General features: G+C 40.9%; 49 protein-coding genes, 1 tRNA gene and 1 pseudogene (2 of these 51 cut by a window edge). 24 read left to right on the top strand and 27 right to left on the bottom strand.

Annotation, left to right across the window (positions count from 1 at the left end; translation table 11 throughout):
- Positions 1–475: the 3' portion of a hypothetical protein gene (locus H6G79_RS14460; protein WP_190589622.1), read on the top strand. It extends 407 nt beyond the left edge of the window; only the last 475 of its 882 coding nucleotides appear in the window; the start codon falls outside the window, past its left edge; it ends in the stop codon at positions 473–475.
- 123 nt (positions 476–598) lie between these two features.
- On the opposite strand, the pseudogene H6G79_RS14455 reads toward H6G79_RS14460, so the two are convergent.
- Positions 599–772, bottom strand: a pseudogene (locus tag H6G79_RS14455) (Uma2 family endonuclease); the annotation flags it as partial.
- 166 nt (positions 773–938) lie between these two features.
- Here H6G79_RS14455 and rpsB point away from each other — a divergent pair.
- From rpsB to H6G79_RS14425, 6 genes are all read left to right on the top strand, one after another.
- A complete protein-coding gene (rpsB, locus tag H6G79_RS14450; protein WP_190589623.1) occupies positions 939–1,736 on the top strand; it encodes a 30S ribosomal protein S2 in 798 nt (265 codons plus the stop codon).
- A gap of 156 nt (positions 1,737–1,892) precedes the next feature.
- Complete coding sequence (gene tsf / locus H6G79_RS14445) at positions 1,893–2,837, top strand: translation elongation factor Ts (RefSeq protein ID WP_190589624.1); 945 nt, start codon at positions 1,893–1,895, stop codon at positions 2,835–2,837.
- Between the two features lie 438 nt (positions 2,838–3,275).
- Positions 3,276–4,091, top strand: coding sequence for a hypothetical protein (locus H6G79_RS14440; RefSeq protein ID WP_190589625.1), 816 nt, complete (start codon positions 3,276–3,278; stop codon positions 4,089–4,091).
- A 247-nt stretch (positions 4,092–4,338) separates the two neighbouring features.
- Positions 4,339–6,813 carry an ATP-dependent DNA helicase RecG gene (recG, locus tag H6G79_RS14435; RefSeq protein WP_190589626.1) on the top strand — a complete coding sequence of 825 codons (2,475 nt, stop codon included), beginning with the start codon at positions 4,339–4,341 and terminating at the stop codon, positions 6,811–6,813.
- 240 nt (positions 6,814–7,053) lie between these two features.
- Complete coding sequence (locus H6G79_RS14430) at positions 7,054–7,554, top strand: DUF192 domain-containing protein (RefSeq protein WP_190589710.1); 501 nt, start codon at positions 7,054–7,056, stop codon at positions 7,552–7,554.
- A gap of 488 nt (positions 7,555–8,042) precedes the next feature.
- Positions 8,043–8,270, top strand: coding sequence for a DUF2949 domain-containing protein (locus tag H6G79_RS14425; protein ID WP_190589627.1), 228 nt, complete (start codon positions 8,043–8,045; stop codon positions 8,268–8,270).
- 220 nt (positions 8,271–8,490) lie between these two features.
- On the opposite strand, the gene H6G79_RS14420 is transcribed toward H6G79_RS14425, so the two are convergent.
- The 3 genes from H6G79_RS14420 to H6G79_RS14410 all read right to left on the bottom strand — a co-directional run bounded on the left by H6G79_RS14420 (position 8,491) and on the right by H6G79_RS14410 (position 12,513).
- Positions 8,491–9,642 carry an alanine--glyoxylate aminotransferase family protein gene (locus H6G79_RS14420; protein ID WP_190589628.1) on the bottom strand — a complete coding sequence of 384 codons (1,152 nt, stop codon included), beginning with the start codon at positions 9,640–9,642 and terminating at the stop codon, positions 8,491–8,493.
- Positions 9,643–10,095: 453 nt separating this feature from the next.
- Entirely contained in the window at positions 10,096–10,770 is a 675-nt protein-coding gene (locus tag H6G79_RS14415) for a PEP-CTERM sorting domain-containing protein (protein WP_190589629.1), read from the bottom strand.
- Positions 10,771–11,190: 420 nt separating this feature from the next.
- Positions 11,191–12,513: an ABC transporter substrate-binding protein gene (locus tag H6G79_RS14410; protein WP_190589630.1), complete on the bottom strand. Its 1,323-nt coding sequence runs from the start codon at positions 12,511–12,513 to the stop codon at positions 11,191–11,193.
- A gap of 115 nt (positions 12,514–12,628) precedes the next feature.
- Between H6G79_RS14410 and H6G79_RS14405 the strand changes: the two genes are divergently transcribed.
- Positions 12,629–13,426 carry an FkbM family methyltransferase gene (locus H6G79_RS14405; RefSeq protein ID WP_190589631.1) on the top strand — a complete coding sequence of 266 codons (798 nt, stop codon included), beginning with the start codon at positions 12,629–12,631 and terminating at the stop codon, positions 13,424–13,426.
- 7 nt (positions 13,427–13,433) lie between these two features.
- Here the strand turns inward: H6G79_RS14405 and H6G79_RS14400 are convergent, their stop codons facing one another.
- Positions 13,434–14,102: a glycosyltransferase family A protein gene (locus H6G79_RS14400; protein WP_190589632.1), complete on the bottom strand. Its 669-nt coding sequence runs from the start codon at positions 14,100–14,102 to the stop codon at positions 13,434–13,436.
- Positions 14,103–14,314: 212 nt separating this feature from the next.
- On the opposite strand from H6G79_RS14400, the gene H6G79_RS14395 reads away from it, so the two are divergent.
- Positions 14,315–15,610 (top strand): chloride channel protein, encoded by a 1,296-nt coding sequence (locus H6G79_RS14395; protein ID WP_313933914.1) that lies wholly within the window; start codon positions 14,315–14,317, stop codon positions 15,608–15,610.
- Between the two features lie 324 nt (positions 15,611–15,934).
- On the opposite strand, the gene H6G79_RS14390 is transcribed toward H6G79_RS14395, so the two are convergent.
- The gene (locus tag H6G79_RS14390) at positions 15,935–16,147 is read right to left on the bottom strand and encodes a hypothetical protein (protein ID WP_190589633.1); all 213 of its coding nucleotides are present in this window, start codon (positions 16,145–16,147) and stop codon (positions 15,935–15,937) included.
- A gap of 528 nt (positions 16,148–16,675) precedes the next feature.
- Here H6G79_RS14390 and gyrA point away from each other — a divergent pair.
- The 4 genes from gyrA to H6G79_RS14370 are packed head-to-tail and all read left to right on the top strand — an operon-like array spanning position 16,676 to position 21,262.
- The gene (gene gyrA / locus H6G79_RS14385; protein ID WP_190589634.1) at positions 16,676–19,264 is read left to right on the top strand and encodes a DNA gyrase subunit A; all 2,589 of its coding nucleotides are present in this window, start codon (positions 16,676–16,678) and stop codon (positions 19,262–19,264) included.
- Positions 19,261–20,883, top strand: coding sequence for an apolipoprotein N-acyltransferase (gene lnt, locus H6G79_RS14380; protein WP_190589635.1), 1,623 nt, complete (start codon positions 19,261–19,263; stop codon positions 20,881–20,883). Before gyrA ends, lnt begins: the two co-directional genes overlap by 4 nt.
- A 17-nt stretch (positions 20,884–20,900) precedes the next feature.
- Positions 20,901–21,077, top strand: coding sequence for a DUF6888 family protein (locus H6G79_RS14375; protein WP_190589636.1), 177 nt, complete (start codon positions 20,901–20,903; stop codon positions 21,075–21,077).
- Positions 21,074–21,262 (top strand): DUF6887 family protein, encoded by a 189-nt coding sequence (locus H6G79_RS14370; RefSeq protein WP_190589637.1) that lies wholly within the window; start codon positions 21,074–21,076, stop codon positions 21,260–21,262. Before H6G79_RS14375 ends, H6G79_RS14370 begins: the two co-directional genes overlap by 4 nt.
- A 246-nt stretch (positions 21,263–21,508) precedes the next feature.
- Here H6G79_RS14370 and H6G79_RS14365 read toward each other — a convergent pair whose 3' ends face one another.
- On the bottom strand, positions 21,509–22,699 hold the full coding sequence (locus H6G79_RS14365) for an MFS transporter (RefSeq protein ID WP_190589638.1): 1,191 nt from the start codon (positions 22,697–22,699) through the stop codon (positions 21,509–21,511).
- Between the two features lie 401 nt (positions 22,700–23,100).
- Between H6G79_RS14365 and psb32 the strand changes: the two genes are divergently transcribed.
- Positions 23,101–23,841, top strand: a complete 741-nt coding sequence (gene psb32 / locus H6G79_RS14360) for a photosystem II repair protein Psb32 (protein WP_190589639.1) — start codon at positions 23,101–23,103, stop codon at positions 23,839–23,841.
- Between the two features lie 70 nt (positions 23,842–23,911).
- Here psb32 and H6G79_RS14355 read toward each other — a convergent pair whose 3' ends face one another.
- From H6G79_RS14355 to H6G79_RS14345, 3 genes are all read right to left on the bottom strand, one after another.
- Complete coding sequence (locus tag H6G79_RS14355) at positions 23,912–24,295, bottom strand: DUF4346 domain-containing protein (protein ID WP_190589640.1); 384 nt, start codon at positions 24,293–24,295, stop codon at positions 23,912–23,914.
- Between the two features lie 84 nt (positions 24,296–24,379).
- Positions 24,380–25,075, bottom strand: coding sequence for an NAD-binding protein (locus H6G79_RS14350; protein WP_190589641.1), 696 nt, complete (start codon positions 25,073–25,075; stop codon positions 24,380–24,382).
- Positions 25,076–25,499: 424 nt separating this feature from the next.
- Positions 25,500–26,834 (bottom strand): TrkH family potassium uptake protein, encoded by a 1,335-nt coding sequence (locus H6G79_RS14345; RefSeq protein ID WP_190589642.1) that lies wholly within the window; start codon positions 26,832–26,834, stop codon positions 25,500–25,502.
- Positions 26,835–26,984: 150 nt separating this feature from the next.
- On the opposite strand from H6G79_RS14345, the gene H6G79_RS14340 reads away from it, so the two are divergent.
- On the top strand, positions 26,985–27,827 hold the full coding sequence (locus H6G79_RS14340; protein ID WP_190589643.1) for a methyltransferase domain-containing protein: 843 nt from the start codon (positions 26,985–26,987) through the stop codon (positions 27,825–27,827).
- 191 nt (positions 27,828–28,018) lie between these two features.
- Positions 28,019–29,377: a hypothetical protein gene (locus tag H6G79_RS14335; protein ID WP_190589644.1), complete on the top strand. Its 1,359-nt coding sequence runs from the start codon at positions 28,019–28,021 to the stop codon at positions 29,375–29,377.
- 262 nt (positions 29,378–29,639) lie between these two features.
- Here the strand turns inward: H6G79_RS14335 and H6G79_RS14330 are convergent, their stop codons facing one another.
- Positions 29,640–30,209, bottom strand: a complete 570-nt coding sequence (locus H6G79_RS14330) for a Uma2 family endonuclease (RefSeq protein WP_190589645.1) — start codon at positions 30,207–30,209, stop codon at positions 29,640–29,642.
- Positions 30,210–30,527: 318 nt separating this feature from the next.
- Between H6G79_RS14330 and H6G79_RS14325 the strand changes: the two genes are divergently transcribed.
- On the top strand, positions 30,528–31,142 hold the full coding sequence (locus tag H6G79_RS14325; protein WP_190589646.1) for a hypothetical protein: 615 nt from the start codon (positions 30,528–30,530) through the stop codon (positions 31,140–31,142).
- A gap of 127 nt (positions 31,143–31,269) precedes the next feature.
- On the opposite strand, the gene H6G79_RS14320 is transcribed toward H6G79_RS14325, so the two are convergent.
- From H6G79_RS14320 to H6G79_RS14305, 4 genes are all read right to left on the bottom strand, one after another.
- Positions 31,270–32,694 (bottom strand): WGR domain-containing protein, encoded by a 1,425-nt coding sequence (locus H6G79_RS14320; protein WP_190589647.1) that lies wholly within the window; start codon positions 32,692–32,694, stop codon positions 31,270–31,272.
- 222 nt (positions 32,695–32,916) lie between these two features.
- A complete protein-coding gene (locus H6G79_RS14315) occupies positions 32,917–33,468 on the bottom strand; it encodes an alpha/beta hydrolase (RefSeq protein WP_190589648.1) in 552 nt (183 codons plus the stop codon).
- 184 nt (positions 33,469–33,652) lie between these two features.
- Entirely contained in the window at positions 33,653–35,731 is a 2,079-nt protein-coding gene (locus H6G79_RS14310) for a cation:proton antiporter (RefSeq protein WP_190589649.1), read from the bottom strand.
- Between the two features lie 538 nt (positions 35,732–36,269).
- Positions 36,270–36,881 carry a heme-copper oxidase subunit III gene (locus H6G79_RS14305; RefSeq protein WP_190589650.1) on the bottom strand — a complete coding sequence of 204 codons (612 nt, stop codon included), beginning with the start codon at positions 36,879–36,881 and terminating at the stop codon, positions 36,270–36,272.
- A 107-nt stretch (positions 36,882–36,988) separates the two neighbouring features.
- Here H6G79_RS14305 and H6G79_RS14300 point away from each other — a divergent pair, with 107 nt between their 5' ends.
- A complete protein-coding gene (locus H6G79_RS14300; RefSeq protein ID WP_190589651.1) occupies positions 36,989–37,342 on the top strand; it encodes a four helix bundle protein in 354 nt (117 codons plus the stop codon).
- A 70-nt stretch (positions 37,343–37,412) separates the two neighbouring features.
- On the opposite strand, the gene ctaD is transcribed toward H6G79_RS14300, so the two are convergent.
- The 4 genes from ctaD to H6G79_RS14280 all read right to left on the bottom strand — a co-directional run bounded on the left by ctaD (position 37,413) and on the right by H6G79_RS14280 (position 41,279).
- Positions 37,413–39,083 (bottom strand): cytochrome c oxidase subunit I, encoded by a 1,671-nt coding sequence (ctaD, locus tag H6G79_RS14295; RefSeq protein WP_190589652.1) that lies wholly within the window; start codon positions 39,081–39,083, stop codon positions 37,413–37,415.
- 59 nt (positions 39,084–39,142) lie between these two features.
- Positions 39,143–40,060, bottom strand: coding sequence for a cytochrome c oxidase subunit II (locus H6G79_RS14290; RefSeq protein WP_190589653.1), 918 nt, complete (start codon positions 40,058–40,060; stop codon positions 39,143–39,145).
- Between the two features lie 116 nt (positions 40,061–40,176).
- Complete coding sequence (locus H6G79_RS14285) at positions 40,177–40,782, bottom strand: DUF2231 domain-containing protein (RefSeq protein ID WP_190589654.1); 606 nt, start codon at positions 40,780–40,782, stop codon at positions 40,177–40,179.
- Positions 40,779–41,279, bottom strand: a complete 501-nt coding sequence (locus H6G79_RS14280) for a DUF2231 domain-containing protein (RefSeq protein ID WP_190589655.1) — start codon at positions 41,277–41,279, stop codon at positions 40,779–40,781. Before H6G79_RS14280 ends, H6G79_RS14285 begins: the two co-directional genes overlap by 4 nt.
- Before the next feature lie 1,410 nt (positions 41,280–42,689).
- Between H6G79_RS14280 and gshA the strand changes: the two genes are divergently transcribed.
- From gshA to H6G79_RS14255, 5 genes are all read left to right on the top strand, one after another.
- Positions 42,690–43,829, top strand: a complete 1,140-nt coding sequence (gene gshA, locus H6G79_RS14275; RefSeq protein ID WP_190589656.1) for a glutamate--cysteine ligase — start codon at positions 42,690–42,692, stop codon at positions 43,827–43,829.
- A gap of 385 nt (positions 43,830–44,214) precedes the next feature.
- Positions 44,215–44,676: a tRNA (cytidine(34)-2'-O)-methyltransferase gene (locus tag H6G79_RS14270; protein ID WP_190589657.1), complete on the top strand. Its 462-nt coding sequence runs from the start codon at positions 44,215–44,217 to the stop codon at positions 44,674–44,676.
- A gap of 768 nt (positions 44,677–45,444) precedes the next feature.
- A complete protein-coding gene (locus H6G79_RS14265; protein ID WP_190589658.1) occupies positions 45,445–47,628 on the top strand; it encodes a peptidoglycan DD-metalloendopeptidase family protein in 2,184 nt (727 codons plus the stop codon).
- A 171-nt stretch (positions 47,629–47,799) separates the two neighbouring features.
- Positions 47,800–47,873, top strand: a tRNA-Met gene (locus H6G79_RS14260).
- Between the two features lie 131 nt (positions 47,874–48,004).
- Positions 48,005–48,439, top strand: coding sequence for a SufE family protein (locus H6G79_RS14255; protein WP_190589659.1), 435 nt, complete (start codon positions 48,005–48,007; stop codon positions 48,437–48,439).
- Between the two features lie 292 nt (positions 48,440–48,731).
- Here H6G79_RS14255 and H6G79_RS14250 read toward each other — a convergent pair whose 3' ends face one another.
- On the bottom strand, positions 48,732–49,505 hold the full coding sequence (locus tag H6G79_RS14250) for a hypothetical protein (RefSeq protein ID WP_190589660.1): 774 nt from the start codon (positions 49,503–49,505) through the stop codon (positions 48,732–48,734).
- Positions 49,506–50,056: 551 nt separating this feature from the next.
- Positions 50,057–52,003, bottom strand: coding sequence for an APC family permease (locus H6G79_RS14245; protein ID WP_190589661.1), 1,947 nt, complete (start codon positions 52,001–52,003; stop codon positions 50,057–50,059).
- 429 nt (positions 52,004–52,432) lie between these two features.
- On the opposite strand from H6G79_RS14245, the gene H6G79_RS14240 reads away from it, so the two are divergent.
- Positions 52,433–53,440 (top strand): ribonuclease T2 family protein, encoded by a 1,008-nt coding sequence (locus tag H6G79_RS14240; RefSeq protein ID WP_190589662.1) that lies wholly within the window; start codon positions 52,433–52,435, stop codon positions 53,438–53,440.
- Between the two features lie 75 nt (positions 53,441–53,515).
- On the opposite strand, the gene H6G79_RS14235 is transcribed toward H6G79_RS14240, so the two are convergent.
- The 6 genes from H6G79_RS14235 to kdpC all read right to left on the bottom strand — a co-directional run.
- A complete protein-coding gene (locus H6G79_RS14235; RefSeq protein ID WP_190589663.1) occupies positions 53,516–54,031 on the bottom strand; it encodes a pentapeptide repeat-containing protein in 516 nt (171 codons plus the stop codon).
- Between the two features lie 366 nt (positions 54,032–54,397).
- The gene (locus tag H6G79_RS14230; RefSeq protein ID WP_190589664.1) at positions 54,398–54,730 is read right to left on the bottom strand and encodes a TrkA C-terminal domain-containing protein; all 333 of its coding nucleotides are present in this window, start codon (positions 54,728–54,730) and stop codon (positions 54,398–54,400) included.
- 349 nt (positions 54,731–55,079) lie between these two features.
- A complete protein-coding gene (locus H6G79_RS14225) occupies positions 55,080–55,331 on the bottom strand; it encodes a hypothetical protein (protein WP_190589665.1) in 252 nt (83 codons plus the stop codon).
- 4 nt (positions 55,332–55,335) lie between these two features.
- Positions 55,336–56,796: a hypothetical protein gene (locus H6G79_RS14220; RefSeq protein WP_190589666.1), complete on the bottom strand. Its 1,461-nt coding sequence runs from the start codon at positions 56,794–56,796 to the stop codon at positions 55,336–55,338.
- A 63-nt stretch (positions 56,797–56,859) separates the two neighbouring features.
- Complete coding sequence (locus tag H6G79_RS14215; protein ID WP_190589667.1) at positions 56,860–57,090, bottom strand: hypothetical protein; 231 nt, start codon at positions 57,088–57,090, stop codon at positions 56,860–56,862.
- A gap of 44 nt (positions 57,091–57,134) precedes the next feature.
- A protein-coding gene (gene kdpC, locus H6G79_RS14210; RefSeq protein ID WP_190589668.1) for a K(+)-transporting ATPase subunit C crosses the window boundary here: on the bottom strand, positions 57,135–57,671 show its 3' portion. The gene runs 108 nt beyond the window's last position; 537 of the gene's 645 nt are visible here — the last part of the coding sequence; its start codon lies off the right edge, out of view; it ends in the stop codon at positions 57,135–57,137.

Below are 57,671 nucleotides of genomic sequence, written 5' to 3'. Positions count from 1 at the left end.
AGAAACGGTTGTCGTTCGACAAGAAAACAGTTTTTGGTCGCCCTTTGCTGGTTCTCTGGCTGGGAGTATAGCAGGTCAAGCAATTGGTAGTCTGTTATTTAGACCCCAATATTATGTACCCCCTGTTTATCAACCAGGCGGATTAAATGGTTTTGGTGGTTATGGTTCTAGCTACGACCAAGCAGTTAGCAGTTACCGCAGCCGCTATAATGCACCACCCGCAGCAGTAAGAAATCGTACAGCTTTCCGTACTACAGGCAATATTAGAAACACCTATCCCAGTGGTTCTAACGTCCGCAGCACAACCCCAACAAGAACTACAAATCGTCCTAGTGGTTCTGGTTATGGCGCTAGTGAACTGCAACCATCAGGCAAATCGAGTACTACTAGACGTAATTCCGGTAGTAGTTTTGGTAGTGGTGGCCGGAGTCGGACTCCCAGCCGTAGCGGTGGTTTTGGTAGTAGACGACGTTAATTAATTGAATTAATTTTAAATTTGTGTAGGTTGGATTTTTGCTGGCTTTTTGTAGGGTACTGAGTAAAATCCAATCTACGCATTTTTTAGCTGATTTTTTCAGTTGAATTACAAATTCAAAATTTATACCAACCCAGATTGAAAAATTTGATTTGGAGTCAGATGTAATTCAGGAAAAGTTTGGGAGATAATGGCATCGCTATCTCTAAACTTACTAATCTGATATTCTCCATCAACTAAATTACAAACAGAGATTGTCGGTTGTTTGGGATTACCAATAAAATTACGTCCACCCAACGGCTGGTGTTGCTGTGGAACATTGGGAAGGAGAGGTTAACCGACATGAATGATTTGTGTTACCCTAGTAGAGTTGTCTAAATTCCGCACATCCAGGAGTTCGGGTGTTTTCTTTTGGGAAAATACACCTGGGTGGAGGTTTAACCCGAATAGGAGTTAAGAATATATGCCAGTCGTTTCATTGGCTCAAATGATGGAGTCAGGGGTTCACTTTGGGCATCAAACCCGTCGCTGGAACCCAAAAATGTCCCCGTACATTTACACTGCCCGCAATGGTGTACATATCATCGACTTGGTGCAAACAGCCCAGTTGATGGATAACGCGTACAACTATATGAGAACCCAAGCGGAGCAAGGTAAGAAATTCTTGTTTGTTGGTACGAAGCGTCAAGCAGCAGGAATTATTGCTCAAGAAGCATCTCGTTGTGGCGCTCACTATATTAACCAGCGTTGGTTGGGTGGAATGCTCACCAACTGGTCAACTATTAAAACACGGGTAGAAAGGCTGAAAGATTTAGAACGCCGGGAAGAAAACGGTGCTTTAGATTTGTTGCCGAAAAAAGAAGCTTCGATGCTGCGTCGGGAAATGGCGAAGCTACAAAAATACCTGGGTGGGATTAAAACCATGCGGAAAGTCCCTGATGTGGTGATCATTGTAGACCAACGCCGGGAATATAACGCAGTTCAAGAATGTCAAAAACTGTCAATTCCCATTGTGTCTATGTTGGATACCAACTGCGACCCAGATGTAGTTGATATTCCTATCCCAGCAAATGATGATGCTATTAGATCCATTAAGCTGATAGTTGGCAAGTTGGCAGATGCAATTTATGAAGGTCGTCATGGCCAACTGGATGTAGAAGAAGAATACGACGATTACGAAGGCGCTGAGGAAGATTACGATTACGACGAAAGTGATTACTCAGACTCGTTAATTCCTGACGACGAAGACGAAGAAGAATAAAGTATGAAGGATAAAGTATGAAGTATGAAATTTTATTTTTCATACTTCATACTTCTCACTTCAGACTTCAGAGTGTCTTCACTTTCTGAGTAAGATAGAAATACTCAACGCCCGTAAGCGATAAAAACTCTAGGTCAAGTTAGGAATTGAGGCAACATGGCGGACATATCTGCAAAACTCGTCCAAGAGCTACGCCAAAAAACTGGTGCCGGCATGATGGACTGCAAGAAGGCGCTAAAAGAAAATGACGGCGACATCGAACAAGCGATAGATTGGCTACGTAAAAAAGGTATCACTTCTGCGGGCACAAAAAGCGATCGCATTGCAGCTGAAGGTCTAGTAGACACCTACATTCAAGCTGATGGCAAAGTAGGTGTACTAATAGAAGTTAACTGCCAAACAGATTTCGTGGCTCGCAATGAAGCTTTTAAATCTTTGGTTAAGAGCCTAGCACAGCAAGCAGCCACTGCTGAAAGTGTTGAGTCTTTACTGGCTCAACCTTACATTGGAGATAAGAGCGTAACTGTAGATGAATTCATCAAGCAAACCATTGCTACACTCGGTGAAAATATCCAAGTACGTCGTTTTGTCAACTTTACAGTAGCAGGCGGTAAAACCGGAGTAGTAGATAGCTATATTCACACTGGCGGTCGTGTTGGTGTATTAGTTGAGCTAGAATCTGCCTCTGAGTCGGCTGCGGGTAACGAAGAATTCAAAGGGTTGGCACGGAACGTTGCTATGCAAGTTGCAGCTTGTCCCAACGTTGAGTATGTCAGCGTAGACCAAATCCCAGCCGAAGTTGTCCAAAAAGAAAAGGACATCGAAATGGGCAAGGATGATTTGGCAAACAAACCAGAGAGCATCCGAGAAAAGATTGTTCAAGGACGAATTGAAAAACGTCTTAAAGAAATAGCTTTGCTCGATCAGCCTTATATCCGCGACCAAAGTATTTCTGTTGAAGAATTGGTCAAGCAAGTCAAGGCTAAAGTCGGTGCAGAAGTAACAGTTAGCCGCTTTGTGCGCTACATCCTCGGCGAAGGTATTGAAAAACAAGAAACTAACTTTGCTGATGAAGTTGCAGCTCAAATCGGGGCGAAGTAATTTGGTTTTTAGTCATTAGTTATTGGTCATTGGTCATTAGTTATGAACAAATGACCAATAACTTTTTTAAGACAGGTCAGTTTTACACTAAGCTGACCTGTATTTTATTATTAGAAGATAATTGCGTACATTTGTACCATAATAATCGTAATACCAATTTAGAAAATGATTGATAGAAGCTAGATAAGTAAGTCGGTGGAAATAAACCAAACTATATTACGAAGCGTAAATAGCCTGGAAACACTTACAAATGACCAACGACAAATCACAAATGACAGCCCTCACTAGTTATCTTTAATTCCACCGACCTGCTTACATACAGCAATTCTCAATCCGTCTTGAAAAGTGTGCTTCGAGTCGGGGAACCCGCCCACGCAACTTTTCGCAAAATCTCAAATCTCAAATCTAAAATTGGATGATGGGCAATTAAAAAAAGATATGGCGAGAGCAATTGAGCGAATTGAACGGGATTTGGCGATGCTGGAAGAAGCGATACGTGCGATCGCAGCAGAACTCCAAAGTGCTTATACTGTTTATCTCACCCTCTTAGGTGAAGCTGTGCGGAAGCAGTTGATTCTGGCAAGTTACCATCTGTGTACTCAGGGGTATCCCGAAAACTTTTTAAAGTTGTCGTTGAATCAACGTCAAAAATTGCAACAAGCCATCCGCCAACTCGGAAAACAGCTATCTGAAGAATTAATCACCTATATGAATGGTGAAATAGTTACAGAAGAGGAAAATGAGGGAAACGAGACAGAAGAAGAGGCGGTGACGGAGAACCCAAAACTCAATCCTCCTGATTCTTCTAACCCTGTAGAAATAGCCAAATGGCAAAATCACTTGGAAGAATTAACACAACAGGCGCTCAAAAAAGTTTCTCATGATACAAATGTGTTGTTGCAACAAGCTGATATTCTGCCCAAAAAAGTCCCAGAACCAATTTTAGAAGCCGCCGCCGCCGCCTCAGAAGCAGCCGCCGAAGTGATGCCAGGGCCGCCAAATCTCCTCAACTTGGTCATTGAAATTGACAACGAGCAAGACGAGGAAGAATCGAGTTTGACACAGATTATGACAATTAATCTGCGACTGGGAGAAATTGAATTTGCCGACGCAACCCTAGCATCTAGCCGCAAACAAATTCGGAATATATTAGTACAACTCCAAAAACTCGGCCGAGAATATCAAAAGAAGCAACGGGAACGTTCAATTGCTGAAGCCGAAGCAGCTTGGCGCTCAAGTTGGTATGAGGATTAGTTATTTGTCATGTGTTCTTCGTCATTTGTCAATTTGTATAAATATTAATGACCAATGACTATAGGACTTACGCAAAAAAACGAAAACATAAGGTTTTAGAACAGGGTACATGGGTATGAGGGTGTAAGGGTGTAAGTATTCAAAACCATTACACCCCATACCCTTTCACCCCTACACCCAATCTTGGTGCGTAAGTCCTAGACTAATGACAAATAACCAATGACCAATGACTAATGACAAATAACCAATGACTAATGACACACCAGATTGGATACGCTTACATAAAGCCTTGGCTGTAGAGGCAGAAAATGGCTTTACAGACTTGATGGGCAGACAATACCGCTTTAGTGAATTTCTCAGTTTGACTTTTGGGAAATTTCCGTCGGCTTTGCCTGCTGTGGAGCGTCGTCGTTGGCAAGAATTAGCCACAAAATTTGCCGACTATCCCAATTTGGCAGTCAAAGACAGACAAAACTTAATTGCTACCACTCGTAGGTATCTTGACCAGCTGCAAAAACAACTAGAAGACCCAGAGGAGTTAGAGAAGCAGGGAAGAAATTATAAAGCGAAAATCCCTAATTCTACGCCTGTGGTGAATGAAGTCAGTCGCAGACTAGCACCCAGAATTGACCAAAAACTCAGCGATTTGCCAGAAATAGGTATTCGGAAAGCTGATAAATTAGCGGCTTTGCATTTGTACACGGTGCGAGATTTGCTGTTTTACTATCCCCGTGACCATATTGATTATGCGCGTCAAGTAAATATCCGCGAGTTACAGGCGGGTGAGACAGTCACTATTGTGGCTAGTGTGAAGCGTTGCAATTGTTTCACTAGCCCGAAAAATCAAAAATTATCAATTTTAGAACTGGTACTCAAAGATAATACCGGACAAATTAAAGTCGGTCGCTTTTCGGCAGGGGCGCGGTTTACGAGTCGTGCTTGGCAAGAAAGTATGAAACGCCGTTACCCAGTCGGTAGTATGGTGGCGGCTTGTGGGTTGGTGAAAGAAAGTAAATATGGCTTGACATTGGATAACCCAGAACTGGAAGTTTTGGCACATCCAGGAGACACCATTGAGTCCTTGACTATTGGGCGGGTAGTGCCAATTTATGCCTTAACTGAAGGGGTGATGGCGAATATGGTGCGTCAGGCGGTGATAGCAGCCTTACCAGCAGCAGCCCATCTCAAAGACCCACTGCCCAAGGGTTTGCGAGAAAAGTATAATTTGATGGAATTGAAAGATGCGATCGCTAATATTCACTTTCCCTCTGATAGCGATACTTTACAAGCTGCCCGTCGTCGTCTGGTTTTTGATGAGTTTTTCTACCTGCAACTCGGCTTACTCCAACGTCAGCAACAAGCCAAAGCCATTCAAACCAGTGCCATACTTGCGCCTAAAGGGCAGTTAATTGGCAAATTCTACGAAATCTTACCCTTTCAACTCACTGGCGCACAACAACGAGTCCTGAATGATATTTTGAATGATTTGCAAAAAACCACACCAATGAATCGTCTAGTACAGGGCGATGTTGGTTCCGGGAAAACCGTCGTGGCTGTGGTAGCAATTTTAGCGGCGATTCAATCTGGCTACCAAGCCGCTTTGATGGCTCCGACAGAAGTTTTGGCAGAACAGCATTATCGCAAGTTAGTTAGCTGGTTTAATTTATTACATTTGCCTGTGGAATTGCTCACAGGTTCTACCAAAACTGCCAAACGCCGGGAAATTCATTCATTGTTAGCCACAGGGCAATTACCTTTGTTAGTGGGAACTCACGCCTTAATTCAAGACCCGGTAAACTTTCACCGCTTGGGTTTGGTAGTCATTGATGAACAACATCGCTTTGGGGTAAAGCAACGGGCGTTATTACAACAAAAAGGCGAACAACCCCATGTCTTAACAATGACCGCGACTCCCATTCCCCGGACATTAGCCTTGACAATTCACGGAGATTTGGATGTCAGCCAAATTGATGAATTACCACCAGGACGGCAGAAAATTCAAACCACTGCATTGACGAGCCAGCAGCGTAGCCATGCTTACGACCTCATCCGCCGCGAAGTTGCTCAAGGTCGGCAAACTTATGTGGTGTTGCCTTTGGTAGAAGAATCTGAGAAATTAGACTTGCGATCGGCAGTAGAAGAGCATCAAAAATTACAAGAAACCGTCTTTCCTGAATTTCAAGTCGGCTTACTCCACGGGCGCATGAGTTCCGCCGAGAAAGACGAAGCAATTACCAAATTTCGAGACAACAAAACCCAAATTTTAGTATCAACAACAGTAGTAGAAGTTGGTGTAGACGTACCCAATGCTACTGTGATGCTCATTGAAAATGCAGAAAGATTTGGTTTATCTCAACTGCATCAACTACGGGGGCGTGTCGGTCGGGGTGCGGCTCAGTCTTATTGTTTGTTGATGAGTAGTTCGAGAAGCCCTGATGCTCAACAACGGTTGAAAGTCTTAGAACAATCTCAGGATGGCTTCTTCATTTCCGAAATGGATATGCGTTTCCGTGGCCCTGGTGAAGTGTTGGGAACTCGCCAATCGGGTGTGCCAGATTTTACCTTAGCGAGTTTGGTTGAAGATGAAGAAGTGTTACTCTTAGCGCGGCAAGCAGCCGAGAAAGTTATCGAGATTGATGTTACCTTAGAACGCTGGTATTTGATGAAAGAAGAGTTGAAATATCGGTATGACAGGTTAATGGGAGGCGCTATTTTAACTTAACTACACGCCCCTACACCCCAACATCCTCAAGACTTTGTTGGGTTACGCGATCTCTTCACCATCCTCCCACACTTCCCACACCTCCCACACCTCCCACACCTCCCACACCTCCCACTCTTCCCATGCACTCAAATAAACAACGCTGTCATTGCCATAAGACCAAAAAAGATACAAAAAGAAGTGGGCTTTCTAGGGTAAATTCTGTAAAATCAAAATTTAAATAACCAAATGGCAAATTTTATGATACGTTGGCTAAGTTTACTGCCAATTCTGCTCAGTCTGTTTCTCATGGGATGTTCTACGCAGACAACAGCCAAGACTCCCATTGCAGTGCAAACTGGACAAACACTACCAATTTCAGCTAAAGCAGTTGTTCCCAACGGGACAACCATTGAATTAGAAGTAGCGGTGACTCCAGAAGAGCAAGCAAAAGGTTTGATGAATAGACCTGCATTGCCAGATAATCGCGGGATGTTATTCAAGTTTCCATCTGCACAGCCTGTGCAGTTTTGGATGAAAAATGTACCTGTGCCACTGGATATGGTCTTTTTACAAAATGGCGTAATCAAGTATATTCAGGCTTCTGCGCCACCTTGTGCTAGTGAGCCTTGTGCCACTTACGGGCCAAATGTACCTGTTGATACTGTAATAGAATTACGTGCAGGGCGAGCCAAAGAACTGAAACTCAAAATAGGAGATAATGTCAAAATTAAGTTTTTAAATCACAGTAGCTTACGGTAATAAGACTTAAAAACCTTGGTGTAATTAGCCATAGCAACATTTCATCAATAATTTTTCTGTAAAAAAACTGTTAAGTAGATGTGAACTCGCAAATTATTTTTCAAGCATCTAATATGATGACAAAAATAGTAAAAAAAACTACTTAAGAGGTAAAATAACAATCTTAAGGTTCCATAGTGAAAAATCTTCCTTTTGGCGTAAGTGTAAACAGTCTGGCATAAGGGAGCATAGGCTATGGAATGTTTGTTACTCAATGTGTAATTAAATAGAACACTCAGGCAAATTCAGCATGATACTTATTTAACTTGCCGAAGATGCTACTAAAAAACTGAGCAAACGGATGATTGAAAGCCAGGAATTTCCTAGTTTTTTAGGAAAATTGTTCTATTTGCGGATAATCAAGCAATATTTTCGGATCTTCATCCGGTAATTGCACAGTCTCAACTGAAATAGTAGCTGCGGACAAAAGAGGAATGGTGAATTGATTTATGAGCGTACACACTAGACAAGGAGGTGAGTTACAAATGTCACCATCAACATATTCAAGGCTGATTCATTTTTTACAGGAAGATTTGTCAATTTCGGCAGCATCTTTGGCAGTAGCTTTACGGCATCGGGAGCAAGACCCAGGTCCTTTACCGATGATTCTTTGGCAGTATGGGTTGATTACGATGGAACAGTTAGAAAAAATTTACGATTGGTTAGAAACTGTTTAAGTATGAAAACTCTTGCAGGAGAAAATCAGGTATGTCACATCCAAACGGCCTTGTTCCAAGGCTGATATACAGGAAAACTGACTTTTACCAAGCCTATTTATGTAAGTCCAGGTTGAAAGAGCGAGTTAAAGATGGTAATTCTACTCGCTCTTTTAATTTTTGGTCATTGGTTATTGGTCAGAAGTTTGATGAATAACTATTGACCATTGACCATTGACGATTAACCATTCAATACTTTAGCTGCTGCCGCTACACCAGCACCCGGAGTAAAGTTTTCATAACCGAGTTCTAACAGTACAACTTCTAGGGATGCTATGCAGCTAAGAATATCGCGATCGCTCACAAAACCCAAGTGACCGATGCGGAAAATTTTATTTTTCAAATGGTCTTGACCACCAGCTAAGGCAATATCAAAGCGTTTTTTAATCAATGAGCGAATTTTATCCGCTTCAATATTTTGTGGTGCTACGGCTGTAATGGCTGGACTAGCATGGCTATCGGCTGCAAATAAGGGCAAGTTTAAACCTTTAATAGCGGCGCGAGTCGCATTCTTTTGGCGTTCGTGTCTGCCAAAAATAGATTCTAAACCTTCTTCTTTCATCATGCCCAAGGTGGTATGCAGTGCCACAATCAGATTTACTGGGGGGGTGAAAGGAGTAGTATTTTTAGCGGTAGATTTCTTGTATTTGCCTAAATCTAGATAATATTTCGGCAATTTAGCTGTTTTGTAAGCTTCCCAAGCTTTGGCGCTGACAGACACAAAACCCAAGCCAGGGGGAATCATGTAACCTTTTTGAGAACCGGAAGCGACGACATCTAATCCCCAAGCATCCACAGGTAAATTAAATGCGCCCAAACTGGTGACAGCATCCACAATAATTAAAGCTTCGCCATGTTCTTTAACGTGGCGGTTGATGGTTTCCAAATCGTTGAGAACGCCAGTGGAGGTTTCGCTGTGGGTGACAATGACAGCTTTGATTTCTTTGGCTGTGTCGGCTTGTAGTTTGGCCGCAAACTGCGCTGGGTCTAAAGGTTGACCCCATTCTGCTGTAATGGTTTCTACATTTAACCCGTAGGCTTGTCCGACTTCCGCCCAGCGTTCACCAAATTTACCATTACTACCAACTAAAATGCGATCGCCAGGGGATAGAAAATTAATGATCCCGGCTTCTACCGCACCTGTACCACTAACATTCAGCATCAGCACATCGCTTTCGGTTTGGTGCAGCCATTTTAGATTAGCTGTCACATCTGCCAAAATGTTACTAAACTCATTGGTACGGTGTCCGATGGGGTGTTTAGCTAAAGCAAGTAAAGCAGCCTCTGGCACTGGTGTGGGGCCAGGAATCATCAGCATCAGCTTATTTTCCATATCTTTGTCCTATCCTAATAGTCAAATAACAGTTAAAAGTTTAGGGGATGGTTAATCCTGGAGCAAAATCGACACATATTTATTTGCGGGTTGCACCAGTATTTTCTGTATTCTCCAAATCTCTAAAATTATGGGTCAGCTTGACCTTCGATAACCTGAAACTCTGGTTGTCAGCAATCTCACTAGACGCATCAATACCCACGTCTGAGAGTCTGGGAGGGGCGTATCTGTAGCTAACGTAAAGAAGACATCTAAGTTTATTACCCAGTGAATTGAAGTTTAATAGCAGCGATTATCTAGAATCTCACAAATTGGGTACAGGTACAATGACTTATCAAATTTTGTAGTTTCTAGTTTTTAATCCATAAAATAAGAGCGATGGGCGATCGCTCTCATATTAATATTTATTTACATTTAACTGCATTACTACACACAACCATAGAGATTGTTTGGTCACACATCCGAGTCAACCTTTTGTTGTTGCTTTTTCTTATGGCGTAAAGCCACACCAAAAGCACCTGCTACCAATGAACCGACAATAGTCATAGGTTCAGGAACAGGCTGAACACCACCAGAACTGCGAACAGTCAGATTTGATCCAGAAAACCGATCACCAGAAAACCGATCAAATGTATTTACCACTCCAAATCCTATAGTGTAAGTGCCGCCTGTGGTGAATGTGTAAGCAGTTCGAGATGCAGTTTGGCCAAAATTACCTACCTGAAGCACATCAGCCAGTCTATTTAGAGAAGTACCAATAGAGTAGAAGGAAAAATCATTGTAAGGTAGATAATCACCAGCTTGGAAGAGCCAATCAAATGTCAAAACATCTCCAGCTTGGACTGTCAGCGTGTTTTTGATAGCAGAACCATCAGTGACATTTTGACCATTAAAAGTATCTAAAGTTCCAGACGCTAGTCCCAAGAAGTTCTCTAGATTAGTGTCAGAAACACCATCACCAGTAAACAGAGCAGCTTGCTCACCACTCAAGTTAACATTTCCAATACTTTCCCATTCTGTAAAATCTGAAATATTGATCACTGCTGCTGGAGATGGACTAGCAGTAAAAACAAATGCTGCTCCTGTACCAGCCACTAGTAAAGTATTCGTCAAACCAAAATTTTTCATTGTATTTACGCTTGTGAAGATGACAAAGTTGATACGCAGAAAGGTATAAGGGTATGAGGCTTTAAAGGGGTGTAGGTGTGCAGAACTCTTACATCCCTTTCATCTCAATCGAAAATCTTTATACGTAAGTTATGCTATTGATGCTGATACACAACACTTTTCTCTAAAAAACCATCTGAAGCAAGTGTTTTTACTGAAGCTTCATAAAATTTTTATATCTAAAAACATAAATCATGTTTTTAGATAAGCTGCTATCAGCCATCATCAATTAGGGCAGAAACTGAAAATCAAATAGTTCGGCAAATTCTCAAAAGCACTGCTGGCAAATACAATATTCATTCATTGCTGTATTGTGGCGATCGCAATGAGAGACTTCATCACTCATAATTTTCTATAAAATTGGTGTAAATTTGCTCTGTTTCACTTTCCCCAAATCAGTTCTAAACGTTCTTGAGCTTGCTTAAGTGCAGATTGGGGAGAATCACCTAGCAACGTCGCCTCAATTGCTCGACCAAGACTTTCAGATATACGACTATATCCAGCTAAAGTAGGACGAGATCGGGCTACAGACATTTGATCTAAAAAAACTTTGATCCAAGGTTTTTGCTGGATATATTGCTGATAAGCTTCGCTTTGGGCAGATTTGAGATTAACTGGCAAAAAACCTGTACCAATAGACCATTCTGTTTGAAATTCTTCACTCAAAACATATTCTAAAAATTTCAGTGCAGCTTGTTCTTTCTCTGGCGTAGTTTTCATCACATAAAAGTTACCTGTACCTGTGACAGTCGCTGATTCAACATCTCTGGGTATAGGGAAAACTTGATAGTCTGTCTGAGACTTGGTGATATAAGTCCAAGGGCCAGTAATTTGCATAGCTACACGTCCCTGAAGAAAAGCATCTTCTTCATAGCCGCGTTCTGGTGGCGAAAGAGTGGCGGAACCATCTTTTAATAAGTCTTGCCAAAATTGAAGCGCGTGAACTGCTTGGGGGTTATTTAAATTCGGGACACCATTGCTGACAATTTCACCGCCAGCACTCGATAAAAAGGGAAACCAACTAAAAACCGTCCATTCTCCCTTACCCATAGGTAGCAACATTCCATATTGTTCTGGCCGTCCATCTCCATTGCGGTCTACAGTTAATTTTTTGGCAGCTTGTCGCAATTCTTCCCAATTTTTGGGTGTATTTGTAATCCCCGCAGCTTTAAATAATGTGGGACGATAAAAAATGCCAATATTACTTGTATACAGTGGTACTGACCATAAATGCCCATCTAACTTTAATTCGTCTAAAAGCTTCTGGCTAAGTTCTGATTTTAAAGGTAGTTTGTCAAACCAACCTTCTAACGGACGAACTGCACTAAGTTCGACTAACTGACCAGTAATTTGGGGGTAAAAGCAGAGAATATCGGGCGGTACTTTACCAACAACTGCTGTTAAGATTTTTGGTAGTTGTTGACCCAGTTGACCAGCGTAAATAGATTCTACCTGGACATCAACATGAGTTTGATTGAATTTATCTACTAATTTTTGGAATACATCACGATTTACAGGTGGATTAATTCCATGCCATAGTGTGATGCGAGTAATTTGCTCATTTTGAGTTTCTCTTACCTCACAACTAGATAACAAAACAATGCTGATACTCAAGATAAATAGAAAAATAGTAATTCGCCAAATAGAGCCAAGAAACTGATAAAGAATTTTAAGATTGGAGAACGAAAAAATAGTAAGTTTCATATAACTTTCCGTTATACACAGTCTGTATGATCGCTAAACGCCTATTTATAAAGTATCTCTAAAAATACTAATTTAGATTAAAATATTATGTATTTGCAATTAGGATAGGTCGAAGATGGATAAAAATTTAGTCATAGATGTTGGTGTTCATACAGGAGAAGATACTGAGTTTTATCTCAAAAAAGGATTTCGAGTTATTGGTATTGAAGCTAACCCCAATATTTATAGTGACACTAAGCAAAAACTAAATTCTTATATAGAAACTGGTCAGTTGCTACTCTTAAATATTGCTGTATCCCCTCTAAATCAACCAATTACTCTATATGTCAACCTAGACAGAAGTTTTTGGAGTACAACTTCACCCGATTTTGTCCAGCGTAACGAGTTTTTTGGCACACGCTCTACAGCTATAACAGTAGAAGGGCGAAGATTTGAAGATATTTTACAGGAGTTTGGCACTCCCTATTATCTAAAAGTTGATATTGAAGGTGCTGATATATTATGCTTACAGGGTTTACAGAAAGTTGAAAGCAAACCGCAGTTTCTATCTATAGAATCTACAAAAGCGTCTTGGCATGACCTGTTAAAAGAATTTGCGCTGTTAAAGGAACTTGGATACAAGAAATTCAAAGCTATCAGACAACCAGATGTACCTCGACAAATCTGTCCCTTCCCAGCGAAAGAAGGTCAATATATCAGCCATCAATTTGAATACGGTGCTAGTGGACTTTTTGGAGAAGAAGCCCCAGGAGTTTGGTTGTCTGAAACTGAAGTACTCAAGGTCTACAAACGGGTTTTTCTGGAATATAGACTTTTGGGTACAAATGGGATTTTAAAATTCCCTTTGGGAAAAATATTACTAGAAAGTCTGCAACTAAAAGAGCCTTGGTATGATACTCATGCTAGTCTTTAAATATTGTTTATGGCAATGGGGACTGGGAAGTTGATTCTAAGAAACTTTTAGTCACACTAGTTTCTGCTCTTGTATAAATATATGTTTGCAAATCAGGTAACTTTTGAGTTCTGAATAATTTCTCTGCCCGTTCCCAAAAATCAGTATCTTCTCCGTAAGTCATATTATTAAAACCTTGCAAATCAAAAAAGACTTGTCTCTTGCCAAAAAATGTCGGGCCAAGTACACATTCTCGCAGATTTATGATTTTACCGGGTTGAAAATAGTCAGCAACCCAAATTTCTTCATCGGTAAGAAATCCACCTTCAATTAAATCAATTTCTGGATACTGCCGTAGATATTTAAGGCGAGTTTCTAGATGTTCTGGCAAATAAGCATCATCGCTATCTAAAAACGTGATGTATTTCCCAAAAGATGCTTGAATGCCAGCATTTTTAGCATGACATTGTTTTTTGTTTTGATGCTTTAAATAACGAACATTCGGAAAAACATTAATATATTGATCTACAATTTCAAACGTATTATCGTTACTGCCATCGTCTACTATAATTAACTCCCAATCTTGAAAAGTTTGGGCAAGTACGCTATTAATACAACGATTTAAATATTTGCCGCGATTGTAGGTACAAATAATAATTGATATTTCTGGCAGTAAGTCAAAAATTACATTAGTCATGATGCAACCCCTCAAAAATCTAAATTGCTCAATGATATACCAATTTGATGGGATTTATAACTCATCTCAGCAGCAAATAGAGACTAGGGCTGAGTCAGTGGCTTTGTTTATAACTGATTTATGACTGCTAGAGTGAGCAGGGATAACGGAAGTATTATACAAGATAGTAGTAAATCTTCATTATTTGTAGTTTTCTCAAAAGGATATTAACAGTGCCATTAAATCCGCCACCCCCAAATAATCAACCCCAAAGTTGGGCATTAACGCAACTGTTTGGACTGTCAAGGCGTAATCCCTTGATGATTTCTCGCTGGGTGTTGCGTTGGGTTGTGGTAGGGACGGTTAGTGGTTTGTTTGCTGGGTTGTACTGGAATGTTTTAGAACTGTTAACTCACCAGTTGGAAAGATTCCAAGGTTTAAGTTTGTTAATTGTGATGCCACTGGCTGGTTTAATTGTGGGGCTAGTGATTCATTTTTTGGGTAATCCTGGGGAAATTGCCGTGATTGTGGATAATATTCATTTTCGCGGTGGACGCTTGGATGGACGAAAAAACCCCTCGATGATTCTAGCTTCTTTAGTTAGTATTGCGGCTGGTGGAAGTGCTGGCCCAGAAGCGCCATTGGTGCAGGTTACAGGTTCCTTTGGGACTTGGTTAGGCGATCGCCTGAAACTTGAAGGTGAAGATTTGCGATCGATGAGTTTGGCGGCGATGGCGGCTGGTTTTACGGCTTTGTTTGGCGCACCTCTAGGCGGGGCGATGTTTGCTTTAGAAATCTTGCATCATCAGCATGTTGTGGAATATTACGAAGCGTTAATGCCGGCAATTGTGTCTAGTTGTGCGAGTTATTTGGTATTTACGGCGATTACTCATTTAGGAATTGCACCAACTTGGCATTTTCCCCAATATCGCTTAGAAAATATCGATGATTTTGCCTTGGCGATTTTGTTTGGGATGATTGGGGCGATCGCAGGATGGATTTTCATCTGGATTTTTCGCACCTGCGACAATGTTGTTCACCGCATACCCGGCCCCATTTATTTACGCACCACATTAGCTGGGTTGGGAATTGGTAGTTTAGCCACGTTCTTACCTCTCACCCGTTATTTTGGCCATGAAGAGTTAGAAACTGTTCTGACAACTAGTTTTTCGGGGATTTTTCTGTTAACACTGGCTTTGGGTAAAATGGCAGCTATTAGTATGACAGTTACAGGTGGCTGGCGTGGTGGATTTATTATCCCCTTATTTTTCACTGGTGCTTGTATTGGTAAAGCTGTGGTAGTTTTGATTCCGGGTGTTAATCCTGCTTTAGCCATGATTTGTACAATGGCGGCGCTAAATGCAGCCGTAACACGCACACCCATTAGTACAACTTTGTTACTCTCAAAACTCACTAGTTTCAGTCCATTTACACCAATTTTATTTGCTAGTTTGGTGGGATTTTTTCTAGCACCTAAAGTACCTTTGATTGCGGCTCAAATGAAGTCGCAGCCAGAAGCGATTCATTAATTAATCACTGCTAAAAATAAATATTTACAGCGTTTTCCGGTTGAGCGCAGTACAAGTTAATAGAGGCTAGAGGCTAGATGAATGTACCTAATTGGAATAAAAAAAGCTATATAGCTTTTCCTAGTCTGCTGAGGTACAAATTTATCTGCGTCCATCTGCGTCCATCTGCGGTTAATTATTCTTGTTTGTACTTCACTAGAATGAGAAAGGCTATATATAGCTTTTTTAGATATATCAATTTTAAAGGATTTACAAACAAATATCTCTCCCTTGTCTCCCTTATCTTTTATGTGCGTACATCAATGACTGCTATATTATTAGCCTTTATCTCTTGAGTTGATTCATAAATTCTTTCTGCTCGGCAAAATATTTAGCAATTTCTTTGGCATTTAAAGGAATAACTTTTGTTGTGGGACGAATTGGTTGTAATAGTTTATTGAGACTGCAATAAGAATAACTGGCTTTGCGATATACACAGCTGTAACTTATTCCAGGAAGACGGAAATAGCTACCGATCGCTAATTGTTGAAATGTCATCTGTCAAACTCAATATTGATAATTGAACTGTATTATGATAGCCCCGGTCAACCGATAACCAACAAATGATATTAAAATCCCGTTACATTGGCGTGATTGCTGTTGGTTTTGTCTCTAGCAGTCCTAAATGAATTACCAACATCTCGCCCTTGTCTACCTTGTCGCCCTGATCTCTGTTGTTCGCACATCAAACTAGGATTGCTATAGCTTGAATCGTTAACTGTCGCTCATTCTTGACCTCTTGTTGGTTGAGGTTGGGTATAACGATTATTTTGGCAAATCACGTTTATTTTGGGTAAAATTTGGATATTTTTTTTGTTTAACTCCCGCTTGCTTAGTTAAGCCTGCTTTCACACATTCGCAGCAGCTATGAAACCAGAGGCTTGATGATAACTCTGCGGGCAAAAAAAAACAATACGTGCTAGAATTGTATCAAAATATGTCAATTATTCAAGAGTAATTTGGAATAATTTTACGCTTTGCCAACTATAAAGGCTAAATACTACGATTTTTGGAGTTTTTTAGGTTATGACAACCTCACAGGAGAGGATTATCCCAACGGATCTGCGGAACGAAATGTCCCGGTCTTATCTGGAATACGCCATGAGTGTGATAGTAGGTCGGGCGCTACCAGATGCCAGGGATGGTCTGAAACCTGTGCATCGCCGTATTCTTTACGCTATGCACGAGCTAGGTTTAACGCACGATCGCCCATTTAGAAAATGCGCCCGTGTGGTTGGGGAAGTGTTGGGTAAATATCACCCCCACGGCGACACAGCAGTCTATGATGCCTTGGTGCGGATGGCGCAGGATTTTTCCATGCGATCGCCCTTAATCAACGGACATGGTAACTTTGGTTCGGTAGATAACGATCCCCCAGCCGCAATGCGATACACAGAATGTCGCTTGCAAGCTTTAACCAGCGCCGCCCTACTCCAAGACATTGAATCAGAAACCGTAGACTTTGCGGATAACTTCGACGGTTCCCAACAAGAACCCACAGTTTTACCATCGCGCATTCCCCAACTGCTACTCAATGGTTCATCGGGAATTGCGGTGGGGATGGCGACAAATATCCCGCCCCACAACTTAGGCGAACTGATTGACGGGGTAGTCGCGTTGATTCACAACCCCGAAATCACCGACCTCCAGTTAATGCAGTATATCCCTGGGCCAGACTTTCCGACTGGGGCGCACATTCTCGGCACGGCAGCAATTAAAGAAGCTTACACCACTGGGCGTGGTTCGATTACCATGCGCGGTGTTGCCAATATCGAAACCATTGAACAGCGTGGTCGTCCTGAACGGGAAGCAATTATTGTTACCGAACTGCCTTATCAAACCAACAAAGCGGCATTAATTGAGAAAATCGCCGAATTGGTGAATGATAAGCGCATCGAAGGCATTGCAGATATCCGTGACGAAAGCGATCGCGACGGGATGCGAATTGTCATCGAACTCAAGCGCGATGCTTATCCCCGCGTGGTATTGAACAACCTTTACAAGCAAACCCCACTGCAAGCCAACTTTGGGGCAAATATGCTGGCGTTGGTGAACGGGGAACCGCAAATCCTCACCCTCAAGCAGTTTTTAGAAGTCTTTCTCGATTTCCGCATCGTATCCATTACCAGACGCACCCAATACGAACTGCGAAAAGCCGAAGAACGCGACCATATTTTGCAAGGGTTATTGATTGCCTTATCCCATTTAGATGCAATTATTAACTTAATTCGTCATGCGCCGGATGCACCCACAGCCAAAGGTGAATTAATTACAAATTATGGACTTTCGGAAGTCCAAGCCGACGCAATTTTACAAATGCAGCTACGGCGATTGACAGCCCTAGAAGCCGATAAAATTCGCCTAGAACACGAAGATTTGCAAAAACAAATCGCTAATTTACAAGATATTTTGGCGCGGCGAGAAAGAATCTTAGAAATTATTGAAACCGAAATTTCCCAAATTAAAACCAACTTCGCCACACCCCGACGCACAATTATTACCCACGCCGAAGGGGAAATTGATGAACGTGACTTAATTGCGAACGAAAAGGCAATTATTCTGTTAACAGAACAAGGTTACATCAAACGGATGCCGGTGAATACCTTTGAAGCGCAAAGCCGCGCCACCAGAGGGAAAGCCGCCGCCAAAGTCAAAGATGATGATACAGTAGAGCATTTCTTAACTTGCTGCGACCACGACAGTGTTTTATTCTTTAGCGATCGCGGTGTAGTTTACTGTCTCAAAGCTTATCAAATTCCTGTGGGTTCCCGTACCAGTCGCGGTACACCCATCGTCCAGATGTTACCCATTCCCAAAGAAGAGAAAATCACCTCCATTGTCCCCGTTGATGAATTCAGCGACGACGAATATTTAGTCATGCTAACTAAAGGTGGCAATATCAAGAAAACCGCATTAGCCGCCTTTAGTAATATTCGCGCCAATGGTTTAATTGCTATTTCCTTAGAAGAAGGGGATCAACTACGGTGGGTACGTCGCGCCAGAGTTGAAGATAGCATCATCATTGGTTCACGTCTGGGGATGGCCATTCACTTTAGATGTACCCACGAACAACTGCGTCCTCTAGGGAGGGCGACCCGTGGTGTGAAATCAATGAAACTCAAAACCGGCGATGAACTTGTGGGGATGGATATTATTCCCGCCGCTATTTTAGACACACTCGACACGGGAACAGAAGAGTCAGACATCGAAGAAATCGAAACCGAAGAAGTCGAAATTATCGAAGAAACCACAGAAGTAGCAGCTAACGGTAGTGTCGGCCCTTGGGTGCTAGTTATTACAATGGGCGGCTATGGGAAACGTGTTCCCGTCGGGCAATTCCGCTTGCAAAACCGCGCAGGTCAAGGTTTAATGGCGACTAAATTCAAAAACCGCAAAACCAAAGACAAATTAGCCACCTTGCAAATCGTCAACAACGACGACGAAATCATGATGGTCACAAATCGCGGTATTATTATCCGGCAGGCGACCAATGCGATTTCAATACAATCGCGATCGGCAACAGGTGTGAGAGTGCAACGCTTGGATGAAGATGATGCCATTACCGGAGTTGCGATCGTACCGCCTGATACGGGTGATACAGAAGAAGCGGAATGAACGCAAAAGTAAAAAGTAAAAAGGAAAAAGGAAAAGGCGATCATTCATTTTTAACTTTTGCCTTTTACCTTTTGCTTTCTCTGATTAGTGGCGTTTTGATGGGGCTAACCGTTGCGCCTGTGGGTGCGTGGTTTCTGGCTTGGATAGCCTTAGCCCCACTTTGGGTAATAGTTGTTCAAAAAAGTAAACATCATTTAGAAGCTAAAAAGCCAAAACCCTGGCTTTTACCTTTGACTTTTTACCTTTTACCCTTACTCTGGGGTATCGGTTATCACAGCGTCGCCTTATTTTGGATTACTGGTATACACCCGATGGATTGGTTGGGTGTACCTTGGTGGCCGAGTTTAGCTATCACCGTGTTTTGCTGGGGATTTATTAGCCTGTGGGGAGGGCTATTTGTAACTATTTGGGGTGCGGTGATGGCACACCTGAATCAGTCAAAACCTTGGTTGCGTGTTTTAATTGGTACAGCCTTATGGTGCGGCTTAGAAAGTTTGTGGAGTTCCGGTTCGCTGTGGTGGAGTTCTCTAGCTTATACTCAATCACCGCATAACTTGATAATTTTACACCTCGGTCAACTCTCTGGCCCTAATACTGTAACAGCTGCGATCGCCGCAATCAACGGCCTCATCGCCGAAGCCTACCTATCCTCTGCGTTCTCTGCGCCTCGGCGGTTCGTAAATAAATATTTAACCTCAGCAACAGCATTATTCATCACCCTACACCTAATAGGCTTTTACCTATATAGCCAACCCATAGCCCAACCACCAGAAGCAGCCTTAAAAATTGGCATCATTCAAGGTAACATCCCCAACAAAATCAAAGTCAAACCTGAAGGTTATCGCCGCGCCATTACAGGCTATACAAATGGCTATGTAACTCTCGCCGCACAAGGTGTTAATGCAGTCCTCACACCCGAAGGCGCGTTACCTATCTTTGAACGCAATTTTGGAGATACGCCCTTAATTTCCGCAGTCCAAAAAACAGGCGTAGTAATTTGGGTTGGTGCATTTGGGGAAAAAGGACGCAGTTATACAAACAGTTTATTTACAGTTAATAGCAAAGGTGAAACCACCAGCCGCTACGATAAATCGAAATTAGTACCCTTGGGCGAATTTATACCCTTTGAAGAAATTTTAGGTAAATTAATTAGTCGCTTATCACCGTTAGATGAACACCAAGTTCATGGTGCAGCCAACCAGATATTTGATACACCTTTTGGTAGGGCGATAGTTGGTATTTGCTACGAATCTGCATTTCCTGAAATATTTCGCCGTCAAGCTGCGGTGGGTGGACAATTTATCCTCAGTTCTTCTAACGATGCCCATTACAGTGCAGCCATGCCATTCCAGCATCATGCTCAGGATATCATGAGAGCAATTGAAACAGATAGGTGGTCAGCACGAGCAACAAATACAGGCTATTCAGCTTTTGTCGATCCCCACGGTAGAACATTGTGGATATCTGGCTATAACATCTATGAAACTCACGCAGAGACTATATATCGCCGCCAAACGCAGACTTTATACGTGCGTTGGGGAGATTGGTTAACACCGTTGTTGTTGGGTTTGGGTGTTGTGGGTTGGTTTGTGGGTAAAACTAAGAGAGGCTCAACGTAAATTAAAATAAGGAGGATATGGAACCAACACCGGAGCAGTTACGAGCGTTATACCGTAGATGCGTAGCAGCAAGTAATTTAATGCAGCCAATCAATATAGTTAGATTGGACGAACGTACCAAACGAATTTTTGTTTTGATTGGAGACACAATTGAAGTAGAAATCTTTCCCAATGGAGAGGTATTTATTAAATGAGCAAAATGAATTTCGATGAAATGTCTGATAAGGATTTGCTGACTTACATTAGAACTCATCCTCATGACACAGAAGCTTTTCACAAATATATGGACAGATTGAATGAACGCCCTGGTGTGCTTTGCACTACAGATGAAGAATTTGAGGCTGAACTACGAAAACGTATTAATAAGTCGCAAGCTTAAAGCAAAAACTAAAGCGTTGTGTTTACAGCATAACGCTTTTCTGTTTAGTGCAGTACAAATTGATAGAGGCTAGGCAATACTTTTCGGATAAGGAATTTACTTGTGAAGGTATCTTGGGTGCAGGGGTGCAGGGGCGCAAGGGAGAATTAACAGTAACCTCTCCCCTGCCCCTCTGCTCCCATGCTCCCCTGCGGTCTAAACAAGCAAATTAAGTGATTAACAGCTTATAGACCCAGATTCTTTGATTTAAACAGGCTTATCTGTTAACTCTGGTTGGGATTTATTCGCTTGCAATTGTACCCAAGCAAAGAAGGGAATTGCGAGTAGTTGAGTTGCAGTCGAAAAGATGACTAATAAGGTGATGGAGCGATCGTATAAAATACCCATTAAAGTGCTGCCTAAAAACCAAGCAAAACCATAGCCTGTACTGAAGATACCATAAGCTGTGGCGCGTTTGTTTTTGGGGACAAGTCCTGCGATCGCAGCTTTTAAAATTGACTCTTGCGCTCCCATCCCAATACCCCACAATGCTATACCTAACAACGCTAATTGGGTATTGCCTAAAAACACCAAAGGCGCAAAAAAAGATGAGACAAAAGCTGCAATCATCAAAATCGAAATACCTGCGCGGTCAAACAAATAGCCAAATATCAGCGCAGCTACGGCATCAACTCCCATTGCCAAGGCATAAAATAAGGGGATTGTTTGCCCAGAAGCAATATCTCCTTTTTGGAAATGAAAAGCAATTAACGGAAAATCTGCATAACCAGCCGCAATAATCGCCACTGCACCCAGATAAATCCAAAAAGCTCGCGGGATTCCGTCTTCTTGACTCGTTTCATCTTCAATTTCCAAGTCACTGGGGTTGGGATACAAAAATTGCAAAACCAATAACACAATCAATCCCAACACCGCAGGTACAATCAAAATCGTGAAGCCGTTGCGGTACTCTCCTTGGAAATATACCATTGCTGCTACTGCTAAAGGCCCCATCACAGCCCCGGTTTGATCCATTGCTTCATGCAAACCAAAGCCAAAACCTCTACCAATTTGACTCACACCATGAGATAGGAGTGCATCTCGCGGGGGAGTCCGCACGGCTTTACCTGTGCGTTCTGCCATCATCAACCCTGCGGCTACTTCCCATCTCCCAGCAAAAGCCAATAGTGGGACAACGGCAGTATTCAAAATAAATCCTAAAGTTGTAATACCCCAATACTTGCGCGTCTGGTCGCTGAGATAGCCAATCACGAGGCGCAAACCATATCCAATGAGTTCACCAAAACCCGCTACTAAGCCTACCACAGTGCCGCTTGCACCTAACACTTGCAAATAAGCCCCTGTAATACTGCGTGCGCCTTCATAAGTAGCATCAGCACAAAGGCTAACAAAACCCAGTAATATTACAAACTTTAATGCGGCTGATTTCTGCGGCATATTTTTGGATCAATAAAATAGCTTCTTCATAGAATTCTGTCTGCACTCTGGGTTAGAAACCGGAAAAAATCACCCTTTTTCTGACAAATAGCTTTTTGTAGCAGTGAAAAAGACAGAAATTCGGTTATATCATAAAGTTCTTCAATTCTCGGTAAAGTCCGCAGAGAGAAATTCAGGGGTGTGGGAGGATGGTGAAGAAATTTTTCCCCCCACACTCCCCCCTCTCCCCACCCATACGTGAGAAATTAGGGTATGGGGGTGTACTTATTCAAAATCCTTACAACCCAAACCCTTTCACCCAATTTTTCTGTTCCCTTCAACATAGATAAATTCCTGAACAGGGTGATTTTGTCATTGATTGTGTAGTATTTTTGGTGCTAGTCTGTCTTAGGATCAATCAAATGAAACAGCTCCTCAGAACAGTATTTGGCATTAAAACATACATCATTTGGCTGCTAACACCAATACTGGCAATTATTCTTGGTGCATCACTTTTGGCTACCCCGGCGTTAGCTACTGGTGTGTATCAAATTCCGAATTTAACCCCCGGTGGAGACTGGGTTGTAGATCAAGGTGAAGTGCTAAGTCGCATTAGCGAAGGTAAGATTAGTGGTACCTTTGAAGATTTAGCCAAGAAAACGGGCAATGAAGTGCGATTTGTCACAATTCGCCGTTTAGATTATGGTGAAACCTCAGAAAGCTTTACTAAAGGGCTGTTTGAAAAATGGTTTCCCACCAAAGAGGCGCAAGCAAACCAAACTTTGTTAGTGCTGGATACTGTTACTAACAACACTGCAATTATTACCGGGGATCAAGTCAAGTCTTTGTTGACTGATGCTATTGCTGAAAGTGTCGCTACAGAAACCTTAGCTGCACCATTACGCAACGGTGATAAATATAATCAGGCATTTTTGGATGCGAGCGATCGCTTAGTGAAAGTTCTCTCTGGTGAACCCGACCCCGGCCCACCACAAATTGTCGATAAAGAAACGGTAGAAGGCACCTTTACCAAAGCAGAGGATACCGACAAAGGTAGTGCAACTGCTTGGGTGATAGGTCTGTTAATTGCAGCAACCGTCATCCCGATGGCGACTTACTACATATATCAAGTAAATCAGCCACAGCCACCATCTAACGGCTAACTCTGAAGTATGAAGGCTGAAGTATGAAGTCAAAAATTTCAGACTTCACACTTCATACTTCATACTTTCTTTAGTCTTGAACATACTCTTGTCCTGTCACTAAAGCCACCTCAGCACGGACAAATTCTCGTCCTAAATAAGCTGCATGGTTTAACTGCGACACTGGACAAGGGTGAGTTTGTTCAAAAATTTTCACACTGAGTTCCTTGGCAGTTCTGCCACTGTAAACTGTGCTGTGAGTTCTTTCCACCTTACCCCGCGCCGGAATGACTTTACCTGTTTCGGGATCTACAGCTAAACCATGCTCATCAATTACATTCGTAAAATGCTTGGCGTGGATTAATCCCTCCCCTCTATCCAAATAGATGATGAAATAGCCAGCCGGGTCAAGGTCAATATGACGCTGAGAAAGTCTATCATCTATTGCTGCTAAATCTTTAACTATTAAATCCATAACTCCGATCAAACACAAAATTCTTTTTTCAGGGTTTTTACACCATATACTTAAGTGTAATTCCTATGTTCCTCAATCAGAGCATTAAATGGGTAAGCGATTAATATCTTTATTACAGCCAATTACCACCATTGCTGAACCACGTTCTAGTCGCTGGTGGGGGTTTGGGTTGATGGCAAATTTACCATCTTGACTAACAGCCAGCAAATTTAAACCATAACGGTTACGCAGTTGAATTTCGGTAATGGTTTTGCCATGAAATTCATCAGGCACAATCATCTCAACAATACTATGGTCTGGGTCGAGGTCAAATCTATCTAATATAGATGGTTTGGTAAGAGTACGTGCTAAAGCACAGCCGGCTTCATACTCCGGGAAAACAACATGATCTGCACCGACTCTATGCAATAACTTGCGGTGAACTTCACTAGAAGCTTTCGCCACAACGTGAGGTACACCACCTTCTTTGACATTGAGAGTAGTAATAATACTTTCTTGAACGTAATTACCGATCGCTACAATTACTGTATCAAATTCAAAAATCCCTGCTTCTTTCAGTGCGGCTGGTTCTGTTGAATCTAATTGCAAAGCATGACCAACGATTTCTTCTGTCAACGCCTCACAAACTCTTTTTTCATCAACATCTGTTGCTAAAACTTGATAACCAAACTTATGCAGGGTTGAACATACAGACCGACCAAACCGACCTAGCCCAATGACCGCAAATTGCTGATTATCTTTACGTAGGCTGCGAAAAAAACCTAGTGATGCAAGGTTCACAGTTGCTTTCCTTATTAACGCTCCCTGTATTTAGGACAAAAAATTCTGAAATCTCACTTAAAGTAACAATTTTTATTTTTTGCCTAGTGTTTCATATTTTATCAGTTTAAGTTAATAGTATTGATACTCAGTACGGTTATCCCAACAGTTAGTTTTCGTTATCCATAAATAAATACCCGACTTCTTGAAGAAGTCGGGGATCTAGGCCTTTCAATTTTTACAAATTCAATGGAATTGGTATGTTTAATTTTTGCCTTGTATCTAGTACAGTTCGGCGTAAATAAACAGACCACACTTCGACTAGGCGGTAGTTGAATCTCGACTTCGCTCGATTACCGCGAAGCCGAAACTCAGTGACCATAAGAAATTGCTAAAAGGCTTGTAGTATCGTTATTCTTTCTTTTTACTTTTGCCTTGTATCTAGCTATCCCACCAATAGGTTTTCTTCTGGATAGTGAATTCTAGTCGGGCGGGGGTCGCCTAAAATCGCAGACATTAACAAGAGAACCCCAACTCTACCAATGTACATGGTGATAATTAATATTAGTTTAGCGGCGGTGGAGACTGTACCTGTAATCCCTGTAGAAAGACCAACGGTAGCAAAGGCGGATACTACTTCAAATAAAATTTGAATAAAGTCTAACTTTGGATCTGTTAAAGAAATTAGAACCGTTGCCAAAATTACCGTAGCTACAGAACCAACCAATACACCCACGGCTTTCAATATTAAGGAGATAGCGATTTTGCGGTCATACAATAAAACTTCTTCTTTACCTTGCAAAATTGCTTTTGTACAACTTGTCAAAACTCGCAAAGTTGTGGTTTTTATCCCCCCGCCTGTACCACCAGGACTAGCACCAATAAACATCAAAGCAATGGTAATGAATAGACCAGCAGTGGTCATTTTAGCAATATCTATAGTGTTGAATCCGGCAGTTCTAGGAGTGACTGATTGAAACCAAGCTACTAAAAACTGACCGCCTAAGTCTAAGTTACCAAAAGTTTCAGGATTCCTAATTTCAATACAAAAAAAGGCAATTGTGCCGAGAATTAACAGAATTAAAGTTGTGCTGGTGGCAACTTTAAAGTCTAAAGAAAGTACTAAAATTGTCTTTTGTTTGAGAATGCGATCGCGCAACCAAAGATACATTTCTAAAATAACTTGATAACCGATACCGCCAAAGATAATTAATGTCGTGACTGTGAAAACTACTAACACAGATGTTTGATAACCAATCAAGTTATCTTTAAATAAACTAAATCCTGCATTATTCCAAGAATTTACACTATGAAAAATCGCTAACCATAGCCCTTGTAACCAACCATATTGCGGTACAAAAACAGGCAAAAGTAAAAATATCCCAGTAATTTCAAAAATTAAAGTCGTGGCAATAATTGAGCGAATCACTTGGGCGCTACCTTGCATTCCTGGTCTGTCTAATGCTTGTTGAATCGCCATTTTTTGCCGCAGGTCAAATTTATGCCCAATCAGCAAAATCAAAAATGTAGTGGTTGTCATATATCCCAAACCACCAATTTGAACTAACAAGGCAATAAACAACTGACCCCAAAAAGAAAAATAAGTCCCAGGGTCAACAACTGATAAACCAGTCACACAAACGGCAGATGTTGAGGTGAACAATGCCACCACTAAATTATTCCAACTGCCGTCACTAGTTGAAATTGGCAGCATCAACAAAATCGTGCCGACAGTGATGACAGCCATAAAACCCAAGCAAATTGTCCGCGAAACAGTCATATTAAGGTAGAGCCTCTCAATTCTTCCAGGCGGGTTTACTTAATTAAATTTTCCTGGAAAGGAAAAACATCTTTATTTAATTAAAAACACACATGGTAGCCTACCAGTATGTTGATTTAAACATTGTTTTGTCTTAGCATTATTTGTTTTATGAATACAACACTATATCAGCAAATTCAGCAGTTTTACGATGCTTCTTCGGGTTTATGGGAAGAAGTTTGGGGCGAACACATGCACCACGGCTACTACGGTGCAGATGGAACGCAACCAAAAGACCGCCGTCAAGCACAAATTGATTTAATTGAAGAATTGCTGAATTGGGCAGATGTCAAAACAGCAACTAACATTTTGGATGTGGGTTGTGGTATTGGCGGTAGTTCTTTATATTTAGCCGAAAAGTTTCATGCTCGGACTACTGGTATTACTTTAAGTCCTGTGCAGGCGGCGAGAGCCACAGAACGCGCCCAAGAAATGCTGTTACAGGTAAGAAGTAAGTTTTTAGTGGCTAATGCTCAAGCTATGCCCTTTGCAGATGATACTTTTGATTTGGTTTGGTCGCTGGAAAGTGGCGAACACATGCCTGATAAAACCCAGTTTTTGCAAGAATGTTATCGGGTATTAAAACCGGGTGGGACTTTAATTATGGCGACTTGGTGTCATCGAGCCACAGATGATGCACCCTTAACAGCAGATGAACAAAAGCATTTGCAAGATATTTATCGGGTGTATTGTTTGCCTTATGTAATTTCCTTACCGGAGTATGAAGCGATCGCTCATCAACTACCATTAAAAAATATCCGCACTGCTGATTGGTCAGTTGCGGTTGCACCATTTTGGAATGTCGTAATTGATTCCGCAATCACACCTAGTGCAATTTTTGGCTTGTTGCGTTCTGGCTGGAATACCATTCAAGGAGCCTTAGCACTAGGGTTAATGAGTCGCGGTTATGAAAGTGGGTTAATTAAGTTTGGTTTGGTGTGCGGGAATAAGTAGAAATTCCCACTTCTTGAATATCTGATTCAAAGCCTCTCCCCGAAGCGGAGAGAGGTTTGGAGAGGGGTTTCAAGAATAAGTTGCACATCGCGTGAAATACCCAAATACCCTAAAAGAAATATGGCTATTGCTAGATGTGGTTCTCTGCCAAGACGCTATAGGCTACAACTATTGAGCAGAGAGATTCGCTTGTGGATGTCCTAGTAAAAAGAGCGCACACACTTAAACAAGCTTTGGTTGATTTTGTCCTAGATGCTGAAGGTGAACTGGCGCAAGCTTTAGAGGTTTATGCAGCTGCACAGTCGCATAAGGGAAATGGGGACAACACGCAACAAGATTTAATTATTGATCGGTTTATTACAGAAGGGAAAGTTGGTGATAGTTCACCCATTGAGTTATTTATTGCCAGTAATGCAGATTTAACCGATGGCGATCGCAATTTACTCAACAGTTGGCATCGTAGCTTTATTGGCTTATTTACCATCACCCAAATTTTACCTGATGGTTTGGAATTGATGAACTGGCTTACGGCTAAACATTACATAGTTCTGACTGCTAAAAATTATATTGTTAAGTCTAACGGTAGTGAAAAACAACAGGGCGTATCTCGTTTCCAGCCAGGAGATATATTACTTACCCGCATTTCTCCTTTGACGGAAAATGAATGGATATTTTCTGGGCCTCACACATTTTTAGGTAAGCTTGGCAAGCCAAAACTGGCTGTGGCTATTGGTAATTTTAAAGATAATTATAAAAGTCATCTTTACAGCGATGCTCCAGACTTACTAGAAGAAGCATGGCACTCAGTCGAGCAGTATCATCAGCAGTTTGTTGACTTTTTTGGTAGTGATGAAATTACTTTACCAGGATATCAATTAAATAAAAAAATAGTTGAATTTCAAGCAATTATCAGTGAGAAATATCTCCAAGCTGCTGGATTAGATACTTCTAAATCTTTAGATGAGGTAGCAGCAGAAGCAGGCATTAGCCAAGATGAAATCGCCGCAGCCGCACAAGAAGTTGGGGTAGACTCTAATGTAGTTTCGCAAATGCTAAATGGTAAAAATGGTCAACAAAAAATGGTTGCGCCAAAGGTTGATTTACCTGCCGAGTTGCGAAAAGCGGAACAAGTCACAACCATTTCTCATCCCCGTTGGGGTTTGATATTTTTACCAACCTATACTAAATTTAAAAATATTTTATTAGCTGATGATTGGCACAAAATTGAAGGTGCAGAAAAATTAATGCGTTATTATCTAGAAGATAAAAGTATCAATGCTTATATTTGGCATCGATTAGCACAACAATACCCAAATCAACTCGAAAAAGTTTTACAAGATTTTTTGCAGCATCCAGATTTTAACTTGAGTAATGACTTAGATAAACTCTTGCAAGATTATGGTAAACCTATCGAACCAGAATTACCAGAAATAGCCAGTGTGCCTTTACATTTGCATAATTTATTTCAAGAAGCACTAGCAGAAGTTAATAAAACTAAACCTAAAGCTAAGGGACAAAAACAAACAGCAAAAGGTTTTCAACGAGGTTAATTTACAGCGTTTTTCATCTCCATGAGATACATTTTTCTGGGTGCATCCCAGTTTTTATTTTTCACATAGAGGATAATTGTCATTGCGTTCGCGTAGCGTCTCGCAGAGAGGAGGAACGACGAAGCAATCTCATGCACTTGTTCAGAATGGTAAGATTTTGCGATTGCTTCGTTCCTCGCAATGACATATAAAAAAGTGGGATGCTCCCCATTTCTCTAGTCTCTATCCCCTATCAATTTGTACTGCACTAAACCGAAAAACGCTATAAGATTAATTGCATTTCAAATCCCGGTAATACATCTTCTCCAGAAAGAATTGTTGGTATTTGTATGACTTCGACAGGTTGTGCGAGTCGATAAATTTCCACTGTGCCATCTTGATAATTAATCAGCCATCCTAAACGCAAACCATTTTCTATATATTCTTGCATTTTCTCTTGCAGAGATTTGAGCCTATCTGTTTCGGAACGCAGTTCAATCGCAAAATCTGGTACAAGTGGCGGGAATTTTTTACGCTGTTCTGGTGTTAAAGCTTCCCACCTTGCCAATTTTACCCAAGCCGCATCAGGAGAACGTTTTGCACCATTCGGTAATATAAAGATAGTTGAAGAACTAAAAACTTTGCCTAATTTAGCTTGACGGTTCCAGATTTCTAAATCAGTTATTAAGCCAGCTTCTTGATTTCCGCTTTCTCCTCCAACTGGTGGCACAATAATCAACTCTCCTGCTGCACTCATTTCTAGGCTGAGATCACGGTTAGCAAGACACAATTGATAGAATTGTTCATCACTTAAATGTGCTATCGGTTCTAGATTGAGAACCACAGTATTCATTTAGCTTTTCCTCGTGCCTTTTTTGCTCACTGGTAGCGAGTGAGTTGAGCGATCGCAAAAACCCAACCTTACTCTACAAGTATAGGACTCATATTTGAGTTATAAAAAAAATTAGTACATCTAGCTCAGGCTTTTTTCCTACTCCCCACTCCCCATTCCCTACTCCCTACCTACACAAATAGATTCAGAAATCAAACCGGATTCTGATATAACTTTGCTAAGTCTGAGGATAAATTTACTTCACCTTCCAGATGCACAGAAACCGTAAAATTCAACTTTGATATTGTATAACTTGATGTAAGTTCTCAGGTTCAGAATATGGCAAGCTTAAATCGTGTGCTATTTACTCAGGATACAATTCTTAAACAAGAGCCAGTACAATCGGGTCAATTGCCAAGTACGAAACAACAAAATATTCCCCTTGGGACTCTACTGGTGTTGAAGTCTTACGAAATCCCGGCGGCTCATTCTGATTACTATAAATTATCTTTAGAAGATATTCAATTTAAGGGTTTTAGTAGTAACTGGTATGCCTTTGGCAAACACGCCAAAATTATCCCAGATGAAATTACGCCTGTGACAAATATTCAAGCGATCGCCACTAAACAACAAGCCAAAAATACAGTAAATATAATTGTAGATCGCCAGTCTGTCGGCAATAAACAAGGTTTCCTCAAACTGGTGTTTAACGCAGATACCATCATTAAGCGCCAACCTGTAGATTCTAAGGTGCTAAATGATCAATCCAAGCAGGCAATTCCAGGCGGTACAGAATTAATTTTATTCACCGATAAGCCAGACAACAATAATATTGTGAAATTTACCCTCCAGGATAATCATCTCAAATTTAATCTGAAGGATATTGAGTTTAAAGGTTTCTCGAAAGATTGGTTTGTCTTTACCCAGCACGTTGGTATTCAACGTGTTGATTAAGATAGGACTTACGCAAAAAACGAAAAATTAAGGTTTTAAAACAGGGTGTAAGGGTGTAAGTATCCAAAACTCTTTCACCCCCAATACCTACTCCCTACTCCCACCCCAGGTTACGTGCAACTGGGTGTTAATTGTTAATCTTTTTAATATCGCCATAGGCGCGATAAAAGCCGCCTCTAGCTGATTCGCGGATTTCTTGGACGAGATAGCGATCGCCTGCTTGGCGAATATCTTTGGGAAACTGCACATTCCAGTTAGAATTGTAGCCTGGGGAAATAACTCTGACGCGCAGTTTACTGCCATCTTGGAAACACTCGACAATTACCCCACCACTTGTATCTGTGGTAGTTTCCAGAACAGCCGAAGGTGTGACTCCCTCAGTTTTTGGCGCTTTAATCACAGTTGCTTCAGGAATTGTACCAGCTTGAGCAGAGGCGATCGCATCTTCACTAGCATCAATACAAGCTAAAGTCCCATCGGTAGTAACAATATAAATTCGAGATTCGTAAAACTGCATAGATAAAGCAGAACCGCAACCAGTCCCCAACTTCCACAGTCTTTCCCCGGCTTGGTTAAAGCAGTAAATCGAAGAATTATTGTCACCAGCAAACACATATTTACCATTTTGGGCTGTAGCGCAAGAATAAACTGAGGAATCACACTTATATACTGTTAGTGGTTGACCTTGCTTACTAAAACTATAAATTTTGCGATCGCTTGCACCAGCGTAAACTGTGGATGCTTCTTGCCAACCAAATAATACACTCCCGGTGGTTTTTTGATGCCACAGCATTCGACCTTCTTTGTTATCGTACATAGTCACTCCTTGACTATGACCGTGATAAATTCCCGCTTCATCACAGCGAACCATCCAGCCGGAATTACCTTGACTCAACCGCGTCCATTGTGATTCATCATCATGATCTATAGTTGTCACACCACCATTGACATCAGAGACAGCCAATAAACCATCTTTAATATCAAGCCAGAATATATCGACATTTTCATCAATTTTGTAAGCAACGCGGGGTAACTTCCCAGTCAAATCATAGACATTACCATCATCACAGCCAGCGTAAATCCAGATATCATCAGCAACTAAACATTTCACCCCATCAGGTAGCTTAAACTGATTGCTCACTTTACCTTCATGGTTCAAAGCAAAAACTTGACCTGCTTGATTACCCAACCAGCAACGGTTAGCATCAATAAAAATCCCAAAAGCGGCGGAATTAGCTGTAAACTTCCACAAAATTGGTGATTGTTTGGCTGTGGAAGCCGTACTAGTCACTTCGCGGCGAGTCACAGGACGCTTTTGACGCACACCCATCACCGCTTTTTCATAGCCTTTTTTCAACTTTTCGTTAATTTTTTTCGCCGCTTCTGCTTTTGCTTTTTCTGATGTCGGGTAAGTTTTCGTCTGGGTTTGTCCCGCGTCACCAATACGACCGTAGCGGATGCTTACTTGAGTATCTTCAACAATCACCTCATAAAACTTGTGGGAACTTCCACTATCTTCTGATAACTCTAGGTAGGTTATTTCCTTAGTCATGACATTTTCTCGTTAGAACTGAATGTAAATATAAGGAGTGGTATTCAAATAAATTGACCATCCTTAATCGGTTCTAACTATTACCAAGGTCGTATGTCGATAAGCTTTGGTTGTTTAAGCGAAATTAGCGGTTGTAACCTGCGTTCATACAGGTAAAACTCGGTTGTGTGGGTTGAAGATTTGTTTATTTCTAGAATTAGATCCTTCCTGAAAACTCAGTACTTAAAGGATTTTCGCCAAACTACTGAGTCTTTCATAAACCGGGATGAGGCGATCGCCTTCTATTTCCACAGTATGATCTGGATAATGACGAATTGCGCCTAACAAAGTAATTTCCCCATCTTGTTGAATAGATTTATTCAAAGATGTTTCTAGCGCCTGTGCATCTAAATCTCCCCCAGGCGGATGCACCACATCCCCAACTTGAGCTAGTAAAATCGGCCCTGTCCAGCCAGACAGCAAGCTATTTAAATAAGCAGGTTCAGCTTTAATACCTGCGACTAAGGCTTTACGCGCTACATTTGGGTCTTGTTTAGCCGCTTGCAAATAATTACTAATTGTTGGGGTAGTCTTACCTGTTTGCACAAACTCGTTCAATTCTGCAACCGAAACAGGCCCTTGAAAGCTACCATACTTTAAAATCACTTGTTCAGCAGCATTAGCACTAGCACTGAATAACAAAACACTAGCACCAACTCCTAAAGCCACTGTCTGACTCAAGAATTTACTAAACTTCCACCTGGTTAATTGATTCCAAACTTGAAAAATCTGCATTGAATTTAACTTCCTAGTGGTGTGGAGCGTACACAAGTCTAAAATATCTAAGCTTTCTGCTCACGACAACATATTAACTAGGTTATCTAACATAGATTCAGTTTGGGGAATCCACCGAGGTATGACCAACGATAGAAATTTAACTTTCAACTTTATGAAATACTGTCAGTAGATTTAGCAGAGCTTATGAGTGAGGCTCTCCTAGTAATACAATTGAGCATTTCAATTCTTTCAAAATTTGGGTTGTTACTTGACTCACACCTAAACCGCCGGCGGTGCGATAGCGCACAGAACGCAACACTGCTAAATCAAAGGCTTGAGCTTCTCGAATAATTACTCTAGCGACATCATCGCCTTTAACTGTTTGGATGTTAGTTTTCACCTGTAACTGACCTTTTGCTGTAATTTCAGATAATTGTGATGTAAATTTTTCTACTACAGATGGGGGCGTTTTGCGATCGCTCACATGCAACAATACCACCTCTGCCTGATTCACATCAGCTACAATTTGTGCGAACCTAACAGCACCAATAGTTTGTCGCGTCAAATCACCAACCGGTACCAAAATTCTTTGGATACTGGTTGGACTACTCAATAAACGTGTCACCGCCACGGGACAATGTGAAGACCAAAACACACTATCAATCACACTCCCAAACAAACGAGCGCGAAACCCTGTTGTTTGTGACCAACCCATCACCACTAAATTCGCATTACGTTCTCGACTCGCACGACTAATTCCCAAAGCTGCATCATCATCAATGCGAATTGCTGGCGACACCTCCACATCAAATTCTTGACTAATTTCTTGCGCCATCTTCAATCTTTTTTGACTTTGGTCTAGCGCCGTCACCAATTGCGGATCATCCATTTGAATCAAAGCTTTAGTAATCGCTAATGGGACAATTCTCCCACCTTCATGACGCGCCAATAATGCCGCCATTTCTATTAAATAACGCTGGGTTTGAGGATTGTAAATCGGCACTACTACAGTAAATTGATGTGGTTTTTCTTCTACCTCAGTTTCAGGACTTTCCCACCAAGTTGCCAGACTATCTGTTTCTAAATCTGCATCACTAACTTGTAAAGCTGTGGCAAACCTAGAAGTAATTACTGGCCCTAAAATAGCAGTCACCAGCATCAAAACAATCACACTATTTAAAACACCTTCACTGATTAACCTTTCCCCAGCAGAGTTAACAGTTTGATAAGCCACTAATGCCGCCGCTAATGTAGCTGCTACCTGCGGTAGAGATAACGACCACATTGTGAGCATTTCTGCCGTATTGTAGCGATAAAATAATTTTGCTAAAAATGCCGCAATAAATTTACTGCTAATTAAAGCTATGACGATGACCACAGTCAACCAAACCGAACTTAGAGTCTTGAGAAATGCTGGGATATCAATCAGCAACCCCATATCGACAAAGAAACATGGGATAAATAAAACACTCCCAATAAACTCAATTTTCTCTTTAACTGGGCTACGTCCTAAAACATCATTAACAGCTAAACCTGCTAAAAATGCCCCAACAATTTTCTCAACTCCAATCACTTGCGCTCCCACAGAAGCCAAGAATAATGCTAGTAAAATAAATAAAAACTGATTACTTTGTTCATCTCCCGAACGCCGAAAAAATTCCTTACCAGCCCAGTCAAAACCAAACAAAACCACAACCGCATAAATAGCTAATCCACCCAAAAGTGTGGCTAAACTCAAGGCTGTAAATTCTCCACCATGAATCCCCACACAAATGGCTAATACCAACAAAGCACCTGTATCAGTAAAAATTGTTGCGCCAATTGTTACAGTCACCGCTTCATTTGTGACCACACCCAACCGACTAACAATTGGATAAGCCAATAAAGTATGGGATGCCAGCAAAGAACCAATCAGAAAAGCAGAATTCCAACCAAAATTAAATAACCGCCCAACTAAAACACCAGCTATTAACGGCACTAAAAAAGTCAGAGTCCCAAATCCAATAGAACGATTTCTAGTTTTGCGAAACTGCTCTAAGTCAATTTCTAAACCTGCAACAAACATCAAATAAATCTTGCCAATATCCGATAGCAGTTTGATGGTGTCAGATTCGGAATTAAGTAACTTTAAACCATTTTCTCCTAAAATCACACCTGCTACTAGCAAACCCACCAATCCCGGCAATCGCAATTTTTCAAATATCGGTGGTACAGTAAAAATGACTGTGAGCAGAATAGTAAATGCAATAATTGGGCTGGCGACTAAAGATTGGATTGCCATTTGTAAATTAAATATTTTTGGGGAAGTTGTATCTGTTGAGAATTTTTAGCTCAGTAAAATTCAATTTTCTACATTCAGCCTTTCAAGTTTTATCTTGAAAAGAGACTTTTTCACATCTATACACAGATAGAGTGACATAATTTTCTTCCAAGTCATAAAATGCTTTTGAGGTAAGAATTCAGGAATCAAAATCTATAGGTGTAGGTTGGGTGGAGGAACGGAACCCAACAGAGTATGCGTGAATGTTGGGTTACGCTATTGCTACATCCAACCTTACTATTCTCTTAACTGAAGTACTTTTATAGCCTTTCTTAACCTAGCAAGATACAGACAAAAATAATTAACCGCAGATAAACGCAGATGGACGCAGATAGATTCGTCCTTCATTCAACTAGTAAACGCTATAAATTCTGAATTCTGGCTCCTGAGTGCTGAATTATTACTCTTTGAAAATATCTCAAAATGAAAAACAGAGGAAAAGATGAGTTATGTTACTCTTCCCCTGAAAATTGGCTTTGTTTTTAGACAAACTTAATATTTACTGCCAAATGTAAAGCAGAACAAACAAGACAATCCAAATCACATCCACAAAGTGCCAAAATAGTGAAGTAGCATTCACACCAAAGTGGCCAGATTCGTAATTACCTGGAATGAAAGAACGAATCAAAATCATTAATTGCAACAAAATACCTGTTAAAACGTGTAAACCGTGGAACCCAGTTAACAGGTAGAACATCCCGCCAAAAGTTCCAGAAGTGAAACCAAAAGCTAGGTGACTCCATTCAATAGCTTGTCCGGCTAAGAAGTAACTGCCCATTGCCATTGTTGCCAGCAGATACATCCGAAAACCTGATAAGTTTTGACGTTGTAGGGCGCGTTCTGCCAAATAAATTACAAAGCTACTCGCAACCAACACAACAGTATTAATTGCTGGTTCTCTAACTTCTAATCCTTCCACACCAGCCGGTAGCCAATTAGGAGTTGTCAACTTATAGACAATATAGCCGGCGAAAAAACTCAAGAAAATCACACTTTCCGACAGTAAGAAAACAATAAAACCAAACATTTTATTGCCTTCTTCGTCATGTCCATGCTCACCGCTATGATGAGAGTGATTCTGCAACTGATAGGAATCTAGAGAACTGTCCATAGGGATCTGAGGGTGTAAGGGTGTGAGGGTATATGGGTGTAAAAACTGCTAGGCACTTCCATTGACTGTGGAGTAAAACGAAGTAGCACTAAATATCAGAACAGTTAATGCAGTCTTATCGAGATTTGAAAGTTTGGCAAGAAGCCATGAATGTTGCTGAATTGTGTTACAAAGCAACAAAAGCATTTCCCAAAGAAGAAACTTATGGAATGATTGCTCAAATTCGTAGAGATGCGTCATCAATTCCAGCTAATATTGCTGAAGGTTATGGAAGAAGAACATGTGGCGAGTATATTCAATTTTTATACATCGCCCAAGGTTCCCTCAAAGAGCTAGAAACACATTTGTTATTATCTATTCGTGTTGAACTAGCCTCATCACAAATTATTATTCCTGTCGTTAATCAATGCGAATCAGTTGGGAAGTTATTGTTTTTCCTGATTCGTTCATTAGAGAAATAGGGGTGTGAGGGTTTGAGGGTTTAAGTGTGTAAGGGTTTAAGGGGTGTTAATTCCCTACACCCCTATACCCTTACACCCCTACACCCTTCTCTTCTGCTACCAAAGGTTCTGATTTGCCGTAACCGTAAGGTTCAGAGATGACTACAGGAATTTCTTCAAAGTTCTCAACAGGTGGTGGTGAAGAAACTAACCACTCTAAACCAATTGCCCGCCAAGGGTTATCAGGTGCTTTTTCGCCTTGCATCCAAGAAATCACCATGTTGAAGATGAATGGCAAGGTAGACATACCTAACAAAAATGCACCCAGACTGGCAACGATATTCCACTGTTCATACTCTGGCGCGTAGGAAGAAACCCGGCGTAACATCCCTTGCAGACCTAGTGGGTGCATAGGTAAGAAGTTGAGGTTAGTACCAATAAATGACAACCAGAAATGTAATTTACCCCAGCCTTCGTAGTACATCCGCCCGGTCATTTTGGGGAACCAGTGATAAATAGCAGCATACAAGCCCATTGTCACTGTACCGAAAAGGACGTAGTGGAAGTGTCCCACGACAAAATAGGTATTGTTAACGTGAACATCCACAGGTACAGAAGACAACATAATCCCTGTGATGCCAGCAAAGACAAACATGATTAATCCACCCAAGGCAAATAACATGGGTGTATTGAGGCGCAACTTACCACCCCAAATTGTCGCTACCCAAGCAAATACCTTAATACCAGTCGGTACAGACACAAACATGGTGGTTAACATGAAAATCAACCGCATCCAAGCAGGAGTACCACTGACATACATGTGGTGTACCCAAACAATGGCGCTGACGACGGCAATTAACAGTGATGAAATCGCAACGACTTTGTAACCGAATAAAGGTTTGCGAGAGTAGACAGGGAAGATTTCGGAGAAGATACCGAAAACTGGCAAGATAATCACATACACAGCCGGGTGAGAATAGAACCAGAAGTAATGCTGGAACATGACTGGGTTGCCGCCGTTGCTGGGGTTGAAAAAGCCAGTACCAACGGTGAGGTCAAGTAACAACATGACTGCGCCTGCTGTCAGGGCTGGTAAACCAAACAATTGGATGATTTGGGCGCTGAGGACTGCCCAGACAAACAAAGGCATCCGAAAGAAGGTCATACCGGGCGCACGCATCTTGACGATGGTGGTCACAAAGTTGACAGCACCCATAATTGAGGAGACACCAGAGATGGCAACTGCCAACAGCCACAAAACTTGACCGTTAATCAAGTGGCCTGTGGGATTTTGCAAACTGACGGGAGGATAAGCCCACCAACCTGCTTGGGCAGGGCCACCAGGGACAAAAAAGCTGGACATCAACAAAATCCCGACTACGGGAACCATCCAAAAGGCGACGGCGTTGAGGCGGGGAAAGGCCATGTCTCGCGCCCCAATCATTAAGGGGACGAGGTAGTTAGCAAAACCTACTAGTGAGGGAAATGTCCACAAGAACAGCATGACTGTGCCGTGCATGGTGAACATACCGTTATATACGGTGCGGTCAATTAAGTCGGCTTCGGGGGTGATTAATTCTCCCCGGAGAATCATGGCGAAGATACCGCCGATGAGAAAGAAGAAAAAGGAAGTAACAAGGTATTGAATACCGATGACTTTGTGGTCGGTGCTAAAGCTGAAATATTGTTTCCAGCCTCCTGGGGTTTCGTGGTGTGGTTTCCCAACCGGTAGGTTGAGACCATCAATAGGGATGTTAGTCATTGTTCTTTTGAAGAAACAGGGGTGTGAAGGATTTGAGGGTGCAGGGAATTAGTTTGCTGTCAACCGGAATAATTAACCAAAGGAGGTGCGGCGGGTACGACGGTATCCCAACCATTTTTCACGGGTTCATTGGCTGTTTGGGCGTATTCAGAAGCAGCTTGGTTATTGGCGGGGGAGAGTTTGTGTGTGGCGATTTTAGCCAACCATTTGTGATAGTCTTCGTCAGATTCCACAACTACGTTTGCCTGCATGGTGGCAAAGTAAGTGCCGCTATATTGGGAGTCGGTGAGGTGATATTGACCCTGGCGAATGGGGGTAAATTCAAAGTCGATGGTATGGTTGGGAATGATGTCTTGTTTGAGGCGGAATGCTGGGATATAAAAGCCATGCAGTACGTCTTCTGATTGCAGTGCTAAACGCACGCGGCGATCGCTTGGTAAATGCAATTCGGTACTGGTAACATCTTTTTCAGGGTAATGAAATACCCACGCCCATTGTTTGGCGATGACATCAATTTTTTCTACAGGTTCACTGATTACACCTTCTTGGGGTGCAGCATAAGCTGATTCCATCCCCACGGGGTTATGCAAATGCACTAGTTGGGTGGGGCCTTGAATACCCATTTGTTCGTAAACTTGGGAGCTATAGCCAGCAATCCACAGTACCAACATAATGGGGATGGCTGTCCAAACAACTTCCAAAGTGACGTTACCTTCAATGTGGGGGCCATCGCTGAGGTCGCCTTTTTCAGCACGATGGAAAATCACAGAATACATCAAAGTGCTGGTGACACCCAGAAAAATAAACGCACCTAATGTCACCAAAAAACTAATCAAATCGTCAATCAGATGAGATTCGGCCGCCGCTTGGGGAGGTAGCCAGGAATAGGCTTGTTTACCTATCCAGATACTGGTGATGCTAATTGCGATCGCACCAGTAATTAATGTTAATACACTTAAAATCTTTGAGAGTTTCATGGGTTTTGGTCATGAGTCATGAGTCATTAGTCATTGGTCACTTGTACTGAGCGAAGCCGAAGTATTGGTCATTAGTCATTAACAAATGACAAAGAACAAAGGACGAATGACAAAAGTTATTTGAGCATTGTGTTCAGGTCTTCGCCTAATTTCAGTAGTCTATCTGCGGTGTTGTGAACGCCAAATTCAGCAGCTAACTGCGCTCCTAATGTGCCGTGCAGGAACATCAAAAACATAATTGCGACTCCCGCAAATAAATAGCTCCACTGCACTTCTACGTCGTAATCCTTACTCCAAGAAAAGCGTTGCCATCCTCTCCACATGGTCATCCCAACAAATAAAGCGAGGAGGACAACACCACCAATACCGTGCCACAGCATGGTTTCCATTGCTGGCATTCCCCATGCACTCTTGATATCTGTTGGTGGAGAGGCTAAGAACATTTCGTAAAAGCCAGCAGCTACAGTAAAAAAGGTGATGGCAGTTGCCGCAACCATGTTGTACCAACCCACATCAAAGAAGTTGGCTCGTTCAACAGTAATTGCCAAAAATTTGAACACCCATTTTTGCATGGGGAACAAAACACCGACGATATCAAAGGTAATACCAATGATGAATAGACCAATGGTCAGATGCACCAAATTTGGGTGAATAGGCAGAGTGTAAGGTAATCCGTTCGCGCCTATTTCTACGTTTAATTGATTAATTAGTTCTGAATTCATGGCAGCATCCCATCCTTAACAGCTTCAACAACTGGTACTGTGTGCAATCCATATACCCAAACCAATTCATCACCTAAATAAACTTGCAAGCCGACAATTGCCACTAAGACAAATCCCACGGCTAAATAATGAACTGGTAATTTTTGCGGGTTACGCGAACGAAGTACATAGCGCCAGGCGGTAATTGTGGCGATGAGGCCAGACAGTGACCAACCAATCAGGGTATGAATATTTAAAACTGATTTAGCTACGTCGTAAGGCTGGGCTAAACCAGCTTCAAATTGTCCAAAAATAATCGCTACGAAAATGGCGATCGTAGCAACAAACATATTCCACCAACTCACCTCAAATAAGCGAGCCTTGCCAGTAAAATAACCTACTAAGTCACAGAAAAATGCAAACAATACCATTGCAATTACAAAGTGAACAACAATGGGATGTAGCGTATCTGGATAGGGTAGATTATGGTCGTTCAACGATGTAAAAAAATCAAGCATAGTTTCCTGCACCTTAGCCAAAGTTTCATGTTTAACAGACAAGCATGACCATCACTACAAACATTCCTACCTGAATGGATGATTTTCAAAACTGCGTAGCGCCATCCAGTAAATCAGGCATTAGCTTTGTTTAAGCTCAATTTGTTGAAGTTACTATTTATCGTCAATGATTCAGTTCAATTCATTTGTTCATGCTGATACTTTATAACAACGATTTTGAATTTACCTCACAAAATCGGAGTTATTTGGTTGATAGTTGGCCATCTATCTATTAGCTTAAGGATTTTTTTAGTAATTGTCAAAAAAATAATAGAAAGCTATAAAAATCCCGGCTTTAACAGAAAAACTATTATGATGATGTAGCGTATCTACCTTTTGTTTTTAGATATTACATATAGAAAAATCTTTGTATATATGATTCTGCACAATTATCAAATATTTGTTTGTAATCCAATTAACATAAGATTTTTTCTCATAAGTTATCAATAAGCAAAAAAATAATAAATAATATATTAAAATAAAAAACTCATCGCAATATCTATTATGATTCTTGATTTTTATTTGCATTAAAAGCAAAGCTTATATATCTAAATTCTGGCAAAAAAACTGAGTGGAAATTTTAGCAAGTTAATCTTGACTCGCTCAGTATATGTAGGGTGTGTTAGGCTTAAGCCGTAACGCACCTAAAAATTTGTGCTAGATGCGTTACGCTGTCGCTAACACATCCTACTTATATTTCCCAAATCAAAATATTAGTTCCATATCTAAATTCTGGCAAAAACCTGAGTGGAAATTTTAGCACGTTAATTTTTACCCCTCAGTATGACAAGTATTACCGAAAAAGTTCTGAGTGCTGAGTAAAAAGTAACCGGACTGATGCAAGTGTCAAAATTAAGCATTGGTGCGTGACGCTATAAGCTTCATTACTACGTTCAAATACTTTTGTTGCGTCACACACTCTACAGAAAAAATATGACTGTTGCGTAAGTCATAAAGTAAAATTAATGGCACTTAGCGCACAAGTCAAAAGCCCTGAAAATTAATTAGCTCGGTGTTAAAAATTATCGTTATTGAGTAGTTTTGTGCGTCGGTTATCCAGTAGTATGTATCGTTGGTAGTAGTTATCTCTGGCGAGATTTACTCTATTGTGTAATTACTCAGTTCAACTTGCAAATAAGGTAGAAAATCAAGTACGGTTTTTTCACCCTAATGTAGTATGTGAATCTCCATACCAAGATAGAAATAAAATTGATACTTTTATTTTAAGTAATTACTAAGGGATGAAACAAATCGTTTACCGTGGTTCATCTTCTGCTAAAAGATTCTTAACGTTTCCAGAACGGCAAGTTTAAACCAAAAAATAGTCTAATTCGATACAATTAAAAGGCTGGGAGAGCCAAGGAGAATTAAGTGGTACTGCTAAAGGGCTTTGAGATTGAGATGTACACTGGCACACCTCAAGGTGAAATTGTTGGTCTCTCCGATAAGATTGTTGCGGACTTAAATGGGTTTATGCGAGAACCAGACAGTCGCAACGTGGAATACATAACAAAGCCATCCACAAGTTACGAAAATCTGTTGTGTGCTTTACTAAGTCCGCGTCGAGAATTACGCAAATACCTCCAGCGTTTGGGTAACTACACTTTGATACCTGGAAGTACTTTGTCTTTAAGTGGGGGCGATCGCTTCTTTCGTTCTGACCCCAGCAATCCCTATCATGATTATATTGAGCAGACCTACGGCACAAATGTCGTCACTGCCAGCGTACACATTAATGTAGGTATTAGCGACCCAGAAACATTAATGCGGGCTTGTCGATTTATTCGCTTAGAAGCACCCTTATTTCTGGCCCTGAGTGCTTCATCACCCTTTTTCAATGGTCAAACCACTGGCTATCACTCGACTCGTTGGGGTTTATTTCCCCAAACTCCCGCCTACGTACCATTATTTACCAGCCATGCCCATCATATTCAATGGGTAGAAGAGCAGTTATTAGCTGGAACAATGCAAAATGTCCGGCATTTATGGGTATCGGTTAGACCAAATGGCGATCGCCGCCCTTATGATCTCAATCGTCTGGAATTGCGAATTTGTGATTTAGTCACAGACCCCATTGCTTTACTCGCAATTACCGCATTGTTAGAAGCACGTTTATTGCAGATAATTAATAACCCAGATTTAGATCCTTTAACTAACAGTAAATTATCCCCGGAAGAATTAATTGCACTGACCACTAACAATGAAATAGCAGCCGCTAGTGCCAGTTTGGATGCTCAACTACAACATTGGCAAGATGGCAGAACTATTTTAGCCAGAGATTGGATTGCGGAACTATATCAAGAAGTTTGGGCGATCGCTAAACAACAAGGCTTTAGCTGTTTCTTGTCACCATTGCATAAAATTCTCCGTGAAGGCAATGAAGCCCAGCAATGGCTACAACTTCATAGCGTCGGTTTTGACTGTCAGCGCGTTATTTCTCAGGCGATTGTGGCGACAAAAGAACGAGAAATGGAACTAGAACATAAATTGTGTTCTTCCTTGCTGGCATAACGATAACTTCAGGTGATTCAATCCCATTAGTCATTTGTAAATACCAAGGACAAATGACTAATGACAAATACCCAGCCAGGAAAATCCCACTAGCCCAAAACCATCGTTAATGGTTTCATACATCCGATAGATTTTCCAAAAAATAGCCAAAGAATGAGTTTGGGTCTGGTTTCTAGTTTTGAAAGGACAAAATAGTTGTATTGGCCAGTTAGTCAGATACATTTTCCAAAAATTCTGAGAAAATGTAGCAATTTTTTTGTTTTAAAAAACTAATCGATGTAAACTACAAAATGGTTATTAAGAAAACCTATAGATAACCTCTACCTTTTGGTAGATTTTTTATTGTCAATATAACTTTTTATACAAAAGCGCAGTCCCATAGCAGATGCCCCAAGTTGTTTTAGTCAATCCGCAAATTCCCCCTAATACAGGCAATATAGCGCGTACTTGTGCAGCAACAGGTACAGAATTACATTTAGTGGGGCCTTTGGGCTTTGAAATTAGCGATCGCTACCTGAAACGAGCCGGTTTAGATTATTGGCCTTATGTCAAACTCCACTATCATGAATCCCTGGCAGTTTTTCAAGACTTTCATCAACAGCGCGGCGGTAGATGTCTGGGTTTTTCTGTGAGGGGAAGTAGTAATTACACTCAATTTCAGTTTGATGCAAATGATTGGTTACTGTTTGGTAGCGAAACCACTGGTTTGTCACCAGAAGCATTATCAATTTGTGATCAAACCCTTTATATTCCAATGTTTGAGCCAGGGGTTCGGAGCCTGAATCTGTCAGTCAGCGTTGCCATCGGCCTGTTTGAAGCCAGGCGACAACTCGGTTATCTAATGTAGTGTTTGAACAGACTTTCTATAAGTACAAATACTCATGTAACCCTAAAAATCAAATTGCAACGGCATTTCTAGCAGATAATAATTCTGTCACCAACAAAAAATACTTGTACTTTTTATACTTTGAATTTTTTAAAACCAGTAAAATACCTGAAAAAACGGGTTCACTAGACAAGTTTTATATAAGAAATTTCTATATTAATTTTGAAAATATACCAAATTTGAATGATAGATTTTGATGAATTAGATTTATTTGATTTCCAAAAATAAAGGGCTGCAAATCCATACGGATAAGGCATTTGTACTATTTTGTCTGAATAGGTATATTTCAGGAGGACAAAAGTACTGGAGAGTTTGTACGGTTGTCTTTTAGGGAAGAATCAACGTAAAGTCTCCTGTTGGGAAGACGGATTGGTAAAAAAAACCTTGAAGATATTTACAGCAGGAGGCATCGCTTTTAAAAAAAATAGCAACTAAAATTGCTGACAATATAAAGCAGATTCGGCTAATATCAACTTTCCAATCCCAGCGAATAATGTAAAGAGCGAAAGTTCTAGGGTGTGAGGAGTGGAGCGGACAAGTAAGCACAGCAACTTTATGTTCTGCTAACAGGTGTAAACTTGTCTAAATCAGAGAAGCAGGTTAATCTTGCCTAAGTATCTCTGGTGAATGTGATCCAGGTCTATCGTCAGATGTGATCTAAATCATTGACTAGTATTCCGACTGCAAAATCGAGGTCAGTTAAGCGCTAGTGATCATAGGAGGTCGTCTTTGAAACGAGCATTGAAAAAAAGAGTAAAAGCTGTGCTGAAAAATACCCCCAGCAATGATGGTGTCCCTAGTGAGCAGTTAAGTGTGGTAAATTCCAAGGCTAATCGTCGAGTTAGCACACAAGCAGCCATGATTGGCTTGGCTATTTCAGTTGGAGCGACCAGCCTTTTCGTGACTCGACAAAGCGATCAAGCTCAAGCAGCAGCACCTGTAGGCAGCCAAAAAGTAGCCTCAAACTTGCCTGTTGCTCCTGACACTGAAATGAAGTTTGTTCCCGCGACGCTGGAGAGCCAACTAGTCTCCGCAGCAACCATGCCAGAAAATCCTGTCATTGTGGAACCAACAGCAATTTCTCAGTTGCCTGGGCTTGAAGCTAAATTGCAAGTGGCAGCAAATGGAATGCCTGTGGAAGTTCCAACACCAGAGAATGTTGCCCAAACAGCAGCCGAGAAAAAAGCCAAAGATGGCGAAGCACAGGAAAATCTAACAGCTAACGACGCATCTGAGATCAAAGCTGCTAACGATGAAGTCAAAGCTAAATTAAAAGCACAGCAAGAATTTGCCTTATATAACTTACAAGCAAAATCGAACCGTTTAAGAGCAAGTCTGGCGGAGTTACGGTCTGGGGAGTCAAAAAATTTAGCCAAAACTCCTGCATTGAAGCAAGAGGTAGTTGTAGCAGAGAAATTACCACCTCAAAGCATCAGTCAAGAAGTTGGGCAACAGTTACCTGGATTGGTTGATGAAGACAAAACCAAGTTCTTTCCTGAAGTTAAGCAACCAAAACTCCCAAGTGAATCGGTACAGCCACTAGCAACAACATCTGTACCTGCTACACCACAAATTACCGCACCAACGGATACTGGTACTGCTTACGAAGTTAAGCCAGGAGATACTCTAGCTGCGATCGCTAACCGATACAACACCACGGTTGCAGAACTAGCCAAACTCAACAATATCAGCAATCCCAATCAGCTCAAAATCAATCAAAAAATCATACTGCCATCGGCAAATGCTAACCGTAATGGTGCAATTTCCATACCTGTGGCCGTTAATCAGCCTAATGTACAGTTGACCAACAATGTCAAAATTGCTGGTGTACCTGTTAACACTGCCAGCAGTAACCCCAACGTACCTTTAGCACCAGTTTCACCAGTTTTTGTCAACAACAACACTGTCAAACCAACCACAGCAACAAATAACCAAACACAGACAAATACTGTTAACGGTGTAGGTGGTGATACTCCCGTACCCAAAGTCTTTACTGAATTACAGTCAGGTAGCCAAACTCAAAGAGTAGCAAGAGGCAGAAACAACGAGCGTCTTCAGAGTTTGCAGGCTGAAATTCAAAGACTACAGCAAAAATACCGCAATCAAGAGTCTGGTAATACTGGTAATGTAGTTGCCCAAGCGATTACTGATACAGACAAAAACAGCATTTCGATTCCAGTTCCTGTAGCTGTTCCTAACAACTTAGCAGTTACTAAGCCAGTCTCTGGAAATAAGACCTTTGCTGTACCCATCCCTGTTCCAACACCAATTTTACCTAGCTACAACGCTCAACCAGTTAAGCCCGAATTTAGTGCTATTCGCAGCACTACTGACGAGCCAATTAACCCAGAGTTCTTACCTAATCGCGCTAGGGTAACAGTACCACCCATTGGAATCAATGCGGCTGATTCTCCTAGAAGAATGCGGGGAACTAAAGTATCGCCACAATTGCCACCTTTGGCAGCAGTAGATCAATACTTGCCCAAACCAATTGATGAGACCATTCCTCCGCCTTCTACCTCCTCTGTAGCTTATATTTGGCCAGCCAAAGGTGTATTTACCTCTGGCTACGGTTGGCGCTGGGGAAGAATGCACAAAGGTATTGACGTTGCTAACGCAACTGGTACACCAGTTTATGCCTCGGCTGATGGTGTGATTGAAAAAGCTGGCTGGAATAGAGGTGGTTACGGTAATCTCGTGGATATTCGTCACCCTGATGGCAGTATGACCCGCTATGGTCATAACAGCAAGATTCTGGTGCGTGCCGGTCAGCAAGTGCGTCAAGGCGAAACTATTGCTTTAATGGGTAGCACTGGTTTCAGTACTGGGCCACACACTCACTTTGAAATTCATCCATCAGGTAAGGGCGCAGTTAACCCAATTGCCTTCCTACCACAACAAAACCGCATTTAGTTCTTGTCTGCATCCAACCCAGTTATTTTCTTGTCAGAAGAGGGAGTTTTTATCCCTCTTTTGCTTGGATGGGTGAACTGCTAAAGTAGCTTGTGGATGGAAATTAATTGCCTAACAGACTAGCCATCAACAACTGTGTATGCTATATTAAGAATTAATGTGGAACTGTTTGGCTCAGTAGCTCAGTTGGTTAGAGCACGGGACTCATAAGCCTGGGGTCGTTGGTTCAAATCCGACCTGAGCCATTTAAAAAGTAGATATCTAACTCAGAATCTCTGGTTTACAGAGTTGAGTGATTAACTTGCTCATAGTGAACGCGATCGCCCACCAGATAATTTAAACTCAAGGTGAGACCGAATTATTTACAGCTTCTGTTATGTCTTCTAGTTTAGATTCTTTACCACCTGCTTTGGCTAAAATCGTCCAACGCTTTCAACGTGCATCTGATCCGAAGCGGCGTTATGAACAACTGATCTGGTATGCCCAAAAACTTCCAGAGTTTCCCGAAGCTGATAAAGTACCAGAAAATAAAGTTCCTGGTTGTGTGTCTCAGGTGTATGTTACCGCCGCCTTAAATGATGGAAAAGTGGTATTTCAAGGAGAATCTGATTCTCAGTTAACTAAGGGGCTAGTGGCGCTGTTAATTGAAGGATTAAACGGGCTAAGTCCTACAGAAATTGTCCAATTAACACCAGATTTTATTCAAGAAACTGGTTTAAATGTGAGTTTGACACCTTCCCGCGCTAACGGTTTTTACAACATATTTAAAACCATGCAAAAGAAGGCATTGGAATGTAAGTTAGAGCAATAAGAAAAAGTACTGAGTGCTGATACTAAGTTGTAGTCAAAGATAGTAATTGGGGGTGGGAGTAGGGAGTAGCGAATAGGGAGTAGAAATAATATTGATGAAAGAAACTTAGTGGTCTGTCGCATTAATTTTAAAGTTTGTAGTTGGTCTTTAGCCCTTAATTTAAGAGATAAATCGCAACTACAAACCCCCATTATATTTAAGGGGACAGACCACTGGTTTTGAAGTAAGGGTTATATGTATTCAAAGCCCTTACACCCTTAAACCCTGACACCCATCTCAACTGTCTTGTTAACTAAGCTGTTTTGAAAAAGCGGATAATTTCGCGGACGTGATCGAGAAATTGTCCATCAGTGGAAAGTTGCGCGATCGCATTTCTGGCTTCTCTGGCTAAACGTTCATGTTCTGTTTGATTTGTGGCGCGTAATTCTTCTAAATTCGCTAAAATTCGGGACAGTTCTTTGCGAGTTTCGTCAGCAAAACGCTGTTGGGTAGCTGGTAAAGAATATGATTCTTCTGGGTTGAGTTGTTCTTGTATATATTGGACTTTTTGTTCTAATTCCGAGAAACGATTACGCAGTTCATAAATATCTTCGCGGGGATATTTCCATTCTTGGCTAATCATAGTTAGCCTTGCATATAAATATTCGTAAGCGCGAATAGCGGGACGCAAAATTGTTAATAATAAAGCTGCACCGGAACTGATATAACCTACCGCACTAATTCCCGTGGCGGCGAGAATGTAAAGTCCAATGGCAGAAAATATATGTAAAGCAATAGCCAGCCACAGCGATCGCTTGGCTAATAATTGCACATATTTGATTTGTTTTTCATCTACAGGAATGCCTTTTTCAGAAGATTGTGCTGCTTCTGCTAAAACTTCTTTAGCTTGAAAATGGACATTCCAAGGGACAGTTACAATTACTAACAACCACCAAAAACTTGCACCGCCAATTATCCAATCAAGAAAGTTACCAGCAGGGATATGAAACCATTGCAACACGCCAAATGCTAACAGTAATGTAGTGAAAATTCCTAAGATAGAACTGATAAAAAGATTAATATACATCTTGCCCTGTCTCCACTGAAACTATCATCTTCATCATGGCGGTGGCTAGACGGTTAGACAAAATGATTGTGCTGGTTTAACTATTTGCACATTTTGTATCTATAAGTATTAGTACTAGAAAAAATTTCTTACTCCCGTCAAACTATCGTAGGAATTATGCACAAGGATTGTCTGGGGAGACTGGGTTTCGGGTTTTAGGGTATGGGGTGTAAGGGTTTTGCAGACATACACCCCTACACGCTGAAACCCTTGATTTTCGTCTTACCGCATCAGCCACATATCACTGTTATGGCTGAATATTAACCAGAATCTATGTGATAGTTTGACTAACTGCACATCTACTTATCCCGCATTTCTCACAAGCTTCAGGCGTTTGATGGGGCAGAGGGGCAGAGGTGCGGAAGGGCAGGGGAGAGAGTACCTTCATTCTCCCCTGCTCCCCTGCTCCCCTGCTCCCCTGCACAGGCTTTGAAAGGTGTGGTGAGAAATCCGGGTTATCTCCCTTGTCTCCCTTATCTTCCTTGTCTCCCTTGTCCCTGCTGTTCATAATATTACCCACCAACATGAATCCCCGGTCGCCTGTGGGAATTTTTTTCAGCGCGACGTAGAACTTCACGGGTAACTACAGCAATGTCACCTTCACCAAACAAGATAAACCTTAGTAAGTACTGGATGGGATTTCCTTCTACCCAACCAAAGTAGGCGTGAGGTATTTTACCAGTTTGGTCACGAATATAAAGCAACAAAGCAGCGATCGCATTTGGAACTGCGGCACTTTCCGCCCGTAAAATTCGATAATCCCCAACTTTTACGCCTTTGACTCTAATCACATCAGTAAAATCTGACGCATCAGATACCAAAATCTCTAAAAACAGCACCGGATCTGTCGGCGGAATGTGGTTGTCTTCCCGTACCTCTTTTTCTTTTAATAAATATTCTTGTTCATTGCCTACATTTAAGCGATTAGCAATGATTCTAATTGCGCCTTGACTTTCTTCGGCAATAAATTCACGGGCATTTTCATCAACTTCTATTTGTTCTACTCGCAGTTCCGTTGAGCGCCAAACACGGGAAACCAGGGAAGTTACAATGATTGTACCAATGAAGAACGCCGCAATTTTAATCCCTTCTGGTCGCTCAATGATATTGACAATTGTTGTATAGATAAAGACCAGGGTAATCAAAGCAAAAACAATTCGCCCCTGTCTGGAATTGTGCCGGTGGGCTGATAAAGTCACAGCAAAGGCAGCAGAGCTAATTAATACCAACACACCTGTAGCATAAGCACCACCCTGCGCTTCGACATTAGCTTGGAAAATAATTGTAACTACAAAGGCAATGCTTGTATATACTAATACAAGTGGGCGATTCAATAACGCCCAACTCGGTGCCATTCCATAGCGTGGTAAGTAACGTGGCACAATATTTAGTAGTCCTGCCATTGCTGATGCCCCAGCAAACCACAGAATAGAAATAGTGCTTAAATCGTAAATTGTACCAAAGCCATTGCCTAAATAAAGATGTGCCAGATAAGCCAGGGCGCGTCCATTGGCTTTTCCGCCTGTGGCAAATTCTGCGGCTGGAATTAAAACTGTAGTGACAAGACTGCTGGTGAGCAAAAAGAAGCTCATAATTACCGCCGCAGCCGTTAGTAGCTTGCGGGTATTACGGATTCTGCCTCTGGGCATTTCTGGGGTATCGTTACTACCACCTTGAACTAAGGGCATCACGGTAACACCAGTTTCAAATCCAGATAAACCCAAAGCCAAGCGAGGAAATAACAAGACAGCCAAGCCGATGAGGACAAAGAAATTGTTATTTCGCGCGAAAAGTGCCGTTTGCCAATTGGCGATCGCACCTGGGTGAATTACTATCTGATATAAACCAATGCCAATTACAATCAAATTCAACAGCAGATAAACTGCCACTAAAAATACTGCAATCCCAATTGCTTCTTTAAAACCTCTCAAGAAAACTGCACCCAGTAAAGCAACTAATATGAGTGTAATAGCAATACCTTGACTGTGCAGCAGACTTGGTGTCAGGGGATTTTCGATGATATGGGCTGTGGCATCAGCCGCCGACAGAGTAATAGTAATAATAAAGTCGGTTGCCACAAAGCCAAGTAGACACAATACCAGTAATTTGCCTTGCCACCAAGACAATAAATGCTCCAACATCGCAATCGAACCTTCACCATGTGGGCTTTTAGCCGCAATGCGGCGGTAAATTGGCAATGCACCAAAAAGTGTCAATAAAACTAAAATGAAGGTAGCAATAGGAGAAAGCGCACCAGCCGCTAAGGCAGCAATTCCCGGTTGATAACCAAGGGTAGAAAAATAGTCTACACCCGTCAAGCACATAACCTGCCACCAAGGATGCTGGCGGTGTGCTTCTTCTTTATGGTAAGGCCCTTCCTTCTCTCGGCGGTTTTCTGCCAGTAGCCAACGCATAAACCGTCTATTGAGCCGTTTTGTTGAAAACATTGATTTAACCATCAAATTGAATTTTGTTACAAAAGTCGCGGGTTTGAGTTCCTGAAGTTTAGAAGTTTTATTCAAAATTTTGAACTACAAATACACTCAAGGACTAAAGAACAACAAGTTTTTACATTAGGAATTTCCAGAAATAAGTTAGCCAGATTAACTCAGATGCACAATCAAGAACAAGTAATCGTGGCTAATATTTTTACACAGTAATAAGACTCTAAAATCTTGAATTTGTCATCTAATCCAGCAACTCAACACTATATATAGAGTTAATGATTTTATTTTAATTTAAGTATTACCACTTATAGATTTTCTTTGTATGCGCTTATAATGGAGCCGATTTTAGAGACAATTAATACTACAAGCGTATTACTAACTAAAATCAGGAAAAACATTTTGCGCCTATGAATATTTAGGTATGGATATAAGGAGTATTCTATGCTGCGATCGCTCAAACAAACGCTGGCGTTAGTAGTTTTGTTAGCATTTTCGTGTCTTTTATGGTCTTCTCCGGCTCTAGCTGTAAGTTCCTCAGCAGGTCAATTCACCACTGCTGTTGATGCTTGTGAAGCCGTAAGCTCGATTAAAAAAGGCACAAACCCTGGTGATGTCAGATTACAGCCGGGACAAACTTATCAAATCGTTGATCAAAATAAGGATAACCCGACTCACTACCTGCTGGAAATTGCTGGTGCCAGCCCTTCTCAGCGTTGGGTTGCTATTAGTTGCGTTAGTTCTAATGGTGTATCTACTGATACCACAGGAAACATCCCTCCTGTAATTCCTGTAGCTGTGGGTAATGACTATTTACTAGCAGTAAGTTGGCAACCTGCTTTTTGTGAAAGCAAACCCGACAAAGCTGAGTGTAAAAATTTAGCACAACACCCAGACCGTCCCGAAGCTACTCACTTCGTTTTACATGGTTTGTGGCCTCAGCCAGCATCTAATATTTACTGTGGAGTCAGTCAAAGTGATATCAATTTTGATAAAACTAGTGATTGGTCAAAGTTGCCAGCTGTAGAGAAAGAACTTTCACCAGAAACTTGGACAAAGCTACAAGCAGTAATGCCAGGAACCGCTTCTAACTTGCAAAGACATGAATGGATTAAGCATGGTACTTGCTATCAAAGCACAGCAGAGGAATATTTCACTGAAGCCATTGCTTTGCTTGATGTCTTAAACAAATCACCAATTCAAGCATTAGTAGCGAGTAATATTGGTCGCCAACTTACTCTCAAGGAAATCGATCAAGCCTTGTCATCTCTTGTTGCTGATGCTGGAGATAAGACAGAGGTTAAATGCACCAATGCTGTATTAGGTGAACTGTGGCTTAACCTCAGAGGTGATATTACACCTAACACTTTAATTAGTGACTTGCTAATCAATAGCCCAAAAGCCAAGCAAGAAAAGTTTCAGGCTTGCTTAATTGATGATGCACGTAGTTAATTAAAGTCGTTGGGTTAAGTATAAAATAATGAGGCGATCGCAGCCAAATTTAGTAGGTGCGATCGCCTTATTATTTTAGTCTTGATTCAACTGACTATTACAGCGCCGTGATGTAACTCCATTGGGTAATGTTGTTTTGCATAAAATCACTGAATTACTGTTTTGTAAATCCTGATTAATTGCTGCTTTGGCAAGATTAGCATTACTAAGATTACTACTTCTGAGACTAGCCATTTTCAAATTTGAGGCTTCAAGATTAGCTCCTTGCAAATTAGCTCCACCTAAAGAGGCTATGCTGAGGTTTGCCCCTGTTAAATCGGCTCCTTGTAAATTTGCATTGCGTAAATCTGCCCACTCTAGATTGGCATAGCGTAGATTAGCATGACTGAGGTTTGTTCTTTGCAAATCTGCCGAACGCAAATCAACTTTTTCTAAATTAGCACCTGATAAATTTAACCCTGATAAGTCACAGCTAAGACATTTTCTGGTTGCTTGTAGCTTTTTCACTGGATTTTGCCAAATTAAATTATTATCTTGGCTCACTAATGAAGTGATTGTTAAACAACTGATAATCCAGATAAATCTCAACATAATAATCATATTCTCCAATCCAATAAAAGAACTTATAAAAATAGCTACAATAATTTATTTAGATTGGTAATCTAAGCAGTTAAAAGCTTTCTTTGTTAAAACCAGCGAAGGATTAACCACACATTTAATGTAAGGGTTTGCATCAAAGAAACGACAATGGTAACAAGGACATTTCGGAATTTGATTTACTCTGATTTTTTTAATTCTCTTTTGGACAATTAGACAAAGCTCTAAAACGATAAATACCAAAAATGCCAAAGCTGCAACTAAAAAAGCAGATGCTAAACACACTATTAAAAAAGACATGCTTTTATCTACACATTGTTATTTTTTTAGCTTCACATTACATTATTCAAAAATAGAGATTTAATTAAAATCACGAGAGTAATTACTAATGTAATGTGGTCGGGCTTCTAGCAAGCAGTTGCTGAGAGAATAGTAAACAGAATGGATTTTTTTGAGAGTAACTTTGAGTGCGGGAACCATCATTGGATTAAGTGCGATCGCTAGAATATAATCTCCAGCATAAATCTCTGGATTAGATTGTAGAGGAATGATTTGACCTGCCCTTAAAATACCGAGAAAAGTACATTGATCAGGTAAAGTAACCTTAGCTAAATGAATCCCACAGTAAATACTATTTGATTGAATGTAAACACCAAATAAACTAGGTTCGATAAAACTTTGATTTTCAAGCATAAAGTATTTTTAATTCTAGATATTATTCTGCATTTTTTTAAATCAAAAATCTAGATATAAGGATATATATTCCTGAAAATTAAACGTTATGAATAAAATAAACAGATGTTTAGTTATAACTAAACATCTGTTTATTTTATAATGACCTTGATGTAAGTATTTAAAATACAAAAGTCAGAAGCGATCGCAGTTGATGAATCATGGTTATAGACAATGAAAAGTTCTGTCTATTACAACCTTGATTCACCTCATTCTGGATTCTGACTTCTGACTGATAAATTCTTATGCAAATATGCAATCTTTAGCAATAAAATATTTAGGTAATTCCTACTAACATCAACCTAAATATTTAGGGTAAATCTGCACCAACACCCAATTCTTGCTTGCTGTATTGTAATTGTTGCCAAAGCTTAGTAATCTGTTCGTATGCTTCTTCTAAAGATAGCTTTCCACCTGTTTCTAATCCAGCTATGTAACCCACTTTTTGAGCAAATTCTTGTAGATTGCTATGAAAAACCAAATTTTCTGGTTTGACTTTTCCGTAGTAGCGAGTGCAAGGATAAAGAAAATTATTTTTCTCTGGCTGATGATATTCTGGCATATATTTAGACTAAAACTTCACCAAATCTCGAACCATTTCTGGATTTCAGTTTATTGTTTTTTACCCGAACTTGCGGTAGGTTCTTTTTATCTTTATACAAGTAACAGATTTCCACCAAAGTAGGCCAAATTTCTAAAGAAGCATGAAATTGACTAATTACATCATCCACAATACGGGAGACATTTTGTTGAAAGAAATCCGGCTCAAACCCATAAAATACTCTTGATAAGTTATTAGCAAATAATTGTAGAGACTGTTTTCTTTCTTCATTTTGAGTAGATTGCGATTCTTTGATCACTTGATGATAAATAGCAGAAATTTTTTCCAGAATTTCCTCAGAATCTAGTAAAGTCACTTCACCAGAATAGTCAAATTTGATACTCAAATCATCAAGATGATATAAGCTATCTTTAATTTTCTTTTTGAGTAGACTGCATATTTCTTCATTGAATATTTCACTAGCGAGTGGATTTCGCATGTAATTATTCCGAATATGGTTCTGAACAGCATCAACGTGAGCCGCGACAATACCTTCTTGCTGTATCCACAACCGATATATGTAATCTTCAAACCTTAATCGGGTTGGGAAAAATGGCGGTAAACCTAGCTGATTATCATATCCAGCTACGCCACAATCCATCCGCCAGTTTTTATTAGTAATCACAGGTCTAAAATTAGTCAAAATATAAAAATCATTCAGGTCATTGGGACTAATTTGATTTTCGTCATTGAGATACAGATGAACAAAATCAAGTGTATCAATATCATTAGTGCCAGTACGGAATGTCTGGGCAATTTTAACAACAGCATTATTAAAAACTGTTCCCTTTTGGACTAAAAGAGAGTTTTCAGTAAAGTAACCTTTTGTGGTGTTGGTTTCTAAATCCATTGCTGTATCAATCAAATATTCTCCCATCTCAAAGTTTTCGGGGACATGACTGACTTTTTTCCCTAGAACATCACCAAAAGCTGTGAGGATATCAAAAGATTTATGAATATAGCCATCTTTCTGTTCAGCTTTGATGAGTTTACCTCGACATATTTCATCATTTGATAAAGACTCTGGGCTAGTTTCAATCAGTGCATCTGGGCGCATATCATCATCGGCACTAACCATTAAATGTCCCAGGGTATACATGAGTGTAAAGTTACGATTTCCACCATAACTAGGCCGAAATAAATTTTTGACAAGCGATTCTAGTTTTTTATCGTGTAGTCTCTCGTTTAAAAAATTAATAAACTTTTCTTTTTCGTGGGGGCCGACATAAAAAACATCATTGACGGTTTTTGTTTGTTCAAGAAGGGGATAATATTTTTCGTAATTGGCAATACTGGAATCATCAAAAACGATCATTTTGACTGCGTGACCATTAGCCCAGAAATTTTCATCATATTTTTCAATAGTTTCGGCTACATCTCTGAGGCGGTGAGTAGGAATAACGAAGATAGTTTCTTTCTGTTTCATAAATATCTTTGCTTGACTAAATAGAGGTGCGATCGCAACATAAAATCAACTGCAAACAGTAACTTATACTAATTTGCTCAAACTAGCATTCATTTTATTAGCAATCTCTTGATTTCTTACCCGTCGAATACCACCCCGTTCTCGTTGCAGAAGTTTTGTTTCTGGGGTATCTGGGATTAAGTTAATATCTGCTAATCGGGAAAAGTATTGATATTTTATTCCTAGCATTAACCAGGAATAACTAGATATTATTACCATCCACGCAACAAAGCTCAAGCAGATAATTAACTTCATTTTTTCGGGTGTGAACAGGAAAAGTTTCGGGCAGAAAATCATAACTAACTTGCAGATTTTAACGCATCCAAAGCTAAATTTAATTGCAAAACATTAACTCCTGGTTCACCAAAAATCCCCAAAAAGCGACCATCGGTATTTTGAGCAATCAAAGTTTCTAACTGTTGGGGTTGTAGTCCTCGCGCTTTGGCTACACGGTTAACTTGTGCTTTGGCAGCTTCTGGGGTAATGTGGGGGTCGAGGCTAGAACCAGAAGTGTAAACTAAATCGGCAGTAGGTTGAATACCTGCTTTTTTTAACCGATTTAAATCACCTTCAACACGTTTGCTGGGGTCGGGATCATCTTTACCTTTGATACGTTCAATCAATGCTGAATTACTTGGTGCTAAATTACTCGCTCCAGAAACCCCAGTTTTTAATACTCCAGCATCATCTTTTTTCGGGTCAGCAGTACTGTAACTGGTGGTACTAGGACGACTATTAAAATATTTTTCAGAAGTGAAAGGTTGACCAATTAAACTAGAGCCAATTACTTGACCTTGGCTATTTTTAATCAGACTACCATTGACTTGAAATGGCAA

Source organism: Anabaena sp. FACHB-83 (assembly GCF_014697485.1).
GTDB lineage: Bacteria > Cyanobacteriota > Cyanobacteriia > Cyanobacteriales > Nostocaceae > Nostoc_B.
The sequence above is the reverse complement of the archived record's forward strand: the minus strand, read 5'-3'. Positions and strand labels throughout refer to the sequence as shown.

Excerpts from the sequence above, each read along its gene's own strand:
- rpsB (WP_190589623.1), top strand. The coding sequence starts at position 939 with ATGCCAGTCGTTTCATTGGCTCAAATGATGGAGTCAGGGGTTCACTTT.
- tsf (WP_190589624.1), top strand. The coding sequence starts at position 1,893 with ATGGCGGACATATCTGCAAAACTCGTCCAAGAGCTACGCCAAAAAACT.
- H6G79_RS14440 (WP_190589625.1), top strand. The coding sequence starts at position 3,276 with ATGGCGAGAGCAATTGAGCGAATTGAACGGGATTTGGCGATGCTGGAA.
- recG (WP_190589626.1), top strand. The coding sequence starts at position 4,339 with ATGACTAATGACACACCAGATTGGATACGCTTACATAAAGCCTTGGCT.
- H6G79_RS14430 (WP_190589710.1), top strand. The coding sequence starts at position 7,054 with ATGATACGTTGGCTAAGTTTACTGCCAATTCTGCTCAGTCTGTTTCTC.
- H6G79_RS14425 (WP_190589627.1), top strand. The coding sequence starts at position 8,043 with ATGAGCGTACACACTAGACAAGGAGGTGAGTTACAAATGTCACCATCA.
- H6G79_RS14420 (WP_190589628.1), bottom strand. The coding sequence starts at position 9,642 with ATGGAAAATAAGCTGATGCTGATGATTCCTGGCCCCACACCAGTGCCA.
- H6G79_RS14415 (WP_190589629.1), bottom strand. The coding sequence starts at position 10,770 with ATGAAAAATTTTGGTTTGACGAATACTTTACTAGTGGCTGGTACAGGA.
- H6G79_RS14410 (WP_190589630.1), bottom strand. The coding sequence starts at position 12,513 with ATGAAACTTACTATTTTTTCGTTCTCCAATCTTAAAATTCTTTATCAG.
- H6G79_RS14405 (WP_190589631.1), top strand. The coding sequence starts at position 12,629 with ATGGATAAAAATTTAGTCATAGATGTTGGTGTTCATACAGGAGAAGAT.
- H6G79_RS14400 (WP_190589632.1), bottom strand. The coding sequence starts at position 14,102 with ATGACTAATGTAATTTTTGACTTACTGCCAGAAATATCAATTATTATT.
- H6G79_RS14390 (WP_190589633.1), bottom strand. The coding sequence starts at position 16,147 with ATGACATTTCAACAATTAGCGATCGGTAGCTATTTCCGTCTTCCTGGA.
- gyrA (WP_190589634.1), top strand. The coding sequence starts at position 16,676 with ATGACAACCTCACAGGAGAGGATTATCCCAACGGATCTGCGGAACGAA.
- lnt (WP_190589635.1), top strand. The coding sequence starts at position 19,261 with ATGAACGCAAAAGTAAAAAGTAAAAAGGAAAAAGGAAAAGGCGATCAT.
- H6G79_RS14375 (WP_190589636.1), top strand. The coding sequence starts at position 20,901 with ATGGAACCAACACCGGAGCAGTTACGAGCGTTATACCGTAGATGCGTA.
- H6G79_RS14370 (WP_190589637.1), top strand. The coding sequence starts at position 21,074 with ATGAGCAAAATGAATTTCGATGAAATGTCTGATAAGGATTTGCTGACT.
- H6G79_RS14365 (WP_190589638.1), bottom strand. The coding sequence starts at position 22,699 with ATGCCGCAGAAATCAGCCGCATTAAAGTTTGTAATATTACTGGGTTTT.
- psb32 (WP_190589639.1), top strand. The coding sequence starts at position 23,101 with ATGAAACAGCTCCTCAGAACAGTATTTGGCATTAAAACATACATCATT.
- H6G79_RS14355 (WP_190589640.1), bottom strand. The coding sequence starts at position 24,295 with ATGGATTTAATAGTTAAAGATTTAGCAGCAATAGATGATAGACTTTCT.
- H6G79_RS14345 (WP_190589642.1), bottom strand. The coding sequence starts at position 26,834 with ATGACTGTTTCGCGGACAATTTGCTTGGGTTTTATGGCTGTCATCACT.
- H6G79_RS14340 (WP_190589643.1), top strand. The coding sequence starts at position 26,985 with ATGAATACAACACTATATCAGCAAATTCAGCAGTTTTACGATGCTTCT.
- H6G79_RS14330 (WP_190589645.1), bottom strand. The coding sequence starts at position 30,209 with ATGAATACTGTGGTTCTCAATCTAGAACCGATAGCACATTTAAGTGAT.
- H6G79_RS14325 (WP_190589646.1), top strand. The coding sequence starts at position 30,528 with ATGGCAAGCTTAAATCGTGTGCTATTTACTCAGGATACAATTCTTAAA.
- H6G79_RS14320 (WP_190589647.1), bottom strand. The coding sequence starts at position 32,694 with ATGACTAAGGAAATAACCTACCTAGAGTTATCAGAAGATAGTGGAAGT.
- H6G79_RS14315 (WP_190589648.1), bottom strand. The coding sequence starts at position 33,468 with ATGCAGATTTTTCAAGTTTGGAATCAATTAACCAGGTGGAAGTTTAGT.
- H6G79_RS14310 (WP_190589649.1), bottom strand. The coding sequence starts at position 35,731 with ATGGCAATCCAATCTTTAGTCGCCAGCCCAATTATTGCATTTACTATT.
- H6G79_RS14305 (WP_190589650.1), bottom strand. The coding sequence starts at position 36,881 with ATGGACAGTTCTCTAGATTCCTATCAGTTGCAGAATCACTCTCATCAT.
- H6G79_RS14300 (WP_190589651.1), top strand. The coding sequence starts at position 36,989 with ATGCAGTCTTATCGAGATTTGAAAGTTTGGCAAGAAGCCATGAATGTT.
- ctaD (WP_190589652.1), bottom strand. The coding sequence starts at position 39,083 with ATGACTAACATCCCTATTGATGGTCTCAACCTACCGGTTGGGAAACCA.
- H6G79_RS14290 (WP_190589653.1), bottom strand. The coding sequence starts at position 40,060 with ATGAAACTCTCAAAGATTTTAAGTGTATTAACATTAATTACTGGTGCG.
- H6G79_RS14285 (WP_190589654.1), bottom strand. The coding sequence starts at position 40,782 with ATGAATTCAGAACTAATTAATCAATTAAACGTAGAAATAGGCGCGAAC.
- H6G79_RS14280 (WP_190589655.1), bottom strand. The coding sequence starts at position 41,279 with ATGCTTGATTTTTTTACATCGTTGAACGACCATAATCTACCCTATCCA.
- H6G79_RS14270 (WP_190589657.1), top strand. The coding sequence starts at position 44,215 with ATGCCCCAAGTTGTTTTAGTCAATCCGCAAATTCCCCCTAATACAGGC.
- H6G79_RS14255 (WP_190589659.1), top strand. The coding sequence starts at position 48,005 with ATGTCTTCTAGTTTAGATTCTTTACCACCTGCTTTGGCTAAAATCGTC.
- H6G79_RS14250 (WP_190589660.1), bottom strand. The coding sequence starts at position 49,505 with ATGTATATTAATCTTTTTATCAGTTCTATCTTAGGAATTTTCACTACA.
- H6G79_RS14245 (WP_190589661.1), bottom strand. The coding sequence starts at position 52,003 with ATGGTTAAATCAATGTTTTCAACAAAACGGCTCAATAGACGGTTTATG.
- H6G79_RS14240 (WP_190589662.1), top strand. The coding sequence starts at position 52,433 with ATGCTGCGATCGCTCAAACAAACGCTGGCGTTAGTAGTTTTGTTAGCA.
- H6G79_RS14235 (WP_190589663.1), bottom strand. The coding sequence starts at position 54,031 with ATGTTGAGATTTATCTGGATTATCAGTTGTTTAACAATCACTTCATTA.
- H6G79_RS14230 (WP_190589664.1), bottom strand. The coding sequence starts at position 54,730 with ATGCTTGAAAATCAAAGTTTTATCGAACCTAGTTTATTTGGTGTTTAC.
- H6G79_RS14225 (WP_190589665.1), bottom strand. The coding sequence starts at position 55,331 with ATGCCAGAATATCATCAGCCAGAGAAAAATAATTTTCTTTATCCTTGC.
- H6G79_RS14220 (WP_190589666.1), bottom strand. The coding sequence starts at position 56,796 with ATGAAACAGAAAGAAACTATCTTCGTTATTCCTACTCACCGCCTCAGA.
- H6G79_RS14215 (WP_190589667.1), bottom strand. The coding sequence starts at position 57,090 with ATGAAGTTAATTATCTGCTTGAGCTTTGTTGCGTGGATGGTAATAATA.